The organism is Micromonospora sp. NPDC002411 (assembly GCF_053592955.1).
On the sequence record NZ_JBSFBM010000013.1, the window covers coordinates 1 to 42,313 of the forward strand.

The 42,313-nt window shown below is 68.8% G+C and carries 48 protein-coding genes, 3 pseudogenes and 1 riboswitch; of the genes and pseudogenes, 6 read left to right on the plus strand and 45 right to left on the minus strand.

Going from position 1 to position 42,313, the window contains the following annotated elements; translation table 11 throughout:
• The coding region (locus tag ACWCO3_RS03270) for a thiamine phosphate synthase (RefSeq protein ID WP_450008251.1) at positions 1–306 on the minus strand (306 nt) is incomplete at its 3' end.
• A riboswitch (TPP riboswitch) is annotated at positions 301–410 on the minus strand. Its footprint overlaps the gene before it by 6 nt.
• Before the next feature lie 300 nt (positions 411–710).
• Here ACWCO3_RS03270 and ACWCO3_RS03275 point away from each other — a divergent pair.
• Positions 711–6,542 (plus strand): ThuA domain-containing protein, encoded by a 5,832-nt coding sequence (locus ACWCO3_RS03275; protein WP_450008253.1) that lies wholly within the window; start codon positions 711–713, stop codon positions 6,540–6,542.
• Between the two features lie 71 nt (positions 6,543–6,613).
• Entirely contained in the window at positions 6,614–7,156 is a 543-nt protein-coding gene (locus tag ACWCO3_RS03280) for a hypothetical protein (protein ID WP_450008255.1), read from the plus strand.
• A 172-nt stretch (positions 7,157–7,328) separates the two neighbouring features.
• On the opposite strand, the gene ACWCO3_RS03285 is transcribed toward ACWCO3_RS03280, so the two are convergent.
• On the minus strand, positions 7,329–8,291 hold the full coding sequence (locus tag ACWCO3_RS03285) for an aldo/keto reductase (protein ID WP_208744927.1): 963 nt from the start codon (positions 8,289–8,291) through the stop codon (positions 7,329–7,331).
• A 178-nt stretch (positions 8,292–8,469) separates the two neighbouring features.
• Complete coding sequence (locus tag ACWCO3_RS03290) at positions 8,470–9,042, minus strand: peptidoglycan-binding domain-containing protein (RefSeq protein ID WP_450008258.1); 573 nt, start codon at positions 9,040–9,042, stop codon at positions 8,470–8,472.
• Positions 9,043–9,277: 235 nt separating this feature from the next.
• Between ACWCO3_RS03290 and ACWCO3_RS03295 the strand changes: the two are divergent.
• From ACWCO3_RS03295 to ACWCO3_RS03305, 3 genes and pseudogenes are all read left to right on the plus strand, one after another.
• Positions 9,278–10,624 (plus strand): annotated as a pseudogene (locus ACWCO3_RS03295) (BTAD domain-containing putative transcriptional regulator); the annotation flags it as partial.
• A 670-nt stretch (positions 10,625–11,294) separates the two neighbouring features.
• Positions 11,295–11,438 (plus strand): annotated as a pseudogene (locus ACWCO3_RS03300) (hypothetical protein); the annotation flags it as partial.
• A gap of 6 nt (positions 11,439–11,444) precedes the next feature.
• A complete protein-coding gene (locus ACWCO3_RS03305) occupies positions 11,445–12,011 on the plus strand; it encodes a tetratricopeptide repeat protein (protein WP_450008269.1) in 567 nt (188 codons plus the stop codon).
• A gap of 38 nt (positions 12,012–12,049) precedes the next feature.
• Here the strand turns inward: ACWCO3_RS03305 and ACWCO3_RS03310 are convergent, their stop codons facing one another.
• Both ACWCO3_RS03310 and ACWCO3_RS03315 read right to left on the minus strand, forming a co-directional pair.
• On the minus strand, positions 12,050–13,729 hold the full coding sequence (locus ACWCO3_RS03310; RefSeq protein ID WP_145778907.1) for an ABC-F family ATP-binding cassette domain-containing protein: 1,680 nt from the start codon (positions 13,727–13,729) through the stop codon (positions 12,050–12,052).
• Between the two features lie 41 nt (positions 13,730–13,770).
• Positions 13,771–14,376, minus strand: a complete 606-nt coding sequence (locus tag ACWCO3_RS03315) for a class I SAM-dependent methyltransferase (RefSeq protein ID WP_357929654.1) — start codon at positions 14,374–14,376, stop codon at positions 13,771–13,773.
• A 103-nt stretch (positions 14,377–14,479) separates the two neighbouring features.
• On the opposite strand from ACWCO3_RS03315, the gene ACWCO3_RS03320 reads away from it, so the two are divergent.
• Positions 14,480–15,610 (plus strand): hypothetical protein, encoded by a 1,131-nt coding sequence (locus ACWCO3_RS03320; protein WP_450008261.1) that lies wholly within the window; start codon positions 14,480–14,482, stop codon positions 15,608–15,610.
• Positions 15,611–15,618: 8 nt separating this feature from the next.
• Here the strand turns inward: ACWCO3_RS03320 and truA are convergent, their stop codons facing one another.
• The 40 genes and pseudogenes from truA to ACWCO3_RS03520 all read right to left on the minus strand — a co-directional run.
• Complete coding sequence (truA, locus tag ACWCO3_RS03325; protein WP_354888681.1) at positions 15,619–16,449, minus strand: tRNA pseudouridine(38-40) synthase TruA; 831 nt, start codon at positions 16,447–16,449, stop codon at positions 15,619–15,621.
• Between the two features lie 67 nt (positions 16,450–16,516).
• Positions 16,517–17,074: a 50S ribosomal protein L17 gene (gene rplQ / locus ACWCO3_RS03330; RefSeq protein WP_145778903.1), complete on the minus strand. Its 558-nt coding sequence runs from the start codon at positions 17,072–17,074 to the stop codon at positions 16,517–16,519.
• 34 nt (positions 17,075–17,108) lie between these two features.
• Complete coding sequence (locus ACWCO3_RS03335; protein WP_007465227.1) at positions 17,109–18,131, minus strand: DNA-directed RNA polymerase subunit alpha; 1,023 nt, start codon at positions 18,129–18,131, stop codon at positions 17,109–17,111.
• Positions 18,132–18,229: 98 nt separating this feature from the next.
• Positions 18,230–18,856, minus strand: coding sequence for a 30S ribosomal protein S4 (gene rpsD, locus ACWCO3_RS03340; RefSeq protein ID WP_007465229.1), 627 nt, complete (start codon positions 18,854–18,856; stop codon positions 18,230–18,232).
• Between the two features lie 13 nt (positions 18,857–18,869).
• Positions 18,870–19,277 carry a 30S ribosomal protein S11 gene (rpsK, locus tag ACWCO3_RS03345; RefSeq protein WP_030329919.1) on the minus strand — a complete coding sequence of 136 codons (408 nt, stop codon included), beginning with the start codon at positions 19,275–19,277 and terminating at the stop codon, positions 18,870–18,872.
• Positions 19,278–19,364: 87 nt separating this feature from the next.
• Positions 19,365–19,745 (minus strand): 30S ribosomal protein S13, encoded by a 381-nt coding sequence (rpsM, locus tag ACWCO3_RS03350; RefSeq protein ID WP_030329917.1) that lies wholly within the window; start codon positions 19,743–19,745, stop codon positions 19,365–19,367.
• A gap of 213 nt (positions 19,746–19,958) precedes the next feature.
• A complete protein-coding gene (rpmJ, locus tag ACWCO3_RS03355; RefSeq protein WP_088952025.1) occupies positions 19,959–20,072 on the minus strand; it encodes a 50S ribosomal protein L36 in 114 nt (37 codons plus the stop codon).
• Positions 20,073–20,163: 91 nt separating this feature from the next.
• Positions 20,164–20,385 (minus strand): translation initiation factor IF-1, encoded by a 222-nt coding sequence (gene infA / locus ACWCO3_RS03360; protein WP_007073013.1) that lies wholly within the window; start codon positions 20,383–20,385, stop codon positions 20,164–20,166.
• A 295-nt stretch (positions 20,386–20,680) separates the two neighbouring features.
• Positions 20,681–21,259 carry a DUF1707 SHOCT-like domain-containing protein gene (locus ACWCO3_RS03365; RefSeq protein ID WP_450008271.1) on the minus strand — a complete coding sequence of 193 codons (579 nt, stop codon included), beginning with the start codon at positions 21,257–21,259 and terminating at the stop codon, positions 20,681–20,683.
• A 255-nt stretch (positions 21,260–21,514) separates the two neighbouring features.
• Positions 21,515–22,366, minus strand: coding sequence for a type I methionyl aminopeptidase (gene map / locus ACWCO3_RS03370; RefSeq protein ID WP_145778902.1), 852 nt, complete (start codon positions 22,364–22,366; stop codon positions 21,515–21,517).
• 87 nt (positions 22,367–22,453) lie between these two features.
• Complete coding sequence (locus ACWCO3_RS03375; protein ID WP_088950228.1) at positions 22,454–23,107, minus strand: adenylate kinase; 654 nt, start codon at positions 23,105–23,107, stop codon at positions 22,454–22,456.
• Positions 23,108–24,436, minus strand: a complete 1,329-nt coding sequence (gene secY, locus ACWCO3_RS03380) for a preprotein translocase subunit SecY (RefSeq protein WP_145778901.1) — start codon at positions 24,434–24,436, stop codon at positions 23,108–23,110.
• A gap of 235 nt (positions 24,437–24,671) precedes the next feature.
• Positions 24,672–25,115, minus strand: a complete 444-nt coding sequence (gene rplO / locus ACWCO3_RS03385) for a 50S ribosomal protein L15 (protein WP_088987584.1) — start codon at positions 25,113–25,115, stop codon at positions 24,672–24,674.
• The gene (rpmD, locus tag ACWCO3_RS03390; RefSeq protein ID WP_030329904.1) at positions 25,115–25,297 is read right to left on the minus strand and encodes a 50S ribosomal protein L30; all 183 of its coding nucleotides are present in this window, start codon (positions 25,295–25,297) and stop codon (positions 25,115–25,117) included. Before rpmD ends, rplO begins: the two co-directional genes overlap by 1 nt.
• The gene (gene rpsE / locus ACWCO3_RS03395; RefSeq protein WP_013288621.1) at positions 25,297–25,911 is read right to left on the minus strand and encodes a 30S ribosomal protein S5; all 615 of its coding nucleotides are present in this window, start codon (positions 25,909–25,911) and stop codon (positions 25,297–25,299) included. Before rpsE ends, rpmD begins: the two co-directional genes overlap by 1 nt.
• A gap of 33 nt (positions 25,912–25,944) precedes the next feature.
• Positions 25,945–26,334 carry a 50S ribosomal protein L18 gene (rplR, locus tag ACWCO3_RS03400; RefSeq protein WP_145778900.1) on the minus strand — a complete coding sequence of 130 codons (390 nt, stop codon included), beginning with the start codon at positions 26,332–26,334 and terminating at the stop codon, positions 25,945–25,947.
• On the minus strand, positions 26,331–26,873 hold the full coding sequence (gene rplF, locus ACWCO3_RS03405) for a 50S ribosomal protein L6 (RefSeq protein WP_145778899.1): 543 nt from the start codon (positions 26,871–26,873) through the stop codon (positions 26,331–26,333). The genes rplR and rplF overlap by 4 nt, the downstream gene beginning before the upstream one ends.
• A 16-nt stretch (positions 26,874–26,889) precedes the next feature.
• Positions 26,890–27,297 carry a 30S ribosomal protein S8 gene (gene rpsH, locus ACWCO3_RS03410; protein WP_007465270.1) on the minus strand — a complete coding sequence of 136 codons (408 nt, stop codon included), beginning with the start codon at positions 27,295–27,297 and terminating at the stop codon, positions 26,890–26,892.
• 116 nt (positions 27,298–27,413) lie between these two features.
• Complete coding sequence (locus ACWCO3_RS03415) at positions 27,414–27,599, minus strand: type Z 30S ribosomal protein S14 (RefSeq protein ID WP_007465272.1); 186 nt, start codon at positions 27,597–27,599, stop codon at positions 27,414–27,416.
• A gap of 1 nt (position 27,600) precedes the next feature.
• Positions 27,601–28,167, minus strand: a complete 567-nt coding sequence (rplE, locus tag ACWCO3_RS03420) for a 50S ribosomal protein L5 (RefSeq protein ID WP_074314595.1) — start codon at positions 28,165–28,167, stop codon at positions 27,601–27,603.
• Entirely contained in the window at positions 28,167–28,487 is a 321-nt protein-coding gene (rplX, locus tag ACWCO3_RS03425; RefSeq protein ID WP_007465276.1) for a 50S ribosomal protein L24, read from the minus strand. The genes rplE and rplX overlap by 1 nt, the downstream gene beginning before the upstream one ends.
• Positions 28,484–28,852 (minus strand): 50S ribosomal protein L14, encoded by a 369-nt coding sequence (gene rplN, locus ACWCO3_RS03430; protein ID WP_007073026.1) that lies wholly within the window; start codon positions 28,850–28,852, stop codon positions 28,484–28,486. The genes rplX and rplN overlap by 4 nt, the downstream gene beginning before the upstream one ends.
• Before the next feature lie 97 nt (positions 28,853–28,949).
• A complete protein-coding gene (gene rpsQ, locus ACWCO3_RS03435; protein WP_112584814.1) occupies positions 28,950–29,228 on the minus strand; it encodes a 30S ribosomal protein S17 in 279 nt (92 codons plus the stop codon).
• On the minus strand, positions 29,225–29,461 hold the full coding sequence (gene rpmC, locus ACWCO3_RS03440; RefSeq protein ID WP_007465283.1) for a 50S ribosomal protein L29: 237 nt from the start codon (positions 29,459–29,461) through the stop codon (positions 29,225–29,227). Before rpmC ends, rpsQ begins: the two co-directional genes overlap by 4 nt.
• Positions 29,461–29,886 carry a 50S ribosomal protein L16 gene (gene rplP / locus ACWCO3_RS03445; RefSeq protein WP_053653940.1) on the minus strand — a complete coding sequence of 142 codons (426 nt, stop codon included), beginning with the start codon at positions 29,884–29,886 and terminating at the stop codon, positions 29,461–29,463. Before rplP ends, rpmC begins: the two co-directional genes overlap by 1 nt.
• A gap of 3 nt (positions 29,887–29,889) precedes the next feature.
• Positions 29,890–30,759 (minus strand): 30S ribosomal protein S3, encoded by an 870-nt coding sequence (rpsC, locus tag ACWCO3_RS03450; protein ID WP_145778898.1) that lies wholly within the window; start codon positions 30,757–30,759, stop codon positions 29,890–29,892.
• Complete coding sequence (gene rplV / locus ACWCO3_RS03455) at positions 30,759–31,217, minus strand: 50S ribosomal protein L22 (RefSeq protein ID WP_088987577.1); 459 nt, start codon at positions 31,215–31,217, stop codon at positions 30,759–30,761. Before rplV ends, rpsC begins: the two co-directional genes overlap by 1 nt.
• Positions 31,218–31,259: 42 nt before the next feature.
• Positions 31,260–31,541, minus strand: coding sequence for a 30S ribosomal protein S19 (rpsS, locus tag ACWCO3_RS03460; protein WP_007465299.1), 282 nt, complete (start codon positions 31,539–31,541; stop codon positions 31,260–31,262).
• A gap of 12 nt (positions 31,542–31,553) precedes the next feature.
• Positions 31,554–32,393 carry a 50S ribosomal protein L2 gene (gene rplB / locus ACWCO3_RS03465; protein WP_030329891.1) on the minus strand — a complete coding sequence of 280 codons (840 nt, stop codon included), beginning with the start codon at positions 32,391–32,393 and terminating at the stop codon, positions 31,554–31,556.
• Positions 32,394–32,405: 12 nt separating this feature from the next.
• Complete coding sequence (gene rplW, locus ACWCO3_RS03470) at positions 32,406–32,708, minus strand: 50S ribosomal protein L23 (RefSeq protein WP_007465304.1); 303 nt, start codon at positions 32,706–32,708, stop codon at positions 32,406–32,408.
• A complete protein-coding gene (rplD, locus tag ACWCO3_RS03475; protein WP_088987575.1) occupies positions 32,705–33,355 on the minus strand; it encodes a 50S ribosomal protein L4 in 651 nt (216 codons plus the stop codon). The genes rplW and rplD overlap by 4 nt, the downstream gene beginning before the upstream one ends.
• The gene (rplC, locus tag ACWCO3_RS03480; protein WP_088987574.1) at positions 33,352–34,017 is read right to left on the minus strand and encodes a 50S ribosomal protein L3; all 666 of its coding nucleotides are present in this window, start codon (positions 34,015–34,017) and stop codon (positions 33,352–33,354) included. Before rplC ends, rplD begins: the two co-directional genes overlap by 4 nt.
• Before the next feature lie 11 nt (positions 34,018–34,028).
• Positions 34,029–34,337: a 30S ribosomal protein S10 gene (rpsJ, locus tag ACWCO3_RS03485; protein WP_007073037.1), complete on the minus strand. Its 309-nt coding sequence runs from the start codon at positions 34,335–34,337 to the stop codon at positions 34,029–34,031.
• A 350-nt stretch (positions 34,338–34,687) separates the two neighbouring features.
• The gene (gene tuf, locus ACWCO3_RS03490; RefSeq protein WP_145778897.1) at positions 34,688–35,881 is read right to left on the minus strand and encodes an elongation factor Tu; all 1,194 of its coding nucleotides are present in this window, start codon (positions 35,879–35,881) and stop codon (positions 34,688–34,690) included.
• Between the two features lie 212 nt (positions 35,882–36,093).
• Complete coding sequence (gene fusA / locus ACWCO3_RS03495) at positions 36,094–38,190, minus strand: elongation factor G (RefSeq protein ID WP_145778896.1); 2,097 nt, start codon at positions 38,188–38,190, stop codon at positions 36,094–36,096.
• A gap of 74 nt (positions 38,191–38,264) precedes the next feature.
• Positions 38,265–38,735, minus strand: a complete 471-nt coding sequence (rpsG, locus tag ACWCO3_RS03500; protein WP_007465317.1) for a 30S ribosomal protein S7 — start codon at positions 38,733–38,735, stop codon at positions 38,265–38,267.
• A gap of 1 nt (position 38,736) precedes the next feature.
• The gene (rpsL, locus tag ACWCO3_RS03505) at positions 38,737–39,111 is read right to left on the minus strand and encodes a 30S ribosomal protein S12 (RefSeq protein WP_007465318.1); all 375 of its coding nucleotides are present in this window, start codon (positions 39,109–39,111) and stop codon (positions 38,737–38,739) included.
• Between the two features lie 504 nt (positions 39,112–39,615).
• On the minus strand, positions 39,616–40,050 hold the full coding sequence (locus ACWCO3_RS03510) for a phage holin family protein (protein ID WP_145778895.1): 435 nt from the start codon (positions 40,048–40,050) through the stop codon (positions 39,616–39,618).
• Positions 40,051–40,539: 489 nt separating this feature from the next.
• Positions 40,540–40,908 (minus strand): hypothetical protein, encoded by a 369-nt coding sequence (locus ACWCO3_RS03515; protein ID WP_145778894.1) that lies wholly within the window; start codon positions 40,906–40,908, stop codon positions 40,540–40,542.
• Between the two features lie 94 nt (positions 40,909–41,002).
• A pseudogene (locus tag ACWCO3_RS03520) lies at positions 41,003–42,313 on the minus strand (DNA-directed RNA polymerase subunit beta'); the annotation flags it as partial.

The window sequence follows — 42,313 nt, forward strand, 5'->3', positions numbered from 1 at the left end:
GGGGCCGAGCACCCGGCGGGCGGCGGCGACCGGCAGGTCGTCGGCGCCGACGTGCCCGCCGGCGGCACCGACCGCGAGCGCCACGTGCAACCGGTCGTTGACCAGGCAGGTCGCCTCGTACGACGCGCAGAGCGCCAGCACCCGCCGGGCCAGGTCGTACGCCTCGCGGTCGGTGGCGGAATCCTCGACCCGGACCTGCACCACCAGGTCGGCACGGGCCGCCGTGAGGGCGGCCCGGACCACGGTGAGCGGGTCACGCCCGGGTCGGGTGTCGGTGATCAGATGCAGTCGCCCCAGGGACGGCACGGCAACACTCCTCCCTGCGCCGGCATTACCCGGATCAGGTTCGACGGTCGGGGGCTGTCAGCCCCCCTCTCAGCCCGGTACACCGGGCTCCCGTGGGTTACTTGCGTGTCACCGTACGACAGTTCCGCCGGTCTGCCAAGGCGGCGTCGACGGCGTCCGGCCCGGCCGCGACGAGCGAGATCGATGGGGCACTTCATACGGTCCTGTTCGGAATGTCGCCCGCCGTTGCAGAACCGTTACCCGTCTGCATCTTGCCCGACATCGAACCAGCCGAATTAATTTGTTCAGCGATTCGACAAAATGTCGGTGGGGCACCCTGGCACGGCGTCACCACCGGCTCCATGAGGGAGGGCGTTCGGCGAGCCGACTCCCGCGAGCTCTGTCACTACGACACAGGAGGCGGCGTGTCCCGTTCTCGTCGTGCCCGCGTACCCATCACCGCAACCCTGATCTCCCTGGCCATGGCCTCGACCACCCTGTTCGGCACGCCTGCCCAGGCAGCCGCCCAGGTCCCCCCACGGGAGGCGCCAGCCGCCGCCCCGGTCAGCCAGGTGGTGCCCAAGGCACCAAAGGCAGCGGCCGATCCCTTCTCCGTCTTGATCTTCTCCAAGACCGCCGGCTTCCGGCACGACTCCATCCCCACCGGCATCGCCGCCATCCAGCAACTCGGCGCCGCCAACGGATTCACCGTTGACAACTCCGAGGACGGTGCCGCATTCAACGACGCCAACCTGGCGAAGTACAAGGCGGTGATCTGGCTCTCCACCACCGGTGACGTGCTCAACGCCGAGCAGCAGGCGGCGTTCGAGCGCTACGTGAAGGCCGGCGGCGGCTACGTCGGCATCCACGCCGCGTCGGACACCGAGTACAGCTGGGCCTGGTACGGCGACCTGGTCGGCGCGTACTTCGCCAACCACCCGCAGAACCAGACGGCAACGGTCAAGGTGGAGGATCACGCCCACCCGTCCACGGCCGGTCTTCCGGACCGCTGGTCCCGGTTCGACGAGTGGTACAACTACCAGACCAACCCTCGGCCGGACGTGCACGTGCTGGCCAGCCTGGACGAGAAGAGCTACACCCCCGGCGCCGGCGCGATGGGTGCGGACCACCCGGTCGCCTGGTGTCAGGACTACGACGGTGGCCGGTCCTGGTACACGGGCCTGGGGCACACCCGGGAGTCGTACGCCGAGCCCCAGTTCCTCTCCCACCTGCTCGGCGGCATCCGGACCGCGGCCGGCGTCGAGAACGCCGACTGCGGCGCCTCGAAGACCTCGAACTTCGAGAAGGTCACGCTGGACAGCAACACCAGCAACCCGATGGAGCTGGACATCGCCCCCGACGGGCGGGTCTTCTACATCGAGCGCGACGGTCGCGTGCAGATCGTGAAGCCGGACACCGGCAACACGGTCACCGCCGTCGACCTGGACGTCTTCACCGGTAACGAGGACGGTCTCATCGGCATCCGGCTCGACCCGGACTTCGCCACCAACAACTGGGTGTACCTCTACTACGCCCCGAACGACGGGGTCACCCGCAACCTGCTGTCCCGCTTCACGGTGACCGGCGACACCATCAACCTGGCCAGCGAGAAGCAGGTGCTACGGGTCGACACCCAGCGCAACACCTGCTGCCACGCCGGCGGCAGCATGGCCTTCGACGGCGACGGCAACCTCTACCTGGCCACCGGTGACAACACCAACCCGTTCGAGTCGAACTCGTACTCGCCGATCGACGAGCGGTCGGGCCGCCAGGACTACGACGCGCAGCGCACCTCCGCCAACACCAACGACCTGCGCGGCAAGGTGATCCGGATCCACCCGGAGGACGACGGAACGTACACCGTTCCGTCGGGCAACCTCTTCGCGCCGGGCACCGAGAAGACCCGTCCCGAGATCTACGCGATGGGCTTCCGCAACCCGTTCCGGATCGGCACCGACCCGAAGACCAACACGTTGTACGTGGCGGACTACGGACCGGACGCCAACTCGGACAACCCGAACCGGGGCCCGCGTGGTCTGGTCGAGTGGAACATCGTCACCCCGGGCAACTACGGCTGGCCGTACTGCACGGGCACGAACGAGGCGTACAACGACTACACGTTCCCGTCCGGTCCGAGCGGCCCGAAGTTCGACTGCGCCGCACCGGTCAACAACTCGCCCAACAACACCGGCCTGACCAACCTCCCGCCGGTCGTCCCGGCAACCGTCGACTACGGGTACGCCGGTGACGCGCGCTACCCGGAGATCGGCGGCGGTGGCGCCCCGATGGGTGGCCCGGTCTACCGCTACGACGCCGACCTCAACTCCAACCGGAAGTGGCCGGCGTACTACGACGGTAAGGCTCTGCTCGGCGAGTGGAACCAGAACAAGATGTACACCATGCAGGTGACCCCCGACGGTAAGTCGCTTGTGGACATCAACCAGCTGCTCACCGGCATGAGCATGATCCGGCCGATGGACTTCGAGTTCGGCCCGGACGGCGCGCTGTACCTGATCGAGTGGGGCAGCGGCTTCGGTGGCAACAACGACAACTCCGGCGTCTACCGGATCGACTACACCGCCGGTGACCGTGCGCCGATCGCGGCGGCGTCCGCCAACCCGACCTCGGGTCCGGCGCCGTTGACCGTCACGTTCTCCAGCGCCGGCTCCCGGGACCCGGACGGTGGGGCGCTCACCTACGCCTGGACGTTCGGCGACGGGCAGACCTCGACCGAGGCCAACCCGACGCACACCTACGCCACGGCAGGCAACTACACCGCCCAGCTCACCGTCACCAACCCCAAGGGTCGGACCGCGGTGGCCAACGTGCCGGTGACCGTGGGCAACACCGCTCCGACGGTCTCCATCGAGTTCCCACCGGACGGCGGCTTCTTCAACTGGGGCGACCAGGTCCGCTACTCGATCAAGGTGACTGACCCCGAGGACGGGCAGATCGACTGTGACAAGGTGCAGCTCCAGGTGCTGCTCGGTCACGACGAGCACGCCCACCCGCTGGAGCAGCACACCGGCTGCACCGGCACCGTCCAGACGTCGCTCGCCTCCGGGCACGGCGCCGAGGCGAACGTCTTCGCGGTCTTCGAGGCCACCTACACCGACGAGGGTGGTGCCGGCGGGTCCGGTGCCCTCACCGGCCGGCAGATCGAGGTCCTGCAGCCGAAGCAGAAGCAGGCCGAGTACTTCACCGCCACCGGGCGCGCTCCGGTGAGCACCGGCGGCGGCGACGCCGGCGTGCAGCGGGAGACCGGGGCGGACACCGCCGGCGGTGGCCAGAACATCGGCTTCATCGAGGACGGTGACTGGTGGTCGGTCGCTCCGGCGGACCTGACCAACATCACCGAGATCCGCTTCCGGGCTGCCTCGGCCGCCGCAGGTGGTCGGATCGAGGTCCGCGCGGGTGCTGTCGACGGACCGGTGGTCGCCACGGCCACCGTGCCGGCTACCGGCGGGTGGCAGACGTACACGGACGTGAGCGCGCCGGTCACCGGTGCCGCGAGCGGCTCGCTGTACTTCCTGGCCCGTGACCCGAACGGCGGCTCCGGTTCGCTGTTCAACGTCAACTGGATGGACTTCGTCGGTCGCGGTGTCACCGAGAACGCGCCGCCGGTGGTCAGCGCCACGGCCACCCCGGCCACCGGCACCGCACCGGTCACCGTCGCCTTCGACGGCACGGCCACCGACGCCGAGGGCGACACCCCGTTGACGTACGCCTGGGACTTTGGCGACGGAGGCACGGCGACCACTCTGGACGCCAGCCACACCTACGCCACCCCGGGCACCTTCACGGCCACCCTCACGGTGACCGACAGCAAGGGCGCCAAGGCGTACGCCACGGTGCCGGTGCGGGTGGACGCTCCGGACACGTCCTGCTTCGGGGCGCGTTCGGACGACTTCAACGGCAACAGCCTCGACAAGGAGCGCTGGACCAGCGTCATCCGGGAGAACCAGCTCTACTCGCTCAGTGGCGGCGCGCTCCAGCTGCCCACTGCTGTGGGTGACCTCTACGGCGCTCGCAACGACGCCACGAACCTGGTGCTCCAGGCGGCGCCGACCGGCGCCTGGGAGATGACCACCAAGGTCACGCTCCCGGTGACGGCCAACTACCAGCAGGCAGGTCTGCTGGTGTACGGCGACGACGACAACTACGCCAAGGTGGACCTGCTGTACAACGGCAGCCGTCGGGTGGAGTTCATCCGGGAGACGGCCGGCACGCCTCGCAACGAGGCCGCCGACGCCACCAACGCACCTGCCGGTGACACCGTGTACCTGCGGGTCACCAGCGACGGGACGAACCTGACCGCGGCCGTCTCGGGCGACGGGCAGACCTTCACTCCGGTCGGCCGTTCGGCCGCGCTCGCCGGCATCACCAACCCGCGCATCGGGGTCTTCGCCCTCAACGGCGGCACCGAGGCACCGGTCGTCAACGCGGCGTTCGATTCGTTCCAGGTCACGCCGGACGCCCCGGCCGGCCCGGTCGACCCGTCCGACGAGTTCAACGGTGACACGCTGGACAAGTGCCGGTGGGACGCGATCCTTCGGGAGGACCCGACCGGTTACCGGGTCACCGGTGGCGCGCTGCGCATCGACGTGCCCAACGGTGACATCTACGGCACCGACAACACCGGGCCGAAGAACTTCATCCTCCAGACCGCGCCGTCGGGCGACTGGACCCTGGAGACGAAGGTCGACGGCAGTCTGCTGAACGAGCAGTACCAGCAGGCCGGTCTGCTCGTGCAGGCCGACGACGACAACTACCTGAAGTTCGACTTCATCGCGGACAACCAGGCCGGCCAGACGGTGACGCGGCGGATCGAGTTCCGCAGCGAGATCGGCGGGGCGGTCCAGAACCCGCAGCCGGAGGTGACCAGCCTGACCAGTGCCGTGTGGCACCTCCGGTTGGCCCGCACCGGTGACACGTTCACCGCGTCGTACTCGGCTGACGGGACGACCTGGACCGCGTTGGAGGCGCTGACCAACACCGCTGTGGGTGCCACCCCGAAGGTCGGGTTGTTCACCCTCGGCGCCAACCAGACGGCCTCGAAGACCGCCGCGTTCGACTACTTCCGGTTGAGCACGAAGGTGGCCGACGAGACCGCGCCGGTGACCACGGCCGCCGTGTCCGGCACCCCGACCGAGGGGTGGTACACCGGGCCGGTGACGGTGACCCTCACCGCCGCCGACGAGGCCGGCGGTAGCGGGCTCGCCAGCACCGAGTACCAGCTGGACGGGGCCACCACCTGGACGGCGTACACCGCCCCGGTGGAGGTCACCGGTGACGGCGAGCACGAGCTGCGGTTCCGCTCGACCGACAAGGCCGGCAACGTGGAGGCGACCAAGACCGTCTCTGCCAAGATCGACGCCACTGCGCCGGTGACCACTGCGACGTTCGCTCCGGCGAACGACGCCGGCTGGCACAACGGCACGATCCCGGTCGTGCTGGCCTCCACCGACGCCGGTTCGGGTGTCAAGACGGTGGAGTGGTCGCTGGACGGTGGCGCGTGGACGCCGTACACGGCGCCGGTCGAGGTGACCGGTGACGGGCAGCACGAGCTGCTGTACCGCTCGACCGACAAGGCAGGCAACGCCGAGACGCTCAAGTCGGCGGTCTTGAAGATCGACGGCACCAAGCCGACGCTGCTGGTCTCCGGTATCGCCGACGGCCAGCTCTACGGTGACAGCCAGGACGTCAGGGTGTCCTGGCAGGCTGTCGACCCGACCTCGGGCATCGCGACAGTGGTCGGCACGTTGGACGGCCAGGCGTACGCCAGCGGCACCCTGCAGGCCATGTACGAGCTCTCGCTCGGCCTGCACGAGCTGACCGTGACCGCGACCGACAAGGCGGGCAACGAGACCACCTCGACGGTCCGGTTCTTCGTCACCACCTCGTTCCGGGACATGCAGGGTCTGCTGGACCGGTTCAAGGCGACGGGTCGGCTCTCGACCAAGGCGCACAAGCAGCTGACCAACAAGCTCGACGCCGTCCGCAAGTCCGAGGCGGCCGGCGACGACAAGGCGGCGGTGCGGCAGCTGACCGCGTTCCGGACACTCGCCTCCGACACCGCTCTGGTGGGCGAGGCGGAGGTCCGGGATGTCCTGATCCGGGACGCCGATGCCATGATCGTCCGGCTCGGCGGCGCGGCCAGCAAGGCCGGGGTCAAGGCGAACGACGGCGAATCGGTCAAGGGCACCGGACGGCTCGGTGGCGATGCCACCCGGCTCGCACCCGGTCGCCAGCTCTGATCCGACGAGGCCCCTCTCCGACGCTCCGGCGTCGGGGAGGGGCCTCCCTCATCAGTAGTGAGGAGATGTCCGTGACGGGTATCCGCAAGGCGTTGGCCGCCGTGTTCGTCGGACTGGCTCTGACAGTGTTCGCCGCTGCCCCGGCGGCCGCTCAGGCCGCTCAGGCCGCTCAGGCTGACAAGCTCAAACTCGTGGTGGCCGGCGACGGCGCCGAGGGGGTCACCATCCAGGCCACCTACCCCGACGGGCGTCGGCTGGACCGGGTGGTGCGACTGGTCCTCACCGCCACCGGCCCGGACGGGCAGAAGGTCGGGCCGGTGCAGTTGGAGCCGCAGCCCGAGGGCCAGGGCTTCTACAGCAGCGGTCCGGTGCTCACCGCCGGCACCTGGAAGGTCAAGGTGAACTCCCCCGCTCCGCTGGCGGGTGAGGCCTCCGCAACGGTGCAGGCCCGTGCCGCGCAGTCTCCGCCCCCGCCAGAGCCGGTCGCGGTGACCAAAACGGCTGACGGCGCGGGCGGTGCGGGCTGGTGGCCGTACGCGGCGGCCGGCCTGGTCGTCGTCGCCCTGGCGATGGGGGTGGCCATGCTGTTCGGCCGCCGCCGCACCACCACCTGACCCATCGGCAATAGACGACAGGGCCGGGCCGCGACAGCGGCCCGGCCCTGTTCCGTCTCGGCTTCCCTGAAGTCGGGGTGTCCCGCGCAACAGGTCACCCCGACTTCAAGGAACGCGAGTGGATCAAGCGCGGCACGCGCCGTCGAGCAACGGAACCGGCACGGCACCGCGCTCAGAGGATGGCGCGCAGCGCTGCCAGGTCCTCGTCGCTGGGCTCCCAGGTGCCGGCGGCGGCGTTGGCGAGGACCTGCTCCGGCGTGGTGGCACCGGCGATCACCGAGGTCACCGCCGGCTGGGCGGCCAACCCACCGATCGCCACCTGGAGCATGCTCAGACCCCGCTCGGCCGCGTACGCCTCGATCGCCTCGATGGTGTCCCAGTCGGCCGCGGCGAGCCGCTCCGCGTACCGGCCGCCGCCGGAGAGCCGGCTGCCGGTTGGGGGCTGCTCACTGCGCTTGTACTTGCCGGTGAGCAGACCGTTGGCGAGCGGGAAGAACGGCAGCATGCCGAGACCGAACCGCTCACACGCCGGGATCACCTCGGCCTCCACGGACCGCTCCACCAGGCTGTAGTGATTCTGAGCGCTGATGAAGCGGGCCCGGCCGTTGGACGAGGCGACCCAGTCCGCGTCGGCGATCTGCCACCCGGCGAAGTTGGAGTTGCCCAGGTAGCGCACCTTGCCGTCGCGCACCAGGTCGTCCAGGGCGGCGAGGGTCTCGTCGATCGGGGTGCCCGGGTCGGGCTCGTGCATCTGGTACAGGTCGATGTGGTCGGTGCCGAGCCGGCGCAGCGACGCCTCCACCGCGCGGGCGATGTAGCGGCGCGCACCGCGTGCCCCGTAGTCCGGCCCGTTGAGGCCGTTCATGTCCATGCCGAACTTGGTGGCCACCACCACGTCGTCCCGGCGGCCCTTGAGCGCCTGCCCGAGCAGCTCCTCGGAGCCGCCCTGCGGTTCGCCGTAGATGTCGGCGGTGTCGAACAGGTTGATCCCGGCGTCCAGGGCCGCGTCCACCACCGCACGAGTGCCGTCGAGGTCCAGCTTGCGGCCGAAGTTGTTGCAGCCGATGCCGACCACGGAAACCACGAGCCCGGAGTCGCCCAGCCGGCGATAGGTCATCTCAGTCACGAGATCCACCCTATGCCGGCTGGACGCGCCCCACCCCGGAGGCAGCTCAACCGACTACCTCGGTGACCAGCTCACGGGCGGCACCGATGGTGTCGGTGAGCTCAGCGGAGCCATGGCCGACGGACCGGCCCCCCCCAGGGGCCGCCGAGACGATCAACGCCCAGCGGCCCCTGGCAATACCTAGAGATCAGCAGGAACGGCTGTTGTAGGTGGCCCAGTAGGGGCCGCCGCCCTGAGGCGGGTAGAACCTGTAGTTTCCGTCGGGCGACCGCTGCAGGACGAACTGGTGCGCGCTGTACGGGCTGCGGGAACCCCTTGCCCCGTGATACACCACGTACCGCCACCCGTTCTGGTCGTCGTCCTGCACGAGCTTGTCGCCGGCCTTCGTCCAGCTGTTGCGGCCAGCTGAGCCGTCCGCGCCGAGGCTCTTGTCGCGCTGGAAGTTCCTCGTCGCGGCATCGGTCTGGTCGCCGAAGACCCCATCGATCCCGGACGAGGGCAGGTAGCCATTTGCCCAGAGGATGGTCTGCCACAGGCAGGTGACGTTCGAGCTGCGGTGCGTGCTGACGTTGACGACGCCCTCGTCATCGAAGTCGTCAGATACCCCACCGGTGCCGTGGACGTACGCCCGGCCGGTGTAGGAGCCGCTGGCCGCGGCCGGCGTGGCGACTGTGACGTTGATGCCGATGACCAATGCCGCGCCGACTGCGGGCACCGCAGCCCTACGGAGTACGCGGCGGACGGAGTGGAACGAAGACATGCATCTCCTTGCCTGGGTGGTGTCTACTTCGGATGGGCGATGGGACGGTTGAAAGGTAAAGTGGGGCCGGTACATTCGCCGCACAACTGGCGTACAGGTCACCCGCCCACCCCGTCATCCCGGGTGCGGCGCGCCTCCGGATTGCAACGCCCACCTGTGAGGTGCCTGGTTGCGTTTCGACATCCTTGGTCCGTTCCGGGTGTACCGCGAAGGCCGGCCGGTTCCGCTGGGCTCGGTGAAGCAGCGTCTCCTGTTGGCCACTCTGTTGCTGCGTCCCAATGAGGTCGTCGGCACCAACGAGTTGACCTCGATGCTGTGGGGCGACGAAGAGCCGGCGTCGGCCGCTGCGAACCTGCGCACCTACCTGCGCGGGTTGCGGCAGTCGCTGGGCGACGGGGCGTCCTGGGACGGGATAACCGCTGTGGCGGGCGGATACGTGCTCCGGGTGGGCCCCGACGAGCGGGACCTGGACCTCTTCGACGCCGCGGCGGCTCGGGGGCGCGACGCTCTCGTCACCTCCGACGCAGAGCGTGCCGAGGCCGAACTCTCCGCCGCGCTGGGCCTGTGGCGTGGGGCGCCACTGTCGGACCTGCCCCTGCGTTCGGCTCTCGCCAGGCGGGTGGCGCAGTTCGAGGAGCGCCGGCTGCTCGTCGAGGAGGACTACGCCGAGGCGGTGCTGGCGCTCGGCGCACCGGCCGACGTGGTGCGCCGACTGCGGGCCCTGCTCGACCTGCACCCGCTGCGGCAGCGGGCCTGGGGCCAGCTGATGGTGGGCCTGTACCGCATCGGAGACGTGGCCGGCGCCTTGGACGCCTTCCAGCAAGCTCGGCAGGCGCTGGCGGAGGAGACCGGCCTCGATCCCGCACCGGAACTCGTCAAGGTGTATGACGACATCCTGCATCACCGACCGGAATTGGCAGCGCAACCGCCATCGGGGTCGGACAGGCCGGTGCCGGGGCCGCACATCCTGCGCCCCGAACAGTTGCCACGAGCGGTACCGGAGTTCGTCGGCCGCAGCACCGAGCTGGCCAACCTCGACGCGCTACTGGACGGCGATTCACAGAGGTCGAGCACCGTGGTCATCTCCGCGGTGTCTGGCATGGCCGGCGTTGGCAAGACCGCCCTGGCGCTGCACTGGGCGCACCGGGTCGCCGGCCGCTTCCCCGACGGCCAGCTCTACGTCAACCTCCGGGGTTACGACGAGGCCGGAGTGGTGTCCCCGCTCGACGCCCTGTCCGAATTCCTCGAAGCGCTCGGCGTGCCCCACGCCCGGATACCCGCCGGCATGGAGGCCCGGACTGGTCTCTACCGCAGCCTGCTGGCCTCCCGCCGGATGCTCGTGGTGCTCGACAACGCCCGCGACTCCGCCCAGGTTCGCGCCCTGTTGCCCGGTTCCGGCGGCTGCATGGTCGTGGTCACCAGCCGTGACCGGCTCGGTGGTCTGATCGCCGCCGAGTGCGCGGTGCCGTTGACACTGGGCGTGCTCACGGCGGAGGAGTCGACGAGCCTGCTCGCCGGCCGGCTCGGGGCCGGCCGCCTTTCCTCCGAGCCGGCCGCGGTGGCCGACATCGTCGAGGCCGCTGGCCGGCTTCCGCTGGCGCTGGCGATAGTGGCGGCGCGCGTCGCCACCCATCCCACGTTCCCGCTCGGCGCCATCGCCGCCGAGTTGCACTCCACCGAGACACGGCTCGACGTGTTGGCCGACGGCGACGTGCGGCGCGTCTTCTCCTGGTCGTACCTGGCCCTGGGGCAGGAAGCGGCCCGATTGTTCACTCTGCTGGGGCTGCATCCGGGCCCGGATCTGACCGCCGCCGCGGCCGCGGCACTCGCGGGCATTCCTACCGCAGCCGTCACGCCGCGACTGCGGGAGTTGACCCGGCTCAATCTGCTGGCCGAGCACACGCCTGGCCGCTACGCCTTCCACGATCTTCTACGCGCCTACGCGGCCGAGCTCGCTGAGTCGTCGGAGCGCGCCGAAGAACGGGCCGCCGCCCGACAGCGCCTGTACGACCACTACCTGCACGCCGCCTATCCGGCCGCGCTACTGCTCCAGCCGCAGTGGCCCCCGATCGAGCCGGTGCCGCCGCTGCCCGTACCCGCCAGGCATTCGGTGACCGATCACGGCGGCGCGCTCGCCTGGTTCACAGCTGAGCACCGGGTGCTGATTCGGGTCGTTCGGCAGGCCGCCCAGAACGGGTTCGAAGCGTACGCCTGGCAGGTCGCCTGGGCGTTGAACACCTTCGTTGCACCGCGTGGCCCTGTGGCAGGACCAGCTCGACATCCAGCAGGTCGCGCTGACCGCCGCAGAGAAGATCGACGACCTCGCCGGTCAGGCTGCCGCCAACCGGCTGCTCTCCCGTGCACTGACCCGACTCGGCGACCGCGATGCCGCCGAGCACCGGTTGAAGCGCGCACTCGAGCTGCACGAACGCCTCGGCGATCCGACTGGTCAGGCGCAAACGCTGCACAACTACTGCGAACTCTGCTATCTGGACGGCCGTTTCGACGAGGCCCTCGCACACGGTCGCGAGGCGCTACGGCTCTACCGGCTGGCCGGTAACCGCTCGGGTGAAGCTCGGACACTCAACGCGATCGGTTGGCTGCTGGCCACCACCGGCGACTACGCCCAGGCCATCGAGAGCTGCACCGAAGCACTCCACCAGCAACGACAGAGCGACGACCGCAACGGCCAGGCCGCGACGCTCGACAGCCTTGGCTTCGCCTACGACAACCTCGGTGAACGCGACCGCGCGGCCGACTGCTACGAGCAGGCGATCCAACTTTTTCGCGACTCCGCCGACCGCTACCACGAGGCAGAGACCCTCATCCGACTCGGGGACACCCGGGAAGGGATGGGCGACCTGACCGCTGCCGCCTTCGCCTGGCGCCAGGCCGTGCGGATCTACGAGGACGTGGGCGACCCCGCCGCCGCGCAGGCCCGCCGCCGCCTCGAACGCCTGGTTCCGTAGTAGTCGGTGCCAGAGCCTGAGTCGCCCGGCGGCGGGGATCAGCCGACGTCCCAGACCGGTTCCGGGGTCTCCACCACCTCGTTGTCGCCCCGGAACAGCACGAACCGGTCGAAGGAGCGGGTGAACCATCGGTCGTGGGTCACCGCGATCACCGTCCCCTCGAAGGCGTTCAGGCCCGCTTCGAGGGCTTCCGCGCTGGCCAGGTCGAGGTTGTCGGTGGGTTCGTCGAGCAGCAGCAGGGTCGCCCCGGACAGCTCCAGCAGCAGCACCAGGAAACGGGCCTGCTGCCCGCCGGAGAGCGTCCCGAAGCGCTGGTCGCCCTGCGCGGCCAACTCGTACCGACTCAGCACCCCCATTGCGGCGTGCCGGTCCATCCCGGTGCGGTGCTCGTCGCCCCGCCAGAGGATCTCGACAAGGGTCTTCGACATCAGCTCCGGGCGGTCGTGGGTCTGCGAGAAGTGCCCGGGGCGGACCCGGGCACCGAGCCGGGCCACACCGTCGTGCACCACCGGGGCAAGCGCTCCCGCGCCGTCGACCGGCCCGTTCGCCGGGTCGGGGTCAGTGCCGCCCCGGGCCAGCAACCGCAGGAAGTGCGACTTGCCGCTGCCGTTGGCACCGAGCACCGCCACCCGGTCGCCGTACCAGATCTCCAGGTCGAAGGGGAACGTCAGGCCGTCGAGCTCAAGCTGCTCGCAGACGACAGCACGTTTGCCGGTCCGCCCGCCGGACAGCCGCATCCGGATGTCCTGGTCCTTCGGGGGTACGGGCGGCGGCCCGGCCTCCTCGAACTTGCGCAACCGGGTCTGCGCGGCCTGGTAGCGCGAGGCCAACCCGTCGTTGTACGCGGCCTTCTGCTTGTACATCAGCATCAGCTCGCGCAGCTTCTGGTGTTCCTCGTCCCAGCGCCGCCGCAGCTCGTCGAGGCGGGCGTGCCGGGCGACGCGGGCGTCGTGCCAGCTGGCGAAGCCGCCCGGGTGCACCCAGGCGCTGCCACCTTCGACGGCGACCACCCGGTCGGCACTCTGGGCCAGCAGCTCACGGTCGTGCGAGACGTAGAGCACGGACTTGGTCGACTCGCGCAGTCGTGCCTCCAGCCAGCGCTTGCCGGGCACGTCGAGGAAGTTGTCCGGCTCGTCCAGCAACAGCACCTCGTCCGGGCCGCGCAGCAGCAACTCCAGGGCGAAGCGCTTCTGCTGACCCCCGGACAGGGTGCGCACCGGCCGGTCCCGAACCGCGTCCCACTGTTGGCCCAGCACGATCGTCGCGACGGTGTCGAAGAGCACCTCGGCGTCGTACCCGCCGGCCTCGCCCCAGGCGCCGAGCGCGTCCGCGTACGCCAACTGGGCCTTGCCCGCGGTGTTGCTGAACTTGCCGCGGGCCTCGGCCGCCCGCATGGCGGTCTCGGTCTCGCCCAGCCGGCGGCCGGCGTCGCGCAGTGCGGGCGGGGCCAGCGACAACGCCAGGTCGGCGAGCGTCGACTCGTCGCCGATCATGCCGATGAACTGACGCATCACGCCCAGCCCACCGGCGCGTGCGACGACGCCGGTACGCACCGGCAGGTCGCCGGCAACCATCCTCAGCAGCGTCGTCTTCCCCGCGCCGTTCGGCCCGACGAGGGCGATCTTGGCGCCCTCCCCGACCCGGAACGACACGTCGGCGAAGAGTTCCCGACCGTCCGGCAGAATGTGCCCGACTCCTGCCACGTCCACGTATCCCACGCGGGGATCCTGCCCCAGTGAGGGCCAGAGGGGACATCCAATTACCGGGTGACTCGTAGCACCCGGAAGCCTTTCTGGCTGGCGTGCCGCTCCACCTGCCAGTTTTGCTCGGTGAGCCAGCGTTGCAACGAGTCACCGCCGAGGTGCCGGGCGACGACCAGCCAGCCGACGCCGTCCGGCGCGAGCCGCGGCAGCCAACGCAGCAGCAGCTCGTGCAGCCCGTCCTTTCCGATTCGGATGGGAGGGTTGGACCAGATCTCGGCGAACTGGATGTCCACCGGCACGTCGTCCGGCGCGCTGACCCGGACCCGGTCACCGGCACCGACGCGGACGGCGTTGGCGGCGGTCAGTTCACGGGCGCGGGCGTTGACGTCGACCGCCCAGACGGTGCTGTTCGGCGCGAAGTCGGCCAGGACGCAGCTGATCGGTCCGAATCCGCAGCCCAGGTCGAGCAGGTCACCGCTGGTGTCGGCGGCGGGCAGCTCGGCCTTGCGCAGGAGCACGGCGGTCCCCGGGTCGAGCCGGGTCGCGGAGAAGACCCCGCCGGCAGAGGCGAGCCGGTAGTCGCGGTCGACGACGGAGAACTCGACCTCGCGCGCCGGGGCGTCGCTGGCGGGTTGAGCAGTGAAGTAGTGGTCGCCGGTCACGTCGGCAATTCTCGCACCGGCCTGGGCGGGCCATGACGCGGCCTGCGCGCACAATTCTCCGAAATTATCACCAAAAGGGACAATGGCTCTTACTCTGGGCCACATGGTGTATCGGTACGAGTCCGATGAGGACGCTTTCGAGGAGTACCCGGAGCCCGGGTCCGATCTGTCGGTGCTCGGCGCCGGTCCGCCCCCGCCGGCCGGGCCATCTCCGTCACGCTTCCCCACGCCGTCGCTGCCTCGGCCGAATCAGCTCTCGCTGCCGTCATCCACGCAGCGGTCGTCCTCGCTGCCGTCATCCCCGCAGCTGCCGTCGTCGCCACAGCTGCCGTCGTCGCCACCGCCGCCGACCCGTGCCGAGATCCCGCCCGCCGAGCCCCTGGGCCAGGTCTACACCTCCGCGACGCCGATGGAGGCGCCAGCCCGGCGCGGCGGCGGCCGACTGTGGCAGGTACTGATCGGCGGGGCAGCCGTCCTCGTACTGCTCGCCCTCTGCGGCCTGGGTGCCGCCGCGCTGCTCACCGAACGCCAACCGCAACCGCAGTCCACCCCGACGCTCCAACCGAACGCCGCACCGCCGTCCGCTCCGGCGGAGCGGCTGACCCTGGACTCCCGGGACACCGACCAGGCCCCGCTCACCGCCAAGGAACTCTTCCCCGGCAAGGAGGTGAAGCTCGGCGACGGCCAGTCGACCTACCAGGTCGTCAAGACCCAGTCCAGCGGCAGTTGCGCCGTCGCCGCCACCGGCGAGGTCGCCGACCTGCTGGTCCGACTCGGCTGCAACCAGGTCGTCCGGGCGACCCTGCGCACTCCCGACGGCAACCACCTGGTCACCGCCGGCCTGTTCAACCTCACCGACAAGGTCAGCGCCGAACGGGCCCGGGACCGGGTTCGACAGCTGCTCGACGAGCGGCAGGGACGGTTCCGCGGGCTCACCGGCACCGAAGGCGACGGCACCGGCGTGCTGACCAGCGCCCCGGCACGGGTCGGCTGGCAGGTACGCGGGCACTACCTGGCGTACGCCCTGGTGGTCCGCGAGGACGGTACGGCAATCAAGGCGGGTGACGCCAAGGTCGGCGAGATCCTGTTCGACATGATCGAGCTGCACCTCAGCCGTGGAGTGCTGCAACAACGCGCCGACGGTGGCACCGCCGCACAGCCGACGGCAGCACCGACGGAGACCAACGGCACTCAGGGCGGCAGCACCGGGGACGACGACCTGCCGGGTGACTGACCCGCAGGTCAGCCCTCGATGGGGACCCGCAGCCGGCGGGTGAGGTCGGCGCGGCGGGCGTAGTCCGCCGGATCGGCCGGGTAGCCGACCGCTACCAGCGTCAAGCCACGCGCCGGTGCCACTGTCACCTCGCTGGAGCGAACCTGCTGGGTGAGCAGGCTGCCCGGCCACTCGACCGGGCGCCGGCCGTCGCCCGCCACCAGCATCGCCCCCACCAGGCTGCGCACCATCGCCTGGCAGAACGCGTCGGCCTGGACGGTGGCGACCAGGATGCCGTCGGGGTCGCGCCGCCAGTCCAGCCGGGTGACCTCGCGCAGGGTGGTCGCGTTCTCCTTGCGCCGGCAGTACGCGGCGAAGTCGTGTTCCCCGACCAGGCCGCCGGCAGCAGCGTTCAGCGCGGCCAGGTCCAGCGGCTTCGGCCAGGCCAACACCTCGTGCCGGCGCAGCGGCTCCGCGCCGAAGGGCGCGTCGGTGACCCGGTACTCGTAGCGCCGGAAGGTCGCCGAGAACCGGGCGTCGAAGTCCGCCGGCACCTCGGTCATCGCGCGTACGCGCACGTCGGTGGGGAGCAGCCGGGCCAGGCGTCGCAGCAGCCGCCCCTCGTGCTCCCGCCACACGTCGGCGGGCAGGTCCAGGTGGCACACCTGCCCGGTGGCGTGAACGCCCGCGTCGGTGCGTCCGGCCACCGTCAGCCCGGTGGCAGTACCGGCGCCGAGGACCAGGTCCAGGGTCTCGACAAGCACGCCCGCGACGGTGCGCCGGGTCGGCTGGGCGGCCCACCCGGAGAAGTCAGTGCCGTCGTACGAGACGTCCAGCCGCAGCCGGATCAGCTCGTCCACCTCGTACCTCCTGTAACGGGTCGGGCCCGACACCCCGATGGGGTGCCGGGCCCGACAATGCCCTTGATCAGGCCTTGTTCTCGGTGGCCTCGTCGCTGTCCTCGCGGGCAGCGTCGGTGTCACCGGACGCCGACACCGGCGCCTCGGAGTCCTGATCGGTCTCGGCCGACTTCGGGGCCTCCTCGGCCGGGGCGAGCGCCTCGACCTTGTCCTGCTGCGCGGCCTTGCGGGCGGCGGTCTTCTTGTTCACCTTCGGCTCGGCGACCTGAAGCTCTTCCACCAGCTCGATGATCGCCATCGGAGCGTTGTCACCCTTGCGCGGACCGGTCTTCACGATCCGGGTGTAACCGCCGGGGCGGTTGGAGTACCGGGGCGCGATCTGGTCGAACAGGGCGTAGACGACGTCCTTGTCCTTGACGACACCCAGCACCCGCCGACGCGAGGCGAGGTCACCGCGCTTGGCCTTGGTGATGAGCTGCTCGGCCAGCGGACGCAGCCGCCGAGCCTTCGTCTCGGTGGTCTGGATCTTGCCGTGCTGGAACAGCGCAGTGGCCAGGTTGGCCAGCATCAGCCGCTCGTGCGAGGGGCTGCCGCCGAGGCGGGGGCCCTTGGTGGGCGTGGGCATTTTTGGTGCTCCTCAGTTGTGGCGGCAGCGCGGACTAGAGCTGCTCGGTCTCGCGGTAGTCGTCGGTGTCGTAGTCGGCCTCGCCGAAGGTGTCCACGACGTGCGCCGGGTCGAAGTTCGGAGCCGAGTCCTTCAGCCCGAGACCCATCCCGGCGAGCTTCATCTTGACCTCGTCGATCGACTTCTGACCGAAGTTGCGAATGTCGAGGAGGTCGGCCTCGGTACGCCCGATGAGCTCACCAACGGAGTTGATGCCCTCGCGCTTGAGGCAGTTGTAGGAGCGGACGGTGAGGTCCAGCTCCTCGATCGGCAGAGCGAGGTCCGCCGCCAGCTGGGCGTCCTGCGGGGACGGCCCGATGTCGATGCCCTCGGCGGTCTCGTCCAGCTCCCGGGCCAGCCCGAAGAGCTCCACCAGCGTCGAACCGGCGGAGGCCAGCGCGGTACGCGGGCCCATCGACGGCTTGGTCTCGACGTCGATGATCAGCCGGTCGAAGTCGGTGCGCTGCTCCACACGGGTCGCCTCGACGCGGTAGGTCACCTTCAGCACCGGCGAGTAGATCGAGTCGACCGGGATCCGGCCGATCTCCGCACCGGACTGCTTGTTCTGCGCGGCCGTGACGTAACCCCGGCCCCGCTCGACGGTCAGCTCCATGTCGAGCCGGCCCTTGCCGTTGAGGGTGGCGAGCTTGAGATCCGGGTTGTGCACCGAGACGCCGGCCGGCGGCTGGATGTCGCCCGCGGTCACGTCGCCCGGGCCCTGCTTGCGCAGGTACATGCTGACCGGCTCGTCGTGCTCGGAGCTGACGCACAGCTCCTTGATGTTCATGACGAGCTCGACCACGTCCTCCTTGACACCGGGGATCGTGGTGAACTCGTGCAGCACGCCGTCGATCTTGATCGAGGTGACGGCCGCGCCCGGGATCGACGACAGCAGCGTACGCCGCAGCGAGTTACCCAGGGTGTAGCCGAAGCCCGGCTCCAGCGGCTCGATGGCGAACCGCGACCGGGTCTCGTTGATCGACTCCTCGGACAGGGAGGGTCGCTGGCTGATGAGCATCTTTTCTCTTCTCTTCCGGGACGCCCGCTATTTGACGTCCACGACACAAACTGTTCCGGTGGCCCGCCCTTCCGGACGGGCCACCGCAACGAGCCCGACTACTTGGAGTAGAGCTCGACGATCAGCTGCTCCTGGACCTGCGTGTCAATGACCTGCCGGGCCGGGAGGGAGTGCACGAGCACCTTCATCTGGCTCGGGATGGCCTCAAGCCACGCCGGGACCGTCTTCGAGCCGGCCTGGGCCTGCGCGACGACGAACGGGGTGAGCTCCTTGCTCTTGCCCCGAACCTCGATGATGTCGTGCTCCTTGACGCGGTACGACGGGATGTCGACCTTCTTGCCGTTCACCGTGAAGTGACCGTGCTTGACCAGCTGGCGGGCCATGTCCCGCGAGTGGGCGTAGCCGGCCCGGTAAACGACGTTGTCGAGCCGCGACTCGAGGATCTGCAGGAGGACCTCACCGGTCTTGGCCTGCTTGCCAACGGCTTCCTCGTAGTAACCGCGGAACTGCTTCTCCAGCACGCCGTAGACGCGGCGGGCCTTCTGCTTCTCGCGGAGCTGGAGCAGGTACTCCGTCTCCTTGGTGCGGCCGCGGCCGTGCTGCCCGGGCGGGAACGGCCGGGACTCGAACGGGCACTTCGGACCATCGCACTTGCTGCCCTTGAGGAACAGCTTCATCTTCTCCCGCCGGCAACGGCGGCAGTCTGCACCGGTGTAACGAGCCATCTCTCTCTACCTCTCAGACCCGGCGACGCTTCGGCGGACGGCACCCGTTGTGCGGCTGCGGGGTGACGTCGGCGATCTGCCCGACCTCGAGGCCCACTGCCTGCAGCGAACGGATGGCGGTTTCCCGGCCGGAGCCGGGGCCCTTGACGAACACGTCGACCTTGCGCATGCCGTGCTCCATGGCGCGACGCGCGGCAGCCTCGGCGGCCAGCTGCGCGGCGAACGGAGTCGACTTGCGGGAGCCCTTGAAGCCCACCTGGCCAGCGGAGGCCCAGGAGATGACCGCACCGGTCGGGTCCGTGATGGACACGATGGTGTTGTTGAACGTGCTCTTGATGTGCGCCTGCCCGTGGGCGACGTTCTTGCGTTCCTTGCGCCGGACCTTCTTTACAGCGGCTCCGGCACGAGCCTTCGGTGGCATAAGTCTTCTGCGCTCCTAGTTGACTTCCGATACAGGTTGCGGCCTGGCCGTGCTCGGCGGACCTAGACCCGTATTCCGGTCTACGTCTTACTTCTTGCCGGGCTTCTTCTTGCCGGCCACGGTCCGCTTCGGGCCCTTGCGGGTCCGGGCGTTGGTCTTGGTCCGCTGGCCACGCACGGGCAGGCCCCGGCGGTGCCGGATGCCGGCGTAGCAGCCGATCTCAACCTTGCGGCGGATGTCAGCGGCGACCTCGCGGCGCAGGTCGCCTTCAACCTTGTAGTTGCCCTCGATGTGGTCGCGGAGCTGCACGAGCTCCTCGTCCGTGAGGTCCCGAGCGCGCTTGTCCGGCGAAATGCCGGTGGCGGCGAGCGTCTCCAGGGCGCGGGTGCGACCGACCCCGAAGATGTAGGTGAGCGCGATCTCCAACCGCTTTTCGCGGGGGAGATCCACGCCGACTAGACGTGCCATGTGCGGGCGTACTCCTCGTTATGTGTGGCGGAGGTGTGGACCCGTCCCACCCCGCTACCGGCCGTCCCGTCTTTCCGACGCGATAAGCGCCGGCGACCGGGATCGGTCGCTGCCCAAGCGGGCCCCGGCCTCCGACCGGGGGTCAGCCACGAAGGAGTACGTCTCGCGTACCGCTCGCGGCTGGGACGAGCATGTGTGATGTGTGGGGCTGACTCAGCCCTGGCGCTGCTTGTGGCGCGGGTCACTGCAGATGACCATGACCCGGCCGTGCCGGCGGATAACCCGGCACTTCTGGCAGATCCTCTTGACGCTCGGCTTGACCTTCACGGTTGCCTTACTTCCCATCTGGCCCGGGGACGCGCGCTGCGCGACGCCGGACGTCGAAGACGGACACGGGACTTCCCGGCCGCCGTCAGGACTACTTGTAGCGGTAGACGATGCGCCCGCGGGTCAGGTCGTACGGCGAGAGTTCGACGACGACCCGGTCTTCCGGCAGGATGCGGATGTAGTGCTGCCGCATCTTCCCGCTGATGTGAGCCAACACCTTGTGGCCGTTCGCGAGCTCCACCCGGAACATGGCGTTCGGCAGGGGCTCGATGACCCGACCCTCGATCTCAATGGCTCCGTCTTTTTTCGGCATGTCCTCCGCTGTCCTGACGTCGATTGCTCCGGGCGGCCCACAACGCCTTACACGGAAATCTGATCTTGATCAGAAGACCGCGCCAGCCGCGGCTCCAGCTCCCACCGAAGCGCAGGGTGGGCATGCGGGAGTGGACGCTGTGCGCCGATCTGAAAGTGTACGCCCGCCAGCAGTCGCCCGCCAAACCGGCCACCCACCCCGACCCGCAGACTCTCGTCGATCATGAAGTTGACGTCACGACACGCCGTGGCCGGTGGCAACAACTTCATGATCGACCGGTTGCCCCCTGGGGGCTTTAGGCGGTGGGCGGTTCGTCGTCCCGTTCGCCGGCGCGCAACTCGCGCTTACGCTCCCGCTTCGACCGCTTACGCTGCCGACGGCGCTCCCGCTCGATCGACTGGCGCTGGGGCTCTCCCCCGGTCAGCCCCGTGATCGTGCGGACCAGCAGCACCGCGCCCCACGGCCCGGCCACCCAGACCGGCCAGAAGTAAAGCAGGTCCCGGCTGAGCAGCGAGGTCACCGCCCAGATCGTCACCACGATGGCTACCACGTTGAGGTACGGCAGCCACACCTCGGCCAGCCAGCGGGCGGTGACGCCACGGGTGGCGACCGGGCCGGGCTGGCCGCCCAGAGAGCCCACCGCCGGTGCCGTGGCCGAAGCCGGCGCCAGAGCGGACCGCTGCGGGGGCGTCACCGGCGGCAGATCCGTCAGCAGCGCTTCGAGATCGGCGTACGTGCGCGCTGCATAGGCCCGCTGCAACCGCTCGTCGTACTCGTGGAGGTCCAACCGGCCCTCGTTGAGGGCGACCCGCAACCGTTCGGCCACCGCTTCACGGTCCGCGTCGGCCGCTCGCATCCCGTCGCGCCCGTCCATGCCGGCAAGCATGCCACCGCCCCGCCAGTCCGGCCCGCCCGCGTCCCGGTCCCGCGCGCCCATGATCCACTCCAGATCGCCGACGTGGCGGTGTCCGAGCGACCTGCCACCGCCAGATCGGCGATACCGAGTCGATCATCAGAGTGGAGCGGTGTCGGGGTGCGCTGGCCGGTCGCCACACGGTCCGGGCGGTCACGTGGCCCGCCGGTCGGGGGTGACCGCCCGGCGAGGGGTGCCCCGACCGGATTCGGCCGGTCAGGAGGTCGTGGAGACCGCGGGCTGGCGGGCGGTGACCAGATCACCCAGTCGGGCCCGGCCCCCGTCGAACGCGGTGAGCACCCAGACCCCGTCCGGCAGCAGAGCCATCGAGTGCTCGACGTGCGCCGCCACCGAGCCGTCCCGGGTGACCACCGTCCACCCATCGGACAACTCGACGGTACGCGGGGACGCCATCGTGATCATCGGCTCGATCGCCAACGCCATGCCGGCGACCAGGCGTGGACCCTTGCCCGGGCGGCCGTGGTTGAGCACGTGCGGGTCCTGGTGCATCTCCGTGCCGATACCGTGCCCGCCGTAGCCGTCGACGATGCCGTACCGGCCACCCTTGCGGACGGCGGTCTCCACCGCGTGCGAGATGTCAGTGAGCCGGCCCTTGCCGCTCGCCGCGCCACGGGCGGCGGCGGCGATACCGGCCCACATGGCGTCCTCGGCGACCTCGGCCATCTTCAGCAGCGCCGGGTCGACGTCGCCGACCCCGACGGTGATCGCGGAGTCGCCGTGCCACCCGTCCAGCACCGCGCCGCAGTCGATGGAGATGAGGTCTCCCTCGGAGAGCACCTGCTTCGGCGAGGGGATGGCGTGCACGATCTGCTCGTTGACCGAGGAGCAGATGGACGCCGGAAAGCCGTGGTAGCCCTTGAACGACGGAACGCCACCCGCCTCGCGGATCGTCGACTCGGCGATGGCGTCCAGATCGGCGGTGCTCACGCCGGGGGCGACAGCCTCCCGCATCCGGCGAAGCGCCTCGGCCACCACCAGCCCGGCGGCCCGCATCTTCTCGATCTGGTCAGGGGTCTTCAGCTGGATGTCCAGCTGGGGACGACGCATGGAGCGATTACCTTTCGTTGCCGAACAGCGGGGCACGTCTCGCGTACCCCGCTGTTCGCACTCTATCCGCCGTGACTCGGCCGGACCTCAGCCGCCGTACGACCGCAGGGCGTCGATGGCCCGGGTGGTGACGTCCTCCACCGGGCCGGTGGCGTCGATCCCGACCAGCTTGCCCTGGGCGCCGTAGTAGTCGACCAGGGGCGCGGTCTTCTCGCTGTATTCCCGGAGCCGAGTCGCGATCGTCTCCGGCTTGTCGTCGTCGCGCTGGAACAGCTCGGCGCCGCACCGGTCACAGATGCCCGGTCGGGTGGTGGCGTCGAACTCGACGTGCCAGATCTTGCCGCAACCCCGGCAGGTACGCCGGCCGGACAGCCGCCGGATCACCTCGTCGTCGTCGACCACCAACTCCAGGACCAGATCGAGCGCCGTCCCCAGGTCGGCGAGGAGCTTGTCCAGAGCGGCAGCCTGCGGAGTGGTCCGCGGGAAACCGTCGAGCAGGAACCCCTCGCTGGCGTCGGGCTCGGCCAGCCGGTCCCGGACCATGTTGATGGTGACCTCGTCCGGAACCAGCTCGCCCGCGTCCATGTACCGCTTCGCCTCGACACCGAGCGGAGTGCCCTGGGTGACGTTCGACCGGAAGATGTCCCCGGTCGAGATCTTCGGCACCGAGAGGTGCGCGGCGATGAACTCGGCCTGAGTGCCCTTGCCCGCGCCCGGCGGGCCAACCAGAACGAGTCTCATCTACCGCAGGAACCCTTCGTAGTTCCGCTGCATGAGTTGGCTCTCGATCTGCTTCACGGTCTCCAGACCGACGCCGACCATGATGAGCACAGCGGTGCCGCCGAACGGGAAGTTCTGGTACTGCTGGTTGTCCAGCCAGATGAAGAAGAAGTTCGGCAGGATCGAGATGACGCCCAGGTAGAGCGCGCCCGGCAGGGTGATCCGGCTGAGGATGAAGTCCAGGTAGTCGGCCGTCGGCTTGCCCGGGCGGATGCCCGGCACGAACCCGCCGTACTTCTTCATGTTGTCCGCGACCTCGGTCGGGTTGAACGTGATCGAGACGTAGAAGTACGTGAAGAAGATGATCAGCAGGAAGTAGACCGCGATGTAGATCGGGCTGCTCGGGTTGACCAGGTTGTTCTGGATCCACGCCTGGGTCTTGCCCGGGTCGTTCTGGTCGAAGAACTGCAGGGCCAGCTGCGGCAGGTAGAGCAGCGACGAGCCGAAGATGACCGGGATGACACCCGCCTGGTTGACCTTGAGCGGGATGTAGGTCGAGGTGCCGCCGTACATCCGCCGGCCGATCATCCGCTTGGCGTACTGCACGGGGATCCGGCGCTGCGCCTGCTCGATGAAGGTGACCGCGGTGATGACCACCAGGACCAGCGCGATGACCAGGGCGAACATGTCCCAGCCCTTGCTGGTCTTGATCTGCCAACCCTCGCTGGGCAGGCGGGCCGCGATCGAGGTGAAGATCAGGACGGACATACCGTTGCCGACGCCGCGGTCGGTGATCAGCTCACCGAGCCACATGACCATGCCCGTGCCGGCGGTCATCGTCATCACCAGGATGGTCAGGGTCAGCCAGTCCGGGATGCCGGTGCCGGTGGGGATGATCGGGAACTGGTCGCACTTGTTCTGGAACAGCTGCCCGGAGCGGGCCAGGGCCACGAACGCCGAGGCCTGCAGCACACCGAGGCCGAGGGTCAGGTAGCGCGTGTACTGCGTGATCTTCGCCTGACCGGCCTGGCCCTCCTTGCGGAGCTGCTCCAGACGCGGGATCACGACGGTCAGCAGCTGCAGGATGATCGACGCGGTGATGTAGGGCATGATGCCCAGCGCGAAGACCGAGAGCTGCAGCAGCGCTCCGCCGGAGAAGAGGTTGAGCAGGTTCACCACCCCGGTGGTGTCACCCTGAATGGTGTCGAGGCACTTCTGCACGTTGCCGTACGAGACGCCCGGGCTGGGGAGCGTCGCACCCAGCCGGTAGACCGCGATGATGCCTACTGTGAACAGCAGCTTCTTGCGCAGGTCAGGCGTACGGAACGCACTGAGAAAGGCGGACAGCAACTTCTTCCTCCTGCGCGAGGCGGGCCGCCGGTGATCCCTGGCGGGTCGGGGTGGATCACGGGCGAGCGCCCGCAATCCATGACTGGGATGGGACTCTAACAGCCCTACCCCGCTACGGGCAGATGCGCCCGACTACATAAATCGATTCCGATATTACCGGGCGCTAGGACCCCAGGCAGACCATGGCGCCCGCCAGTTGCTCACACAACCGGACGGGCGCCATGGGTCTTACGCCTTACAGCTCGGTGACGGAGCCACCGGCGGCAGCGATCTTCTCCTTGGCCGACGCACTGAACGCGTGCGCCGACACCTGGAGCGCCACACCGCCGAGGTCCCCGGTGCCGAGGACCTTGACCGGGTGACCCTTGCGGACCGCGCCGGCCTCGACCAGCTCCAGCGGGCCGACCTGGCCACCGTTCGGGAACAGCTCAGCGAGTCGGTCCAGGTTGACCACCTGGAAGACCACCTTGAACTTGTTCTTGAAGCCCTTCATCTTGGGCAGACGCATGTGGATGGGCATCTGCCCACCCTCGAACGCCGCCGAGATGTTCTTGCGGGCCTTGGAACCCTTGGTACCGCGACCGGCGGTCTTGCCCTTGGAACCCTCACCGCGACCCACACGGGTCTTCGCGGTCTTGGAACCGGGCGCCGGGCGCAGGTGATGCACCTTGATCGTCATTACTCGACCTCCTCGACCTTCACGAGGTGGTTGACCGTGAAGATCATGCCGCGGATCTCGGGCCGGTCCTCTTTGACCACCACGTCGTTGATCCGCTTGAGACCGAGCGAACGCAGCGAGTCACGCTGGTTCTGCTTGGTCCCGATACCGGACCGGAGCTGGGTGACCTTCAGGCGTGCCATCAGGACGCCACCCCCGCCCGCGACGCCAGCATGGCGGCCGGCGCGACGTCCTCCACCGGCAGACCACGACGCGCTGCGACCTGCTCGGGGGACTCAAGCCCCTTCAGGGCCGCCACGGTGGCGTGCACGATGTTGATCGGGTTCGACGAGCCGAGGCTCTTGGAGAGCACGTCGTGGATACCGGCGCACTCCAGCACGGCACGCACCGGACCACCGGCGATGACACCCGTACCGGCCGAGGCCGGCTTGAGCAGCACCACACCAGCGGCGTCCTCACCCGTCACCGGGTGCGGGATCGACTGGCCGATACGCGGAACCTTGAAGAAGTGCTTCTTGGCCTCCTCGACACCCTTGGCGATGGCCGCGGGCACCTCCTTGGCCTTTCCGTAGCCCACGCCGACCGTGCCGTCGCCGTCGCCCACGATCACCAGGGCGGTGAAGCTGAAGCGACGACCACCCTTCACGACCTTGGCGACGCGGTTGATCGCGACGACCCGCTCAAGGTGCGGGGTCTTCTCGACGGGCGCGTTTCCGCGGCCGCCCTCACGGCGGTTGTCGCGGCGACCACCCTCGTTGCCACCGGACCCGCCGCCACGGCGCTGTTGACCTGGCATCAGCAGCCTTCCTTATCTCTCGTGACGGGGTTGTTAGAACTCGAGCCCGGCTTCGCGGGCGGCGTCGGCAAGCGCGGCGACACGCCCCGCGTACCGGTTGCCACCGCGGTCGAAGACGACCTTGGAGACGCCAGCGGCCTTGGCCCGCTCGGCGAGCAGAGCGCCCACCTTGCCGGCGAGGGCGCTCTTGTCGCCCTCCGCACCGCGCAGCGAGGCGTCCAGGGTCGACGCCGACGCCAGGGTGTGACCCTTGGAGTCGTCGACGACCTGGGCGACCATGTGCCGCAGCGAACGGGTGACGACCAGGCGCGGACGCTCGGCCGTACCGGTGACGTTCTTGCGGACGCGGAAGTGTCGACGCGCACGCCCGACGGCGCGCTTGGCGGCGACACCGCGGCGGCGCTTGAGCAGCGTGGCGCTCACTTCTTACCTGCCTTTCCGGCCTTGCGGCGGATGACCTCGCCCTGGTACTTCACGCCCTTGCCCTTGTAGGGCTCCGGCGGGCGGATCTTCCGGATGTTGGCGGCGACCTCACCGACCTGCTGCTTGTCGATGCCAGCAACGTGGAACAGGGTCGGCCGCTCCACCGTGAAGGTGATGCCCGCCGGGGCGGCGACGACCACCGGGTGCGAGAACCCGAGCGCGAACTCGAGGTCCGAACCCTTGGCGGTGACCCGGTAACCGGTGCCGGCGATCTCCAGGCTCTTGCGGTAGCCCTCGGTGACCCCGACGATCATGTTGGCAACCAGCGTACGGCTCAGGCCGTGGAGTTCCTTGGCCTTGCGCTCGTCGTTCGGCCGGTTGACGCTCAGCTGCCCATCCTCGGCCCGCTCGATCGTGATCGGCTCGGCGAGGGTGTGCTCAAGCTGGCCCTTGGGCCCCTTGACCTTGACGGTCTGCCCGTCGATCGTGATGTCGACGCCGGTCGGTACCGGGATCGACTTACGTCCAATTCGCGACATTTCTACCTGTCTCCCGTTACCAGACGAAGGCGAGGACTTCCCCGCCAACACTCCGCTTGCGGGCCTGCCGGTCGGTCAGCAGCCCCTGGGACGTCGAAATGATCGCCACGCCCAGCCCACCGAGCACCCGCGGGAGCCCGTCCGACTTGGCGTACACCCGGAGACCGGGCTTGGACACGCGCTTGATGCCGGCCAGGCTCCGCTCGCGGTTCTGGCCGTACTTCAGCTCGACGACCAGTCGCTTGCCGACGGCGCCCTCCTCGGGCTCCTCGACCGACCAGGTGGCGATGTAACCCTCGGCCTTCAAGACCTCGGCGATGTTCGCCTTGATCTTGGAGTAGGGCATCTTCACCTGATCGTGGTACGCCTGGTTGGCGTTACGCAGACGCGTGAGCATGTCTGCGATCGGGTCGGTCATCGTCATGGATTTCGTCAGCCTTTCTCGCCGGGGTTCCCGGGGCATCAGCCCCGGGCCTACGGCGAAGAGCAATACCTAATCGGTGCAGGAGTTCCCGGCCGACGGCCGGGACGCGGTCGCCCTTACCAGGAAGCCTTGGACACGCCCGGCAGCTCACCGCGGTGAGCCATCTCCCGGATGCAGACCCGGCAGAGCCCGAACTTGCGGTAGACCGCCTTCGGACGCCCGCACCGCTGGCAGCGGGTGTACGCGCGAACCGAGAACTTCGGCTTCGCGGCCGCCTTGATGATCAGCGCCTTCTTGGCCATCTCAGTTCTCCTTGAACGGGAAGCCCAGGAGCTTGAGCAGCGCCCGGCCCTCGTCGTCGGTCGTGGCGGTCGTGACCACCGTGATGTCCATGCCCCGCTGGCGATCGATCCTGTCCTGATCGATCTCGTGGAACACCGACTGCTCGGTCAGACCGAACGTGTAGTTGCCGTGCCCGTCCAGCTTGCGCCCGTCCAGACCGCGGAAGTCGCGGATACGCGGCAGCGCGATGGAGAGCAGCCGGTCCAGGAACTCCCACATCCGGTCACCGCGAAGGGTGACCTTCGCGCCGATCGGCATGCCCTCACGCAGCTTGAACTGCGCGATGGACTTGGTCGCCCGCCGCACCTGCGGCTTCTGGCCGGTGATCGTGGCGAGGTCACGGACCGCGCCGTCGATCAGCTTGGCGTCGCGAGCAGCCTCGCCGACACCCATGTTGACGACGATCTTGACCAGCCGCGGCACCTGCATGGGGTTGCCGTAGCTGTGCTGCTCACGCAGCTGGGCCACGATCTCGTTGCGGTACCGCTCCTTGAGGCGCGGCATGGTCTTTTCGGTAGCCGTGGTCATCACAGGTCCTTACCGGTGCTACGCGCGATGCGGACCTTCTGGCCGTTGTCGTCGATCCGGTAACCGACGCGGGTCGGCTTGCCGTCGGAGTCCAGGACCTGCACGTTCGAGACGTGGATCGGGGCCTCCTGGGTGACGATGCCGCCGGTCTTGGCGCCACGCTGGGTGGTGCTGATGCGGGTGTGCTTCTTGACCCGGTTCACGCCCTCGACCAGGACCTTGTCCTGCCGCGGGTAGGCCGCAATGACCTTGCCCTTGGCACCCTTGTCCTTGCCGGCGATGACGACGACCGTGTCGCCCTTCTTGACCTTCACGGTCACAACACCTCCGGCGCGAGGGAAATAATCTTCATGAACCGCTTGTCCCGCAGCTCCCGGCCCACCGGGCCGAAGATGCGGGTACCACGCGGGTCCCCGCCGTCCTTGATGATGACGGCGGCGTTCTCGTCGAAGCGGATGTACGAGCCGTCCGGCCGCCGCTTCTCCTTGGCCGTGCGAACGACGACAGCCTTGACGACGTCGCCCTTCTTCACACCGGCACCCGGGATGGCGTCCTTGACCGTGGCCACGATGACGTCGCCGATGCTCGCGTAGCGCCGACCCGAGCCACCGAGAACCCGGATGCACAGGATCTCCCGAGCACCCGTGTTGTCGGCGACGCGCAGTCGCGACTCCTGCTGAATCACGTCTATCTCCTATGTCTGCCGGTTCTCCGGCCGCCGTGGCGGCCGGAGCCTGGCGGAACCAACGCCCGACGCAACGCCGGGCGAGCTCGAGCCTTCGCTACTTGGCCTTTTCCAGGATCTCCACGATCCGCCAACGCTTGGTGGCGCTCAGCGGCCGGGTCTCCATGATGAGAACCCGGTCACCGGTGCCAGCGGCGTTCTGCTCGTCGTGCACCTTCAGCTTGCTCGTACGGCGCATGATCTTGCCGTACAGCGCGTGCCGAACCCGGTCCTCGACCTCGACCACGACGGTCTTGTCCATCTTGTCGCTGACCACCAGGCCCTCACGGACCTTGCGGCGGGACCGCGCGGTGGCGGTGGCGGTGTCTTCGGTCATGATGCAGTCACCTCAGTCGGCGCGGCCGAGAGCCCCAGCTCGCGCTCGCGCATGATCGTGTAGATCCGGGCGATCTCCCGACGGATGACCTGCAACCGCCGGTTGTTGTCCAGCTGCCCGGTTGCGGCCTGCACGCGGAGGTTGAACAGCTCCGCCTTGGCCTCCCGCAGCTTCGTGACCAGCTCCTCCTCGGAGAGCTCACGCAGCTCGGTCGCCTTAACGCCCGCTGCCATCAGGATTCACCCACTTCGCGCGTAACAATGCGGCACTTCATCGGGAGCTTGTGGATCGCGCGACGCATGGCCTCTCGCGCGGTCTGCTCGTTGGGGAAGGACATCTCGAAGAGAACCCGCCCCGGCTTGACGTTGGCGACCCACCACTCGGGCGAACCCTTACCGGAACCCATCCGGGTCTCAGCAGGCTTCTTGGTGAGGGCCTGGTCCGGGAAGATCGTGATCCAGACCTTGCCACCACGCTTGATGTGGCGAGTCATCGCGATACGTGCCGACTCGATCTGCCGGTTCGTCACGTACGCCGGCTCGAGAGCCTGGATCCCGAACTCGCCGAACACCACCCGGTTACCACCCTTGGACGCGCCACTGCGGTCCGGGTGGTGCGGCTTGCGGAAGCCCTTCGGGGGCTTGCGCGGCATCAGCATCTGTCAGCCCTCCTGCTGCGTTTCTGCCGGAGCAGCCGCGGCGGCGACAGCGGAGCTGTCGACCGGCTCGCCGCTCGGCGTCTCGGCCTGCTGCGCGATGGTGGTCGCAGCAGCCCGGCCGGCCTCGGTGCCACCAGCCGTGGTGCCGGACGAACCCGACCGGCCACGGCGCGGACGCTCGGGACGGTCGCCGCGCTCACCACGACGCGGACGGGACGGACCGGCCTCGGCCGGAGCCTCCCGGCCCGGAACGGCGTCGCCCTTGTAGATCCAGACCTTCACACCGATCCGACCGAACGTGGTACGGGCCTCGAAGAAGCCGTACTCGATGTTGGCCCGCAGCGTGTGCAGCGGAACCCGGCCCTCACGGTAGAACTCGGTCCGGCTCATCTCGGCACCGCCGAGGCGACCCGAGACCTGAACCCGGATGCCCTTGCAGACCGGGTTCTTCATCGCCGACTGCATGGCCTTGCGCATCGCCCGACGGAAGCTGACCCGGCTGGACAGCTGCTCGGCCACGCCCTGCGCGACCAGCTGAGCGTCCGACTCGGGGTTCTTCACCTCGATGATGTTCAGCTGAACCTGCTTGCCGGTGAGCTTCTCCAGCTCGCCGCGGATCCGGTCGGCCTCCGCACCCTTACGGCCGATGACGATGCCCGGCCGGGCGGTGTGGATGTCGACCCGAACCCGGTCGCGGGTGCGCTCGATGTCGACCTTGGAGATCCCGGCACGCTCGAGGCCCTTGGACATCATGCGGCGGATCTTGACATCCTCGCCGATGTAGTCCTTGTAGAGCTTGTCCGCGAACCAGCGAGACTTCCAGTCGGTCGAGATGCCGAGCCGGAACCCAGTGGGGTGAACCTTCTGACCCATTACTCGGCGTCCTCCGTCTTGCTCTGCGCTTCGGCCGGTGCGGCCTCCGTGGCCGGGGCGGCCTTCTTGGCCGCGGCCTTCCTCGGCGTTGCCGGCGCGACCGCTTCGACCGCCACGGTGATGTGGCACGTGCGCTTGCGGATGCGGTAGGCCCGACCCTGGGCCCGCGGCTGGAACCGCTTCATCGTCGGACCCTCGTCCACGAAGGCCTCGCTGACGAGCAGCGCGTCGGGGTCCAGCCGCTCGTTGTTCTCCGCGTTGGCGATCGCGCTAGCGAGCACCTTGTACACCTGCTCGCTCGCAGCCTGCGGCGCGAACTGCAGCACCGTGAGCGCCTCCTTCGCGGGCAGGCCGCGGACGAGGTTGACCACCCGGCGCGCCTTCATCGGCGAGATGCGCACGTGCCGCGCAACCGCCCGCGCGCCCGGAAGCACCGGAGCGTCGCCCTTTCCTGGCATCGCTGTAACCCCTTGTTCCCTCTATCCGTATGCCTGGCGGCGTCAGCGCCGACGGCTCTTCCGGTCGTCCTTCTCGTGACCCTTGAACGTGCGGGTCAGCGCGAACTCGCCGAGCTTGTGCCCGACCATCGCCTCGGTCACGAACACCGGGACGTGCTTGCGTCCGTCGTGCACGGCGATCGTGTGCCCCAGCATCTCGGGGATGATCGTCGAGCGCCGCGACCAGGTCTTGATCACGTTCTTGGAGCCCTTGTCGTTCTGAACTTCCACCTTCTTGAGCAGGTGGTCGTCTACGAACGGGCCCTTCTTCAGGCTGCGAGGCATGTCTTATCTCCCTCAGCCGCGCTTACGCGTGGCGTAGCGACGGCGGACGATCAGCCGGTCACTCGGCTGGCCCTTACGGCGGGTGCGGCCCTCGGGCTTACCCTGCGGGTTGACCGGGTGGCGACCACCGGAGGTCTTACCCTCACCACCACCGTGCGGGTGGTCGACCGGGTTCATGGCGACACCACGGACGGTCGGGCGCTTGCCCTTCCACCGCATACGGCCGGCCTTGCCCCAGTTGATGTTCGACTGATCGGCGTTGCCGATCTCGCCGATGCTGGCGCGGCAGCGCACGTCCACACGCCGGATCTCGCCGGACGGCATACGCAGGGTCGCGTACGCGCCCTCACGGCCGAGCAGCTGGATGCCGACGCCGGCGGAACGAGCCAGCTTGGCACCGCCACCCGGACGCAGTTCCACGTTGTGGATCGTGGTACCGACCGGGATGTTGCGCAGCGGCAGGTTGTTGCCGGGCTTGATGTCGGCGCCCGGACCGGACTCGACGCGGTCGCCCTGCTTCATGTCCTTCGGCGCGATGATGTACCGCTTCTCGCCGTCGGCGTAGTGCAGCAGCGCGATGCGCGCCGTGCGGTTCGGGTCGTACTCGATGTGAGCGACCTTCGCCGGCACGCCGTCCTTGTCGACCCGCTTGAAGTCGATCAGACGGTACTGGCGCTTGTGACCGCCGCCGTGGTGCCGCGTCGTGATCCGGCCGTGGGCGTTACGCCCGCCCTTCTTCGGCAGCGGAGCCAGCAGCGACTTCTCCGGCGTGGACCGGGTGATCTCGGCGAAGTCAGCGACACTCGAGCCACGTCGGCCCGGCGTCGTCGGCTTGTACTTACGGATAGCCATTGTCTACACCCCTCAGCTGACCGGGCCGCCGAAGGCCTCGATGCGGTCACCGTCAGCCAGCTTCACGATCGCCCGCTTGGTCGCCTTGCGCTGACCGAAGCCGGTCTTGGTGCGCTTGCGCTTACCCTGGCGGTTGAGCGTGTTGACCGTCAGGACGCGGACGTTGAAGATCTGCTGGATAGCGATCTTGATCTCGGTCTTGTTCGCGTCCGGGTGCACCAGGAAGGTGTACCAGTTCCGGTTCAGCTCGCTGTAGCTCTTCTCCGAGACGACCGGCGCCACGATGATGTCGCGCGGGTCGGCGATCGTGCTCACTTGCCACCCTCCTCGGTGGTCTCGGCGGGCACGCCCAGGAACTCGTCCAGGGCGTCCTTGGTGAAGACCACGTCGTCGGCCACGAGCACGTCGTACGTGTTCAGCTGGCCGGACTCGATCAGGTGCACGCGCGGCTCGTTGCGCAGCGACACCCAGTTCAGCTCGTCGGTGCTGCTCAGCACGACCAGGACCCGACGGGCCTCGGTGAGCTTCGCCAGCGTGGCCAGGGCCGCCTTGGTCGACGGCTTCTCGCCCGAGACGAACGCCTCGACGACGTGCACCTGCCCGGCGCGGGCCCGGTCGGAGAGGGCACCCCGCAGAGCGGCGGCCTTCATCTTCTTCGGGGTCCGCTGGCTGTAGTCGCGCGGCACGGGACCGTGCACGACGCCACCGCCGGCGAACTGCGGCGCGCGGATCGAGCCCTGACGGGCGCGACCGGTGCCCTTCTGCTTGTACGGCTTCTTGCCGCCACCGGCGACCTCGCCGCGGGTCTTGGCCTTGTGCGTGCCCTGTCGGGCCGCCGCGAGCTGGGCCACCACGACCTGGTGCATCAGCGCGACGTTGGCCTGCACGTCGAAGATGTCCGCCGGCAGCTCGACCGAGCTGCTGGTGGTGCCTTCGACGGTGCGCACGTCAACGGTGGTCACTTGGCCGCACCGCCCTTCTTCACCTTGCTCTTCGCCGCGGTACGGACCAGAACGAGCGCGCCCTTCGGACCGGGGATGGCACCCCGGACGAGCAGCAGGTTGTTCTCGGTGTCGACCGCCTGGACGGTGAGGTTCTGCACGGTGTACCGCACGCCACCCATCCGGCCGGCCATCCGGGTGCCCTTGAAGACACGACCCGGAGTGGCGCACGCGCCGATGGAGCCGGGCGAGCGGTGCTTGCGCTCGACACCGTGACCGGCGCCCAGACCGTGGAAGCCGTGCCGCTTCATCGGGCCGGCGTAGCCCTTGCCCTTGGTCTTGCCGGTGACGTCGATGGTGACGCCGGCCGGGAACTCCTCGACAGTGACTTCCTGGCCGAGCGAGTATTCCCCCGCGTCCGTGGTGCGCAGCTCGACGATGTGCCGGCGCGGCGCCACGTCCGCCTTGGCGTAGTGCCCGCTGATCGGCTTCTTGACCTTGCGCGGGTCGATGGTGCCGTAGGCCAGCTGGACCGCGGAGTAACCGTCCTTCTCGGCGCTACGAACCTGGCTGATGACGCACGGGCCGGCCTCGACCACGGTCACGGGAACAACGCGGTTGTTGTCCCAGACCTGGGTCATGCCGAGCTTGGCGCCCAGGATCCCCTTGACTTGCCTGTCCATTTGTCCGGTCCCTACAGCTTGATCTCGATGTCGACGCCAGCCGGCAGGTCGAGGCGCATGAGCGAGTCGACCGTCTTCGGGGTCGGGTCGATGATGTCGATCAGCCGCTTGTGCGTGCGCATCTCGAAGTGCTCGCGCGAGTCCTTGTACTTGTGCGGCGAGCGGATAACGCAGAAACGGTTGATCTCCGTGGGCAGCGGCACCGGGCCCGCGACCTGCGCCCCGGTGCGCGTCACCGTCTCGACGATCTTCCGAGCCGAGGAGTCGACGACCTCGTGGTCATAGGCCTTGAGCCGGATGCGGATCTTCTGTCCCGCCATGGTGGCTTCTGTTCCTTCTCTCGATGCCGCTGTGTTGCGGGCGCCTGTACCGGCTGGTACAGGCCCACTTCGCCGACCCCCGCGGTCGGGCGTGTCGCGCCCTCGGGCCGAGCTCCGCCCCATGGTTCCGGAGTGGTGCTGACCGCGCGGTGGGTCAAGGCGCCGATCGCATTACCGCGACCTGAACGCCGTGCGAGGGTGGTTGGCGACTGGGCCGCCAACCACCCTACGCTCGACTGACTCGCCACCCGGAGGTTCAGCGAAAGCCGAACACAGGCGACGAACTGTCGTTACGCAACCTGACTAGTATGCCGCACGACCGGCGGCGGGTCTAATCGGGGTTACCTAGTTCACTTGACGATCTTGGTGACGAACCCGGCGCCGACGGTGCGGCCACCCTCGCGGATCGCGAACTTGAGGTTCTCCTCCATGGCGATGGGCTGGATCAGCTTCACCGACATGGTGGTGTTGTCACCCGGCATGACCATCTCGGTGCCCTCGGGGAGGGTGACGACACCGGTGACGTCCGTGGTCCGGAAGTAGAACTGCGGACGGTAGTTCTGGAAGAACGGGGTGTGGCGGCCACCCTCCTCCTTGGAGAGGATGTAGACCGTCGCCTCGAACTCCGTGTGCGGGGTGGTGGTGCCCGGCTTCACGACGACCATGCCGCGCTCGACGTCCTCGCGCTTGGTACCACGCAGCAGCAGGCCGACGTTCTCACCTGCGCGGGCGTCGTCCAGGGTCTTCCGGAACATCTCGATCGCGGTGACCTTGGTCTTGAAGCCCTTCTCGCGGATGCCGACGACCTCGACGTCCTCGTTCGGCAGCAGCACGCCGCGCTCCACACGACCGGTGACGACGGTGCCACGACCGGTGATCGTGAACACGTCCTCGACGGGCATGAGGAACGGCTTCTCGGTCTCGCGCTCCGGCTGCGGGATCGCGGTGTCGACCGCGCTCATCAGCTCGAGGAGCTTCGCGGTCCAGACCGGGTCACCCTCGAGCGCCTTCAGCGCGGAGACCTGGACGACCGGCAGGTCGTCACCCGGGTACTCCTGCGAGGAGAGCAGCTCGCGGACCTCGAGCTCGACGAGCTCCAGGAGCTCCTCGTCGTCGACCATGTCGCTCTTGTTGAGCGCCACGACGATGTACGGCACGCCCACCTGACGAGCCAGCAGCACGTGCTCGCGGGTCTGCGGCATCGGGCCGTCGGTCGCCGCGACCACCAGGATCGCGCCGTCCATCTGCGCGGCACCGGTGATCATGTTCTTGATGTAGTCCGCGTGACCGGGGCAGTCAACGTGCGCGTAGTGCCGCGCCTCGGTCTGGTACTCGACGTGCGCGATCGAGATCGTGATGCCGCGGGCCTTCTCCTCCGGCGCCTTGTCGATCTCGTCGAACGGCGTGTAAGGGTTCAGGTCCGGGTACTGGTCGTGCAGGACCTTGGTGATGGCCGCCGTCAGCGTCGTCTTACCGTGGTCGATGTGACCAATGGTGCCGATGTTGACGTGCGGCTTAGTCCGCTCGAACTTAGCCTTCGCCACTGGTGTCCTCCTGTGGACTTCTTGGTTCGTACGCCCGGCGCGCCGGTCGGCGCTTAGGACTCTGTCGACAGCCTTTCCGGCCAGACGGCCGGAGAGCCTTTGTGGGTTCTGCGGCGATGAAGCCTACAGGCCCGGTCTCACGCGATCCGATCGTGGTGGCCGCGGGCGGGTGAAACCTCCCGCGACCAACCACGAATCACCTGCTCAGGGCGTTACTCGCCCGTTGCCTTGGCGATGATCTCCTTCGCGACGCTCTGCGGAACCTCGGCGTAGGAGTCGAACTGCATGCTGTAGCTAGCCCGGCCCTGGGTCTTCGACCGCAGGTCGCCGACGTAGCCGAACATCTCCGACAACGGCACCAGAGCCCGGACGATGCGGGCGCCGCTGCGCTCCTCCATCGCCTGGATGATGCCGCGGCGGGAGTTGAGGTCACCGATGACGTCACCCATGTTCTCCTCAGGAGTGGTGACTTCAACGGCCATCATCGGCTCGAGCAGTGCGGGATCGGCCTTGCGGGCCGCGTCCTTCATCACCATCGAGCCGGCGATCTTGAATGCCATTTCCGACGAGTCGACCTCGTGGTACTGGCCGTCCAGCAGCGTCAGCTTCACACCGACCAGCGGGAAGCCCGCCAGGATGCCGTACTGCATGGCGTCCTGGGCACCGGCGTCCACCGAGGGGATGAACTCCCGGGGGATGCGGCCGCCGCTGACGGCGTTGGCGAACTCGTAGGTCGGCGAGTCGTTGTCCAGCGGCAGCGGCTCGACGCTCACGATCACGCGGGCGTACTGGCCGGAACCACCGGTCTGCTTCTTGTGCGTGTACTCGACCTTCTCCACCTTGCGGCGGATGGTCTCGCGGTACGCCACCTGCGGCTTGCCGACGTTGGCCTCGACGTTGAACTCGCGGCGCATCCGGTCGACCAGGATGTCCAGGTGCAGCTCACCCATGCCGGAGATGACCGTCTGACCGGTCTCCTCGTCCAGCTGGACGCGGAAGGTCGGGTCCTCCTCGGCCAGGCGCTGGATCGCGGTGCCCAGCTTCTCCTGGTCGGACTTGGTCTTCGGCTCGATCGCCACCGAGATGACCGGCTCCGGGAAGGTCATCGACTCCAGGATCACCGGGTTCGCCGGGTCGGAGAGCGTGTCGCCGGTGGTGGTCTGCTTGAGACCCTGCACGGCGATGATGTCACCGGCCTGCGCCGACGGACGCTCTTCCCGCTTGTTGGCGTGCATCTGGTAGATCTTGCCGATCCGCTCCTTGCGGTCCTTGGTGGAGTTGACCACCTGCGAACCGGAATCGAGCGTGCCGGAGTAGACCCGCACGTAGGTGAGCTTGCCGAGGTGCTTGTCCGTCTGGATCTTGAAGGCCAGACCGGAGAACGGCTCCGAGTTCGACGGCTTCCGCAGCAGCGGGGTCTCACCGTCGGTGGCCGTACCCTCGATCGCGGGGACGTCCAGCGGCGACGGCAGGAAGTCGACCACGGCGTCGAGCATGGGCTGGACGCCCTTGTTCTTGAACGCCGAGCCGCAGAGCACCGGGTTGGCCTTGCCGGCGATGGTGGCACGCCGGATGGCGGCCTTGATCTCCTCGACGGAGACCTCCTCGCCTTCCAGGTACTTCTCCATCACCGAGTCGTCGACGTCGGCGAGGGTCTCCATCAGCTTCTCGCGCCACTCGGCTGCGGAGTCGGCCAGCTCGGCCGGGATCTCCTCGACCGCGTAGTCCTCACCCTTCTGGGTCTCCCCGCGCCAGGTGAGGGCGCGCATGCCGATCAGGTCGACGACACCGATGTGGTCGCCCTCGAGCCCGATCGGGATCTGGAGCACCAGCGGGGTGGCGTTCAGCCGGTCGATCATCATCTGCACGCAGCGGAAGAAGTCGGCACCGGTCCGGTCGAGCTTGTTGACGAAGCACATACGCGGGACGTTGTACTTGTCGGCCTGCCGCCAGACGTTCTCCGTCTGCGGCTCGACGCCGGCGACACCGTCGTAAACCGCGACCGCACCATCCAGGACCCGCAGCGACCGCTCGACCTCAACCGTGAAGTCGACGTGGCCCGGCGTGTCGATGATCTGGATCGTGTGGCCCTTCCACTCACACTTGGTAGCAGCGGAGGTGATGGTGATACCACGCTCCTGCTCCTGCTCCATCCAGTCCATGACGGCAGCGCCCTCGTGGACCTCACCGATCTTGTACGTGATACCGGTGTAGAACAGGATTCGCTCGGTGGTCGTGGTCTTACCGGCATCGATGTGCGCCATGATGCCGATGTTGCGTACGTTGGCGAGCGCGTCTGCGGCGGCCACTTCAATCCCTACTTATCGTCGTCTCGACTCAACTGGTGGCGGTTCCGGCGCCCGTGGGCGCCGGAACCAGGGTGTTACCAGCGGTAGTGCGCGAAGGCCTTGTTCGACTCGGCCATCTTGTGCGTGTCCTCGCGCCGCTTGACGGCGGCACCGAGGCCGTTGCTCGCGTCCAACAGCTCGTTCATCAGCCGCTCGACCATGGTCTTCTCGCGCCGGGCGCGGGAGTAGGTGACCAGCCAGCGCAGGCCCAGGGTGGTCGCCCGGGTCGGGCGGACCTCGACCGGAACCTGGTAGGTGGCGCCACCGACACGACGGCTGCGCACCTCGAGGGTCGGCTTGACGTTGTCCATCGCCCGCTTCAGGGTGACGACCGGGTCGGTGCCGGACTTCTCGCGGCAGCCCTCGAGGGCCGCGTACACGATGGACTCGGCGAGCTGACGCTTGCCGCGGAGCAGGATCTTGTTCACCAGCTGGGTGACCAGCGGCGAGTTGTACACCGGGTCAGCGACCAGTGGCCGCCGCGGAGCGGGTCCCTTACGCGGCATGTCAGCTCTTCTCCTTCTTCGCGCCGTAACGGCTGCGCGCCTGCTTGCGGTTGCGGACACCCTGGGTGTCCAGCGAGCCGCGAACGATCTTGTAACGCACGCCGGGGAGGTCCTTCACCCGGCCACCGCGGACGAGCACGATCGAGTGCTCCTGCAGGTTGTGACCGACGCCCGGGATGTAGGCGGTCACCTCGATCTGGCTGCTGAGCTTCACGCGAGCGACCTTGCGCAGCGCCGAGTTCGGCTTCTTCGGGGTGGTGGTGTACACGCGGGTGCACACGCCGCGCCGCTGAGGAGAACCCTTCAGCGCCGGGGTCTTGGTCTTGGTCGTCTTCGCCTGGCGGCCCTTTCGGACCAGCTGCTGGATCGTGGGCACCGGGTTTCTCCGCTCCCTTCGGCCGCATCCGCGGCCGCGCCGTCTGCTCGTTAACCGGCCTGATGACCGGCTCTCCTACATTCCGACCAGGGTCGCCTTGCGGAGACCCCGGCACCCGCGGTCGGGCGTGTCGCCCTCGTCACGGCTCCGTTGCGACGCTTTCGCGTGCGAACCGGAGTTTGTCACCGGTGCGCGGGTTACCCCGCCCCGGATCTTTGGCTTGTCGTGCCGCCGCCCGAACTCCGGAAACAGCGCACGCACGAGTTGCCCGGGCAGGCCCGGGCACAAGGGGAAAGAGTACCTACCACAACCGCCCAGGTCAAAACGGAATGGCCCGGCGACTGTCTCACATCCGCCGGCCGGATCTCGTCCTGCCCTGTCGCCCGCGATGGGCACCTACGAGCACAAGTGTACCGGCTTCCCCGCAGGACCACCCGTCGGCCCCGGGGCAGCACCGGAAAGCGCCGCTGGTGCCATGACGGCACCGAAACGGACGGGAGTGGCCTAGGCCAGAGCAAGGAGCAACGCCAGGCCCAGGCCCAGGAGGCTGAGCACAGCTCCCACCACGCCGCAGCTGATCCCGGCCACCGCCAGACCACGGCCGGTGAAGCGGACGGCCGGAGGCGCTACCGGCCGGCGGATCTGCCGCTGACCGAGCAGCCCGATGACCACGGCTGCCACACCCGTCAGCACCCCGAGCACCGCGAACGCCCCGGAGGCCCAGGCCCCACCCTCGTCCACGAACGCCACCCCGAAGCAGATCACCAGCAGCGAGACCAGGGCCGACGCGATTCCGGCCACCAGTGCCCCGATGGCCAGCCCGGACGTGACCGGCGCCACGTCCAGGTGCACGACACCGAACGGCGTACCCGGAACGGTCTCGACCCGCTTCGGCGGTCGGCGCTGATCGTCGGTCGGAGGCGGCGGAGGCCCAGCCACGCCGTTCCATCCGGGCGCGTGACCCGGCGGCGGCGGACCCCACCCCTGGGGCACACCAGGCCCGGACGACGGCGCACCCCACCCGGGCGGCACGCCGGGCCCGGACGACGGCGGGCCCCACCCCTGGGGTGCGTAGGTCGGCCCACCGGAGACCGGGTACGGCTGGTGGAAGCCGGTCGGCACGGTCGGGCCCCAGCCGGGGTGCGGCGCACCCCAACCCGGCGCGGAGACCGGGGGGTGCGGTGGGCCGCTCGGACCCGGTCGCTCCCAGCCACTCGGCGCGGGCGAGGCCGGCGCGGGCGGCGTCGATGCAGGAGGGGTCGGTTCGGGCGGGGTCTGCGCGTCCGGAGGGCTGGCCGGTTCGTCCGCAGGGGGCCGCGCCGGTTCCGTCACGAGGTCCTCCTGTCGAAAGGGCACCACCGCCGCACGGTGGACACCGGCCAGGCTACCGCCGAGGACACCGCCGCCGGGGCGCGGCCACCGGCGGGCTCAGTCCATGTTCGTCGGGTAGTCGTGGCCGAACGGCGCGCCGGCCAACCGGACCACACCGATCACGACCGCGATCACCACGGTGACCGCGACCAGCACCAGGCCGGTCCAGGCCATCCGCTCCCCCCGCCGCAGCCAGGCGCCTCCGGTCAGGAAACCCCCCGAGGTGTACGCCTCACGGCGCGCCTGCCGCGCCAGTTGCAGTGCGACGGTCGCCGGCACCACCCCGCCGATGAAGAGCCCGGTCAACATGCCGAGCAGCCCCAGTGCGAAGACCGCCCGTGCCTTCGTGGCACGGGCCGGATCCGGGTCCAGCGGGTGACGCGGGTCCTGCTGCGCGACGGGCACCTGCCCGGGTGCGGTCGTCATCCCCCCATCATGCCGAACTCACCGCCGGGGTGGGTGGGTCCGGACACGACGAGGCCCCCGGCGGACACCGGGGGCCTCGTCGTGTGATTGGTGCTTAGCGGTACGACCCGAAGTCGAAGTCGTCCAGCGGCACAGCCTGCCCGCCGGCCGGCCCGAACCCGTAGTCGGTCTCCGGGTACCCGGTCATCGAGTAGACCTTGGCCTTGGCCTCCTCGGTCGGCTCCACCCGGACGTTGCGGTACTTGCTGATGCCCGTACCGGCCGGGATGAGCTTTCCGATGATCACGTTCTCCTTGAGGCCGACCAGCGAGTCGCTGCGCGAGTTGATCGCAGCGTCGGTCAGCACCCGGGTGGTCTCCTGGAAGGAGGCCGCCGAGAGCCAGGAGTCGGTGGCCAGCGAGGCCTTGGTGATACCCATCAGCACCGGACGACCGGCGGCGGGCTCGCCGCCCTCCGAGACGAGTCGGCGGTTCTCCGACTCGAACAGCGCCCGGTCGACCAGCACACCCGGCAGGAACTCAGTCGAGCCGGAGTCGATGACCGTCACCCGCTTGAGCATCTGGCGGATGATGATCTCGATGTGCTTGTCGTGGATGAGCACACCCTGCGAGCGGTAGACCTCCTGGACCTCACTGGTCAGGTGGACCTGGACCGCCCGCGGACCCATGATCCGCAGAAGCTCGTGCGGGTCGATGGTGCCCTCGGTCAGCTTCTCGCCGACCGCGACGTGACCGCCGTCGTGGGTACGGAGCTTGACCCGCTTCGAGATCTTGTCGTAGACGATCTCGTCGCTGCCGTCGTCCGGCACCACGATGATCTTGCGCGAGCGCTCGCCGTCCTCGATCCGGATCCGGCCGGGGGTGTCGGCGATGGGCGCCTTACCCTTCGGGACCCGAGCCTCGAAGATTTCCTGAACACGCGGCAGACCCTGGGTGATGTCCTCACCCGCGACACCACCGGTGTGGAAGGTACGCATCGTCAGCTGCGTACCGGGCTCACCGATGGACTGGGCGGCGATGATGCCGACCGCCTCGCCGATGTCGACCGACTTACCGGTCGGCAGCGACCGGCCGTAGCAGGCCGCGCAGACACCCAGCTTCGACTCGCAGGTGAGCACGCTGCGGACCCGGACCGTCTCCACGCCGGCGGCGACGATCTTGTCGACCCCGATGGAGTTGATGTCCTGGCCGCGCTCGGCCACCACGGTGCCGTCCGGACCCTTGATGTCGTCGGCCAGCGTCCGGGCGTGCACGCTGGTCTCGGCGTGGGTGTGGACGACGAGCTTGCCGTCCAGCTTCTCGCCGATCTGCATCGGGATCGCCCGGTCGGTGCCGCAGTCCTCTTCGCGGATGATGACGTCCTGCGAGACGTCCACCAGACGACGGGTCAGGTAACCCGAGTCGGC

Bases quoted from the DNA above. Each gene is read 5' to 3' on its own strand.
- ACWCO3_RS03375 (WP_088950228.1), bottom strand. From the start codon at position 23,107: ATGAGACTCGTTCTGGTTGGCCCGCCGGGCGCGGGCAAGGGCACTCAG.
- rpsE (WP_013288621.1), bottom strand. From the start codon at position 25,911: ATGCCAGGTCAACAGCGCCGTGGCGGCGGGTCCGGTGGCAACGAGGGT.
- rpsS (WP_007465299.1), bottom strand. From the start codon at position 31,541: ATGCCTCGCAGCCTGAAGAAGGGCCCGTTCGTAGACGACCACCTGCTC.
- rpsM (WP_030329917.1), bottom strand. From the start codon at position 19,745: ATGGCACGTCTAGTCGGCGTGGATCTCCCCCGCGAAAAGCGGTTGGAG.
- rpsJ (WP_007073037.1), bottom strand. From the start codon at position 34,337: ATGGCGGGACAGAAGATCCGCATCCGGCTCAAGGCCTATGACCACGAG.
- rplC (WP_088987574.1), bottom strand. From the start codon at position 34,017: ATGGACAGGCAAGTCAAGGGGATCCTGGGCGCCAAGCTCGGCATGACC.
- rpsH (WP_007465270.1), bottom strand. From the start codon at position 27,297: ATGACGATGACCGACCCGATCGCAGACATGCTCACGCGTCTGCGTAAC.
- ACWCO3_RS03335 (WP_007465227.1), bottom strand. From the start codon at position 18,131: ATGCTCATCAGCCAGCGACCCTCCCTGTCCGAGGAGTCGATCAACGAG.
- rplQ (WP_145778903.1), bottom strand. From the start codon at position 17,074: ATGCCCACGCCCACCAAGGGCCCCCGCCTCGGCGGCAGCCCCTCGCAC.
- rplV (WP_088987577.1), bottom strand. From the start codon at position 31,217: ATGCCAGGAAAGGGCGACGCTCCGGTGCTTCCGGGCGCGCGGGCGGTT.
- infA (WP_007073013.1), bottom strand. From the start codon at position 20,385: ATGCCGAAAAAAGACGGAGCCATTGAGATCGAGGGTCGGGTCATCGAG.
- ACWCO3_RS03290 (WP_450008258.1), bottom strand. From the start codon at position 9,042: ATGTCTTCGTTCCACTCCGTCCGCCGCGTACTCCGTAGGGCTGCGGTG.
- ACWCO3_RS03365 (WP_450008271.1), bottom strand. From the start codon at position 21,259: ATGGACGGGCGCGACGGGATGCGAGCGGCCGACGCGGACCGTGAAGCG.
- rpsK (WP_030329919.1), bottom strand. From the start codon at position 19,277: ATGCCACCGAAGGCTCGTGCCGGAGCCGCTGTAAAGAAGGTCCGGCGC.
- rplB (WP_030329891.1), bottom strand. From the start codon at position 32,393: ATGGCTATCCGTAAGTACAAGCCGACGACGCCGGGCCGACGTGGCTCG.
- rpsG (WP_007465317.1), bottom strand. From the start codon at position 38,735: ATGCCGCGTAAGGGACCCGCTCCGCGGCGGCCACTGGTCGCTGACCCG.
- map (WP_145778902.1), bottom strand. From the start codon at position 22,366: ATGCGTCGTCCCCAGCTGGACATCCAGCTGAAGACCCCTGACCAGATC.
- ACWCO3_RS03515 (WP_145778894.1), bottom strand. From the start codon at position 40,908: ATGACGACCGCACCCGGGCAGGTGCCCGTCGCGCAGCAGGACCCGCGT.
- rpsC (WP_145778898.1), bottom strand. From the start codon at position 30,759: ATGGGTCAGAAGGTTCACCCCACTGGGTTCCGGCTCGGCATCTCGACC.
- rpsQ (WP_112584814.1), bottom strand. From the start codon at position 29,228: ATGACCGAAGACACCGCCACCGCCACCGCGCGGTCCCGCCGCAAGGTC.
- rpmD (WP_030329904.1), bottom strand. From the start codon at position 25,297: ATGGCACGCCTGAAGGTCACCCAGCTCCGGTCCGGTATCGGGACCAAG.
- rpsD (WP_007465229.1), bottom strand. From the start codon at position 18,856: ATGGCTCGTTACACCGGTGCAGACTGCCGCCGTTGCCGGCGGGAGAAG.
- rplO (WP_088987584.1), bottom strand. From the start codon at position 25,115: ATGACGATCAAGGTGCATCACCTGCGCCCGGCGCCCGGTTCCAAGACC.
- ACWCO3_RS03320 (WP_450008261.1), top strand. From the start codon at position 14,480: ATGGTGTATCGGTACGAGTCCGATGAGGACGCTTTCGAGGAGTACCCG.
- rplE (WP_074314595.1), bottom strand. From the start codon at position 28,167: ATGACCACGGCTACCGAAAAGACCATGCCGCGCCTCAAGGAGCGGTAC.
- rplF (WP_145778899.1), bottom strand. From the start codon at position 26,873: ATGTCGCGAATTGGACGTAAGTCGATCCCGGTACCGACCGGCGTCGAC.
- rplP (WP_053653940.1), bottom strand. From the start codon at position 29,886: ATGCTGATGCCGCGCAAGCCCCCGAAGGGCTTCCGCAAGCCGCACCAC.
- rpmC (WP_007465283.1), bottom strand. From the start codon at position 29,461: ATGGCAGCGGGCGTTAAGGCGACCGAGCTGCGTGAGCTCTCCGAGGAG.
- ACWCO3_RS03415 (WP_007465272.1), bottom strand. From the start codon at position 27,599: ATGGCCAAGAAGGCGCTGATCATCAAGGCGGCCGCGAAGCCGAAGTTC.